Origin of the sequence: Streptomyces capitiformicae, assembly GCF_002214185.1 — a bacterium.
GTDB lineage: Bacteria > Actinomycetota > Actinomycetes > Streptomycetales > Streptomycetaceae > Streptomyces > Streptomyces capitiformicae.
Genome location: NZ_CP022161.1, coordinates 7103322 through 7159392, shown reverse-complemented (window position 1 = coordinate 7159392; position 56071 = coordinate 7103322). Strand labels below are relative to the sequence as shown.

Genomic DNA, 56071 nt, shown 5'->3' with positions numbered 1-56071 from the left:
CGGCCGTACGGCCGTACGGCTCAGAACTCGTAGTCGGCGATCACCCATGTGGCGAACTCGTGCCACAGCGCGACGCCCGCCTGGTGCTCCGGGTGCTCGACATACCGCCGCAGGGCGTCCACGTCGTCGAACGCCGAGTTGATCGCGAAGTCGTACGCGATGGGCCGGTCGCTCAGGTTCCAGCCCAGCTCCCAGAAGCGCAGCTCGGGGATCTTGCCGTCGAGCGCGCGGAAGGCCTCCACGCCCGCCACGACGCGAGGGTCGTCGCGCTCGACGCCCTCGTCGAGCTTGAAGAGGACGAGATGGCGGATCATGGGCGCTCCGAGAAGGTCGTACGACGTGCTGCGACGCGGGGGTACTGGAGGTGCGGGTAGGTCGGTTGGGTACTAGTCGGCCCCGTTGGCGATCCACGTGAAGAAGTCACCGATGGAGTGGGCGGCGCTCGAGACGCCCTCGAACCCTATCTGGACGTAGTCGGCGGCCTTGGCCGGGTCGGAGATGATCACGTAGAACACGAAGACCACGAGCACGAACAGCGCGATCTTCTTTGCCTGTACCGCCACAGCGGCCTCCCCCGCCTCGTCTGCCCGGTGGGACCCATGAGCCCCATGGGTGCCTCTTTGCCGGCGGCGAGTGTAACCCGATCATACGTTCGCGGGTGATCTCCAGGACGCACGAAGGGCCCCACCTGACGGTGGGACCCTTCTTCAGCGGTAGCGGAGGGATTTGAACCCTCGGTGACTTGCGCCACACTCGCTTTCGAGGCGAGCTCCTTCGGCCGCTCGGACACGCTACCGAGGGAGACCTTACAGCACGGTGGGGTGTGCTTTGAAATCGGTATTCGGTATTCAGCGGGCCCGGAAGAACTCCGTGAGGAGCCGGGCGCAGTCGTCGGCGAGCACTCCCTCGATCACCTCGGGACGGTGGTTGAGCCGACGGTCGCGTACGACGTCCCAGAGGGACCCGGTGGCGCCGGCCTTCTCGTCGCGGGCGCCGTAGACGACCCGGTCGACCCGGGACTGCACGAGGGCGCCCGCGCACATCGTGCAGGGTTCGAGGGTGACGACCAGTGTGCAGCCGGTCAGCCGCCACTCCCCGAGCTCCTCGGCGGCCCGGCGGATGGCCAGGACCTCCGCGTGGGCCGTCGGATCGCCGGTCGCCTCGCGCTCGTTGTGCCCGGTGGCCAGTACGGTCGTGCCGTCCGGGGACAGTACGACGGCACCGACCGGGACATCGCCGCCCTCGGCGGCCCGCCCGGCCTCGTCCAGGGCGAGCCGCATCGCGGCCCGCCAGCGGTCGCGTACCGGATCGGGGCCCGGTGCCTCTGCGTCGGTTGCTTCGGTCACCCGGGGAACCTAACGGATGGGGAGGTCCGGGAAGCCGACTAGCGGACCGTCTCCAGGACCTCCGACGCTCCGAGGGCCTCGGCGATCGAGCTGAGGGCGTCGTCGGCGTCGAGGGCGCGCAGTTCCTTCTCGGTCACGCCCAGGTCGTCGAGGATCTCGCTGTCGCCGACCGGGCTGTGCGGCACGGCCTCGGCGGCCGTGCCGCCGTCGTCATTGTCGTCGGCCGGCTCACCGTCCTCCGTGCCGTCGAGGTCGAGGGAGTCCAGGTCGGCGCCGTCGTCGCCGGGCTCCCTTCCGAGCAGTTCGTTGGTGAGCAGGATTTCGCCGTAGCTGCTGCGGGCAGCGGCGGCGGCGTCCGACACGTAGATACGAGGGTCGTCCTCGCCATCGATACGGACGACGCCGAACCAGGCGTCCTCCTGCTCGATGAGCACCAGCACCGTGTCGTCGTCGGGCGAGGCTTCACGGGCCAGGTCGGCCAGATCCGACAGGGTCTCCACATCGTCGAGCTCTGTGTCGCTCGCTTCCCACCCGTCTTCGGTGCGCGCGAGCAGTGCGGCGAAGTACACCGTGACTCTCCCACTGGTCATAGGCGTGCCGGTTGGGGGTCCCCCCGGCGGAGGTTGCTGGGCGGGGAGTGCTGTGCTCCGAGCCCCACCCACTCGGAATCGTGGCAGAAACAGAGCGCCCAGGGGATGTCTTCGGCTCCCTGTGTCCGGCCGAATTGATCGCCGGTCGGTCCGCCGTTCACCTGCGCACCTGTTGCCGCCACCAGCGGATCGTACGCGGAGTTCCTGGCCGCACATGCACGGCCACCCCGTGAGCGGCGCGTGTACGACCCGCAGGGAGGGGCAGAAGCATGGGTTTGGGTGCCTGCGGCTACCAGCGGAAGGTACGCATGCGCAGGGCGTGACGGAGCCGGGCGGCCTTGGCGCGGCGCGGCTGGACCCGGTCCCGCAGCTCCCGCGCCTCGGTCAGCTCCCGCAGGAACTGCGCCCGACGGCGCCTGCGCGCGGCGTCGCCGTCCTGGTCCGTCTCGAGGTCTGTCCCCGGGCGCGTATCCGGGCGCGTATCCGGGTGCGTCTTCGGGCCCGCCCCCTGGCCCGCCTCTCGGCCCGCTGTCTCCTGCCCCGTCCCCTGGCCTTTCTCCGGGCCCGTCCCCCTGTCCTCGGCCCCCCGCTGTCGCGGCGACCTGTCGTCCACGTCTGCCATGGGCTCACCACCGTCCGGCATCGGCTCACCACCCCGCTACGTTCCTCCCTATTTCCCTCCGACGGGGGGTTTGATGCCATCGGGCGGGTGAACCGTGTGGATCCCGCGCGCCGGGGTGTACCGCCGGCCGGGGACGGGGAGGCCGCCGCTGTTGCCCCGGTTACTGTTGTGGTCATGCGTCTCCACGTCGTCGACCACCCCCTGGTCGCCCACAAGCTCACCACGCTGCGCGACCAGCGCACCGACTCCCCGACCTTCCGCCGTCTCGCCGACGAGCTGGTCACCCTGCTCGCCTACGAGGCCACGCGTGACGTGCGCACCGAGCAGGTCGACATCAAGACGCCGGTCGCCCCCACCACCGGCGTCAAGCTCTCCCACCCGCGCCCGTTGGTCGTGCCGATCCTGCGGGCGGGCCTCGGCATGCTCGACGGCATGGTCCGGCTGCTGCCGACGGCCGAGGTGGGCTTCCTGGGCATGATCCGCAACGAGGAGACGCTCCAGGCCTCCACGTACGCCACGCGGATGCCGGAGGACCTCTCCGGGCGTCAGGTGTACGTCCTCGACCCCATGCTCGCCACCGGTGGCACCCTCGTCGCCGCGATCCGTGAGCTGATCGCGCGCGGCGCGGACGACGTGACCGCCGTGGTGCTCCTCGCCGCCCCCGAGGGCGTCGAGGTCATGGAGCGCGAGCTGGCGGGCACCCCGGTGACGGTCGTCACCGCCGCGGTTGACGAGCGCCTGAACGAGCACGGCTACATCGTGCCGGGTCTGGGGGACGCGGGGGACCGTCTGTACGGGGCTGCCGAGTAACACTTCACGGGGCTTGGCGGGCCTTCCCGGGCCTGGCGGGTTGTCCCTTACGGACTCAGGGACCGGCTCGGCTCAGCAGGCCTTCGTGGCGGTGGGCGTCGGCTCGGGACTGGTCAGGTCGGCGAGGGCCTTGTCGGCGTCCTTCTGCTTGCTGAGGGACTTGAAGCCGGTTCCGATGATGAGGTCGACCTCGGTGGCCTTCGCGCGCCCGTCGGTCTTCAGCTGGGCGCCGACGAGCTGGGTGTTGAGGACGGGCAGGGCCGTCTTCTCGGCGGCCTTCGCGCCGAGCAGTATCGCTGCCCCCTTGACCTTCTTGTCGTACTCCTCGGTCGCGTTGCCCACGTTGCCGATCCGGAAGCCGCGCTTCTTCAGCTCGTCGGCGGTGTCCTTGGCGAGGCCTGCGCGGGGCGTGGCGTTGAGGACGTTGACGGTGATCTTTCCGGGCTCGGGGAAGGCCTTCCCGGACGGATCGGATGCCTCGGACGCCTTGGATCCCCTGGAGCCCTTGGGCGCCGTGGGCGAGGGGCTCACTCCGGCCGAGCAGTCGGACTTGGGGCCGGCCGCGGTCGCCTTGTCGTTGCCGGTGAACACGTCGATGAGCTGCAGTGTTCCCCAGCCGACAAGGCCCAGCGCGGTCGCGGAGGCGATGACCGCGAGCACGAGCCTGCGGCGCCTCTTCGGTCGGCGCAGCCGCGGGTACTTGTCCCCCGTGATCCGGTACTGGCCGCCCATGCCGGGAGGGGTCAGCATGCTCATGGGCGCAGCGTAGTGCCGTCGGGCGGTGATTCCTACTAGATGATCATTGTCCGCACTGCACTCCAACCCGAAAGGGCCAACCGGCGGGGCCGGGAGCCTTACGGGGTGGCCTTGGAGGGCCTTGGCGCTAGTCCAGTTCCAGGACGCGGGCGTGGAGTACCTGGCGTTGCTGGAGGGCGGCGCGTACGGCGCGGTGGAGGCCGTCCTCCAGGTACAGGTCGCCCTGCCACTTCACCACGTGCGCGAAGAGGTCGCCGTAGAAGGTGGAGTCCTCGGCGAGGAGGGTCTCCAGGTCGAGCTGCCCCTTGGTCGTCACGAGCTGATCGAGGCGGACCGGGCGCGGCGCGACGTCCGCCCACTGCCGGGTGCTTTCCCGGCCGTGGTCGGGGTACGGCCGGCCGTTTCCGATGCGCTTGAAGATCACACGGAAAGCCTACCGGTCGAGACGTTCCGGGCGCAGCCATGGCGACGGAGTGTGACCCCCGAAAAGGTGCCGTGAATCAGGGCAAAACGGTTATTTCATGAGGTGCGGTGGCGGCCACGCCCCCTCTTCGGAAGGTCGTCGGGAGCCGTGAGGGCCGGGGCCCGACCGGATGCGGGGCGCGATCCGAAGCGTGAACGGGGGTCGGAAACAAGCCATCAGGAGCGCGAATCTGCGGGGAACGAGGAGGGGCGGGGAGGCCTGGGCACCGGGGACGAGGAACGCCCTGGAGTCGGGTGGGCTCCAGGGCGTTGCCGTGGTCAGTCGTGTTTCGGGGGCTGCGGGGGCTGCGGGGGCTTCGGGGGGTGGTGGTCGCCGCTCATCGGGTCGTGCTCGGGCTCGGTGGGCTGGTCGGGGTTCGGTTTGGGGGTGCTGCGGGCGGCCTCCGCACGGAGGAGGGCGCGCAGGACCGTGTACGGGTCGCTGGGCATGCCTGTGTCCTGTCTGTCCTGTGTTCTCGGGATCTCACGTGCTGTCTTGGTGGAGGGGGTGAGCCGGAGGGCTCTCAGCAGCGCAGGATCACGGAGCGCAGGGTGTGCGGGGTGTAGGGGAGCGACGCCCGGGGGCGGGGTGGTGCGGGGAAGGGGAGCCTCGCGGCGGGCGGATGCGAAGGGGGTGTGACGGGAGCCGGGCGGGTCGTCGCGGACGGCCGGTGGGTGTGGCGGGACGGGGGTCGCGGGGCCGTCTCCACGAGGTCGTACTCGGCGGCGGCCGACTCGCTCGACACCGTGATCGCGAGGCCCGCGTGGGCCATGCCGTGGGCGCCGGGGACCAGCAGGGCGAAGGTCAGGGCGAGCACCCTGGTCCAGGTCCAGGACCAGGCCCACGTTCGGGTCGGGGTGGTGCTCACGGGGGTTGTTTCCCCGGTGTGGGGGCGGGCCGCATCGCCGCGGCCGTGAGATCCGCTCACACGGCGTACGGCCCCACCGGTGCCGTATGGCTACGCGCCGGAGGTCTTCGCCTTCGCCGCCGCCTTCATCTCCTGCTTGTGGGCGCGGACCTTGGCCAGGGACTCGGGGCCCTTGATGTCGGCGACGGAGCGGAAGGAGTCGGGTTCGCCGTAGGCGCCCGCGGCCTCGCGCCAGCCCTCGGGGTGGACGCCGAGCTGTTTGCCGAGGAGGGCGAGGAAGATCTGGGCCTTCTGGCGGCCGAAGCCGGGAAGGGCCTCCAGGCGGGCCAGGAGGTCCTTTCCGGTCGTCACGTCACGCCAGAGCGCGCCGGCGTCCCCGTCGTGGTGCTCGACGAGGTACTGGCACAGCTGCTGGATCCGCTTGGCCATGGAGCCGGGGTAGCGGTGGACGGCCGGCTTGGTCGAGAGGAGCGCGGCGAAGGCCTCCGGGTCCATGGCGGCGATCTCGTGGGCGTCGAGGTCGTCGGAGCCGAGCCGGGCGGCGATGGTCCGGGGGCCCTTGAACGCCCACTCCATCGGCACCTGCTGGTCCAGCAACATGCCGACCAGCGCGGCGAGCGGACTGCGCCCGAGGAGTTCGTCCGCCTCGGGGTCCTGGGCGAGGTGAAGGGTGACGTTCATGCTCCGATGATCGCGTGTCCGGCGGCGTGGCGCAGCGCGGGCCCCTCCCGCTCGAGCGAAGCCGAGAGTGCGGGAGCGTGCATGGCGTCGTGCGGCAGACGGGACTCCGCAGCACCCCCTAAGGCCGCCAGTAGCCCAGCGCGTGCATCCGTTGCTTCGGCAGGCCCAGTTCCTTGCGGAAGTACGACGTCAGCGAGCGGGTCGTCGCGGTGTCGCAGTCGATGCAGACGTATGGGTCCGGGGCGTCCTTCAGCAGCGTGGGCGCGTCCGCCTGCACCTGGGCGAGGAGGCGGGCACCGGCGTCCTGGTGTGGGACCGGCGTCCTGGTGTGGGACCGGCGTCCTGGTGTGGGACCGGCGTCCTGGCGTGGGACCGGGCGGAGTTCGTGGCGGGTCGGGCGCAGGCGCAGCGGGAGGCCGGCCGCTTCGTCCGGGGTCTCGAACCAGATCGTCGCCGGGGCCGAACCCAGTGCGTCCAGCAGGGAGTTGATCGCCGGCAGCGAGGCCGGGGCGCCGATGGCCAGGACGTGGGAGGGGGCCGGGTCCGGGTCGGTGAACCGCGTGCCGTGGACCGTGGCCTCGATGGTGTCCCCGGGCTTCGCCGAGCGCGCCCAGTCGCTGGCGTGTCCCTCGTGGAGGGCGAACTCCAGGCTGAAGGTCCCGGTGTGGTCGGCGCGCCGGACATGCCCGCCATCCACATGGACACCCATCTGGCCTCCGCCGGGCCGCTGTTGGACCATCTGGCCGGTCTCCCCGGCACGCTTGCTCCGGACGCGGCCGACCTCCGTGAACGGCTGCTGCGCTGGGACCGACGGATGGCGGCCGACAACGTCGAGGCGGCGGCGTACGCGCCGGTGCGCGGGGCGGTCGTACGGCGGCTCGCGGCGCATCCCGCCTTCGCGGCGCTGGCCGCGGCGCCGGCGTACCCCGAGGTCTTCCGGCCGTGGCTCTCGCTCACCGTCCGGATCGGCTTCGCGCTCGAACACCTGCTCAGGGCGGAGGAGTTGTACGGCGTCGACCGTACGGCGATCGTGCGGGAGGCGTTGGAGGAGGCCGCCGGGGCCGAGTTCGGCTGGTGGGGGGACAGGCATCGGCTTGTGGCATGGCGTGCGGTCGAGGATGACGAGCAACAGCCTCTGGGTCGTGCCGTTCGGGGCGTCGGGGGTGGCCGGGTCGGCCCGTCACCGCGACCAACTCCCCCTGTGGCTCAAGGGGACCTCGTACCGGTTGTCACTGATTGGGATCTGGTGACGAAGGACCGAGGAGAGAACTGATGGCGAATGAGACGGCTATCGCGCCGTACGGCGGCCGCGTGGCCGTGCACGAGGAGGTGATCGAGGGCTTCGGGTCCGTGCGGATCCTGCCGTTGGAGCCGGACGCCGACGCCGATGTGGTGCACGGGTGGGTGAGGGAACCGCGTGCCGAGTTCTGGGGCATGAACGGGCTCACCAAGGAGCAGGTCCAGGAGATCTACGCCCATCTCGCCACCCTCGACACCCACCACGCCTTCCTCGCCGTACACGAGGGCGAGCCCGGCGACATCGGGGTGCATGTGCTGCTGGCGCCGGCCGGGCCGGGCGGCGGTCGGCCCGGCCCGGCGTGGTCGGCGTCGGTGCTGGCGGCCTTCACGTCGTACGTGCTGGTCGGGCTGGACCCGCGGCGGGTGGTCGTCGATCCGGACGTGCGGAACGAGAAGGCGATCGCACGGTTCATGCGGCAGGGCTTCGAGCGCGGGCCGGTCGTCGTGCTGCCGGAGAACGATCTGCCGGATGTGTATCTGCCGGATGTGTACCTGCCGGAGAAGCGGGCCCAGTTGGCGTTCCTGAGGAGAGGGAGCGTGCGCGGGCGGTAGTTCGCGTGATGGGCGTAGCGTGGGGCGGATGACTCCTGAAGAGCTCATCTCCCACTACGCCTTGGAGCCCATCCCGCGGGAGGGCGGTCGTTTCCGTCAGACGTGGGCGGGCGCGAAGCGGGGCGACGGGCGGCCCGAGGGGACCGCGATCGTCGCCCTGCTCACCACCGAGCCCGGCGACTACTCGGCGCTGCACCGGCTCCCCGACGACGAGATCTGGCACTTCTACCTCGGCGATCCCCTCCAGATGCTGCTCCTGCACCCCGACGGCTCGTCGCGGGTCGTCGTCCTCGGGACGGATGTGGGCGGCGGACAGTACGTGCAGTACGTCGTGCCCGCCGGGACCTGGATGGGGGCGCGGGTCCTGGGTGGCGCCGGGGCCTGGACGTTGTTCGGGTGCACAATGGCGCCCGGGTTCACCTTCGAGGGGTACGAGCACGGGGACGCCGGGGAGCTGGCCACGCGGTATCCGGAACGGGCCGCGCTCATCGCGGAGCTGGGAAGGGAGTGACCCGGAGCCGTCCGGCGGGCCCCGCCCGTCCGATGGTCCGGGGCCGGGGGATGAACGCGCCGTTGGTGACACGCGTACCTAATCGAGGAATCCGACCTGACCGAGGAATCCGAGAGCCGGCAACAGTGGATCCGGAGCGCGACGTGGGCCGACGCAGCGACAGGGGCAATCAGGGACATGGCGGAACCGGCGGGGACATCGAAGCCGGCGGTGGGTCCAGGGGTGGGTACGGCCGGCCACGCACGGGCTGGACGGGGACGGTGACGCGGACCGGGGGGTACGGCCGTGTCGGCGCCGGACGCCGAGGGGTTCAGCGCCTGGTGCTGCTGGGCAGCGTGCTGGTCCTGTTCCTCCTCGGCGGGGCGGGGACCGCGTCCGCGCACGCGGCGCTCACGGGCAGCGACCCCACCGACGGAAGCGTCCTCGACTCCGCTCCCCGGGACGTCACCCTCACCTTCACCGAGTCGGTAAGCCTCCTCGACGACTCCATCCGCGTCATCGACCCGGAGAACCGCGCGGTCGAGACGGGGAAGCCGGGGCGCTCGGGCGACCGTTCCGACACGGCCCGGGTCACCCTCCCGACGGGCCTCGACGACGGCACGTACACGATCGCCTGGCGAGTCGTCTCGGCCGACAGCCACCCCATCTCCGGCGCGCTGATCTTCTCCGTCGGCGAACCCACGGCGACCTCCGCCAACCTCCCCACCGGCCTCACCGAGGACCCGCTCACCTCCTCCCTCTACGACATCACCCGCTACTTCGCGTACGGCGCCCTCGCCCTGCTCATCGGCGTGACCGTCTTCACGACGGCCGTACTCGGCCGGGCGAACGAGACGCTGCGCAAGCTGCTCCTGGCGGGCTGGCTGGCGCTGCTGCTGGCCTCGGCGGCCCTGCTGCTGCTCCGCGGCCCGTACGAGCGGGGCAGCGGCGTCGGGGCCGCCCTCGACCCGTCCGTCCTGAGCGACACGGCGACGACCAGGCCGGGCCTCGCCCTGCTGGCGCGGCTGGCGCTGCTCGCGGCGGTCGGGGTCTTCCTCGTCCGCGTGCGGGGCCGGGAAGGGACGTGGGGGAGGGGCACGCTGATCGGCGGGGTCCTGCTCTCCCTCGGGCTGGCCGGCACCTGGGCGGCCGCCGAGCACGCGTCCGCCGGTATCCAGGTGCCGGTGGCGATGACCTCGTCCGTGCTGCACCTGCTCGCCATGGCCGCCTGGCTGGGCGGGCTGACCGCCCTGCTCACGGTGTTGTACCGGGCCCCCGAATCCCTGTCGGCGGCCGTGGTCACCCGCTTCTCCCGGCTCGCCTTCGCCTCGGTCGTCGTCCTGGTCGTCACCGGTGTCTACCAGTCCTGGCGCGGCCTCGGCTCCTGGGCCGCGTTCAGCACCACGGCGTACGGGCAGATCCTCGTCGCCAAGCTGGGCGCGGTCGTGCTGTTGCTGGTGGCGGCGTGGTTCTCGCGGCGGTGGACGGGGCGGTTGGCGGCCGGGGCGGCCGAGGACGAGGGTGAGGGTGAGGTTGCCGAGTCGTCGGAGGCGGTGGCGGAGCGGGTGCCTCAGCCGGTGGGGGCGGTGGCTCTGCTGAAGGACGAGGGCGGTGCCGATCGCGGTGCCGGTGGCGATTCGGTCGCCGCCGCGGACGGTCCCGACGAGGGAACCCCTGCCTTCTCCGCGGACGGTCCCGACGAGGGAACCCCTGCCTCCCTCGCCCCGCAGGACGACTCGTCCTCCGACGGCCACCGCCAGGCCCTCCGGCGTTCCGTGCTCGCGGAGTTCACCATCGCGGTCGTGATCCTCGTGATCACCACGGCGTTGACGGGCACCCTGCCGGGCCGGGCCGTGGCCGAGAGCGCGAAGAAGCCCGGGGGCGCGGCCGCGCCCGGCGAGATCACGGCGTCCTCGACCACGGTCCCCTTCGACGTCGGCACCCCGAACGGTCACGGCAAGGTCCAGATCGACCTCGGGCCGGGCCGCGTCGGCAAGAACTCCGTGCAGGCCGTGGTCTTCGGCCCCGACGACGGCATCGCGACCGTCCCCGAACTGCGCCTCACGTTCACCCTCCGGGCCCAGAAGGTCGGCCCGATCGACGCGAAGCTGGAGAACCGGGGCGGCTACTGGGCCACGGACACCCTCCAGCTCCCGCTGCCCGGCACCTGGACGATGAACCTCACGGTCCGTACGACGGACATCGACCAGGTCACGGTGAAGAAGTCGGTACGGGTCGGATAGACAGGCCCGTTACCGGTCGCTCGCGTGCAGCGGCGCGCCCACCAGCGACGTCGACGGGGTCCCGTCCACACCGACGGGCGGCTCCCCGGCGACCATCACCCGGTGCATGATGCGCGGGAAGTCCAGGTGGGCGGTGTCGTTGGGGGCGAGGTGGAGCGTGGCGCGGTTGTCCCAGAGGGCCACGGAGCCCGGCTCCCAGCGGAAGCGGACGGTGTACTCGGGGCGCGTGACCTGCTCGACGAACATCTCGAGCAGGAGCCTGCTCTCGGCCCGGGTCACGTCGACGATGTTCTCGACGTAGTACGGGTTGACGTACAGCACGCGTTCGCCGGTCTCGGGGTGGACGCGGACCACCGGGTGGACGGAGGCGACCTGGTGGTCCTGGAGGTGGCGGAGATAGGGGTCGGGGCCGGAGCGGGCGAGATAGCCGACGCCGAGGCGGTGTTCGGCGCGCAGGTCGTCGGCGAAGCGGCGTACGGGTTCGGACAGGCCGGCGTAGGCGGTGGCGAGGTTGGTCCAGGTGGTGTCGCCGCCGTAGGGCGGGACGCGTTCGGCGCGGAGCAGGGTCAGGGCGGGCGGGTCGATGCGCGCGGTGTGGTCGCCGTGCCAGCCGCGCAGCGTGGAGTGGCGGCGGCGCTCCAGCCACTCGTCCTGGTCCATGCCGTGCTTGCTGCCCAGTTCCTTGCGGTCGGCGGTCGTCTCGATCTCCGGGTACTCGGTCGGCGAGTACGAGCCCCGCGAACGCAGCCGTATCGGCTCGCCGAAGCGGCGCGCGAACGCGATCTGCCCGGCGTGGTCCAGCTTCTGCTCCCGGAAGAACACGACCTTCCAGCGGAGCAGCGCCGCACGGATCCCCGCGATCGTCCGGTCGTCCAGGGGGCCGGAGAGGTCGACGCCGTGGATGTCGGCGCCGATGTGCCCGGAGGCCGGCCGTACGTCGAGCCCGTCGCCGGGCCGTTCTGTGTCGATGCCGATGTCGTCGATGCTCATCGCTCGCCCCTCAACGCCCAAACGCCCAAACGCTCAAACGCTCAAACGCTCAAACGCTCAAACGCTCAAACGCCCAAACGCTCAAACGCTCAATGATCAACGTGTCCGTCGTATCCGCCGGTCTTCCCGCACCTCCGCCCCCGCATGCCCGGTGCTCGGCGATGTGTCCTGTTCGAACGGCGGCATCGACGGGCGGTCGGCTGGTTGAGTGGGTGTCATGACCGACAGGCTCAAGCTCACCGTAAGTGTCCTGGGCACCGGCATCATGGGTGCCGCGATGGCCCGTAACCTGGCCCGCGCCGGCCACTCCGTACGGGCGTGGAACCGTACCCGTGACAAGGCCGAGCCGCTCGCCGCCGACGGCGCGCACATCGCCGAGACCCCCGCGGAAGCGGTGCGTGGCGCCGATGTCGTACTGACCATGCTGTACGACGGCGCCGCCGTGCGGGACGTGATGCGCGAGGCGGCGCCCGGTCTGCGTACCGGGGGCACGTGGGTGCAGTCCACCACCGTCGGCATCGAGGCCGTCGCCGAACTGGCCGACCTGGCCCGCGAACACGGGCTCGTCTTCTACGACTCCCCCGTCCTCGGCACCCGCCGGCCCGCGGAGGACGGGCAGTTGACGGTCCTGGCCGCCGGACCGACCTCGGGGCGGGAGACGGTGACGCCCGTCTTCGACGCCGTGGGAGCCCGTACCGTCTGGACCGGCGAGGACGGCGCGGCGGGCACCGCCACCCGGCTGAAGCTCGTGACCAACAGCTGGGTGCTCGCCGCCACCAACGCGGCCGGCGAGGTCCTCGCCCTGTCCAAGGCCCTCGGCGTGGACCCGCGGTCCTTCTTCGAGGTCATCGAGGGCGGCCCCCTCGACATGGGCTACCTGCGCGCCAAGTCCGCCCTCATCCTGGACGACGGGCTCTCCCCGGCCTCCTTCGCCGTGGCCACCGCCGCCAAGGACGCCCGCCTCATCGTCGAGGCCGGACAACAGCACGGGCTACGCCTCGACGTGGCCGCCGCCGGCGCCGAACGCTTCGCCCGCGCCGCGGCCCAGGGCCACGCCGACGAGGACATGGCGGCCGCGTATTTCGCCAGCTTCGAGGAGGAGCCCACCGAGAGGCCCGCGAAGGCGGGGGAATGAGCGACTCCGTGACACGGGCCGAGCCCGGCGTCGAGGCCGCCGTACGGGAGCGGCCGGCCCGCGAGAAGAACGTCCGGCTGTGCACCGTACGACCGGACGGCTCTCCCGCATGGGACCCCCGTGTGGTTCGCGTCGGTTCCCCGTCGTGGCCGAGGGGGATGCCGTAGTGCACCGTGGCGGTCCCTTGCGGGCGGACATCATGGACGCCTTCACCGCGAAGTACGACTGGGCCGTCTCCGCCCCGCACCGCCCGGGCGAGCCCCGCGTACCGCTCGACGTCCCCGTACGCCGCTCGCGGGTCTGGCCGGTAGCGTCCAGACCCGCGACGCCCGGCCCGAATCCGCCGGGGTCCTCACCGCCACCGGCCCTACTGGTCAGGAATGGAGAAGCACCGACGCCGCGCCGCCCCTAGCGTGAGTGCCATGGACCTCACCATCCACGCGAGCTTCCTTCCGCACGACGACCCGGACGCCGCCCTGGCCTTCTACCGCGACACCCTCGGCTTCGAGGTCAGGGGCGATGTCGGGCACGGCGGGACGCGCTGGATCACGGTCGGCCCGGCCGATCAGCCGGGCACGTCCGTCGTCCTGACGCCGCCCGCCGCCGACCCCGACCTCACCGACGACGAGCGCGACACCATCGCCGAGATGATGGCCAAGGGCACCTACGCCGGCATCGTCCTCGCCACCGCCGACGTCGACGCCACCTTCGACCGGCTCCAGGCCCGCGACGCTGACGTCGTCCAGGAGCCGATCGACCAGCCGTACGGTGTCCGCGACTGCGTCTTCCGCGACCCGGCCGGCAACTGGATCCGCATCCAGCAATCGCGCTGAGCCCTACAGAAGCCCTACGGAAGCCCTACGGAAGCCCTACGGAAGCCCGACAGATCACAGATGGAGACACGATGAGCAAGGTCACGAGCACGGACGCGCGGGCCGCCGGGCGGGGCGCGGGCGACGGTCGTGAGGGGCACGCCGCCGACAGCCATGATCTGATCCGTGTGCACGGCGCCCGCGAGAACAACCTCAAGGACGTCAGCATCGAGATCCCGAAGCGCCGTCTGACGGTGTTCACCGGCGTTTCCGGCTCGGGCAAGAGCTCACTGGTGTTCGACACGATCGCCGCCGAGTCGCAGCGGTTGATCAACGAGACCTACAGCACCTTCGTGCAGGGCTTCATGCCGACGCTCGCGCGGCCCGAGGTCGACGTACTGGACGGGCTGACGACCGCGATCAGCGTCGACCAGCAGCGGATGGGCGCCGACCCCCGCTCCACGGTCGGCACCGCCACCGACGCCAACGCGATGCTGCGCATCCTGTTCAGCCGGCTCGGCAAGCCGCACATCGGCCCGCCCAGCGCGTACTCCTTCAACACCGCCTCCGTCCGGGCGAGCGGCGCGATCACCGTCGAGAAGGGCGCCAAGACCAAGGCACAGAAGGCGACTTACGAGCGCACCGGAGGTATGTGCAACCGCTGCGAGGGCCGGGGTTCGGTCTCCGACATCGACCTCACCCAGCTCTACGACGACTCCAAGTCGATCGCGGAGGGCGCGTTCACCATCCCGGGCTGGAAGTCGGACAGTCAGTGGACCGTGGGCCTCTACGCCCAGTCCGGCTTCCTCGACCCGAACAAACCGATCCGCAGCTTCACCAAGAAGGAGATGCACGACTTCCTCTACGGCGAGCCGACCAAGGTCAAGGTCAACGGCATCAACCTCACCTACGAGGGCCTGATCCCCAAGATCCAGAAGTCGTTCCTCTCCAAGGACAAGGAGGCGATGCAGCCGCACATCCGGGCGTTCGTGGAGCGGGCCGTCACCTTCACCACCTGCCCCGAGTGCGACGGCACCCGGCTCAGCGAGGGGGCCCGGTCGTCGAAGATCAAGCGGATCAGCATCGCCGACGCCTGCGCGATGGAGATCCGTGACCTCGCCGAATGGGTCCGCGGCATAGATGAGCGGTCGGTGGCGCCGCTGCTCGCCAAGCTGCGGCACACCCTGGACTCGTTCGTGGAGATCGGCCTCGGCTATCTCGCGCTGGACCGGCCGGCGGGCACGCTGTCGGGCGGTGAGGCCCAGCGCGTCAAGATGATCCGCCACCTCGGCTCCTCGCTCACCGATGTCACCTACGTCTTCGACGAGCCCACCATCGGCCTGCACCCCCATGACATCCAGCGGATGAACGACCTGCTGCTGCGGCTGCGGGACAAGGGCAACACGGTGCTGGTGGTGGAGCACAAGCCGGAGGTGATCGCGATCGCCGACCATGTCGTCGACCTCGGCCCCGGCGCCGGTACGGCGGGCGGCACCGTCTGCTTCGAGGGCACCGTCGACGGGCTGCGGGCGAGCGACACCGTCACCGGCCGCCATCTCGACGACCGGGCCGGCCTCAAGGAGACGGTACGCAAGGCCACGGGCGCCCTGGAGATCCGCGGCGCGACGGCGAACAACCTGCGCGGCGTCGACGTCGACATCCCGCTCGGCGTGCTCACCGTCATCACCGGCGTCGCCGGCTCCGGCAAGAGCTCGCTCGTGCACGGGGCGCTGCCCCGGCAAGCGGGGGCCGAGGGCGTGGTGTCCGTCGACCAGACGCCGATCCGCGGCTCCCGGCGCAGCAACCCGGCGACGTACACCGGACTCCTCGACCCGATCCGCAAGGCCTTCGCCAAGGTCAACGGCGTGAAGCCGGCGCTGTTCAGCGCGAACTCCGAGGGCGCCTGCCCCACCTGCAACGGCGCCGGCGTCATCTACACCGACCTGGCGATCATGCAGAGCGTCGCCACCCCGTGCGAGGACTGCGAGGGGAAGCGGTTCCAGCCGTCGGTGCTCGACTACCACCTCGGCGGCCGGGACATCAGCGAGGTGCTGGCGATGTCGGTGACCGAGGCCGAGGAGTTCTTCGGCGGTGGCGAGGCGGCCACACCGGCCGCGCACCGCATCCTCGACCGCCTCGCCGACGTCGGCCTCGGCTACCTCACCCTCGGCCAGCCCCTCACCACCCTGTCCGGCGGCGAGCGACAGCGGCTCAAGCTGGCCACGCACATGGGCGAAAAGGGCGGCGACCGTCAGGTCTTCGTACTCGACGAGCCGACGACCGGCCTCCACCTCGCCGACGTCGAGCAGATACTCGGCCTCCTCGACCGTCTCGTCGACTCCGGCAAGTCGGTCATCGTCATCGAACACCACCAGGCGGTCATGGCCCACGCCGACTGGATCATCGACCTCGGCCCCGGCGCCGGCCACGACGGCGGCCGGATCGTCTTCGAGGGCACCCCGGCCGACCTGGTCAAGGCCCGCGCCACGCTCACGGGGGAGCACCTGGCGGCGTACGTGGGGGCCTGACGGGTCTGACGGGTCTGACGGGCCTGACGGGCCTGACCAGGGATGGGTGGGCGGCTGTCTTCCGGCCAGTGCCGGGTGCGGCCGTCCACCCGCGAAGAGGCGGCCCGCGAAGAGGCGGCCCGCGAAGAGGCGGCCCGCAAAAGTCGTGCGGGTGGCTCGTGCGGGACAGCAGACTGGCCCCATGCCCACCCCAGACGCCAAGGCCGACCTCCTCTTCTACCTCCAGTCCGCCCGGGACTCCCTGCTGTGGAAACTCGACGGGCTTTCCGAGTACGACATCCGGCGCCCCATGACGCCGACCGGCACCAACCTCCTGGGCCTGGTGAAGCACGCGGCCGGCGTCGAACTGGGCTACCTGGGCGACACCTTCGGCCGCCCGCACGGCGAACCGCTGACCTGGCAGGCGGCCGACGCCGAGCCCAACTCGGACATGTGGGCGACCCCCGACGAGTCACGCGAGTGGATCACCGACCTCTACCGCCGTGCCTGGGCCCACTCGAACGCCACCGTCGACGCACTGCCCCTGGACACGATCGGCACCGTCCCCTGGTGGCCCGACGACCGCGACAAGACGACCCTCCACCACATCCTCACCCGCGTCATCGCCGACACCCAACGCCACGCGGGCCACGCCGACATCCTCCGCGAACTCATCGACGGAGCCGTGGGCATGAACGAGACCAACACGAGCCTGCCGCCGGGCGACTCCGCGTGGTGGACGGAGTACCGGAACCGGCTGGAGAGCGCGGCCCAGCAGGCGTCTCGTACGGAATAGACCGCGGTTGCCGCGCTCACCCCCGCTGGGCGACCCGCGACCACACCTCCACGTCGTGTCGTACGCCGTCCAGTGCCAACGCGTGCCGAGGGCCCACTCGGTCAGGCGGCCGGCGGCGAGTGTCACCAGCCCCCGGCCGCGCGCCTCCGGCGCGGGCCGGACGCCCAACGCGCAGGTCCCGTTGCGGGCGTCGAAGGCGGAGGACCCAGCCCCGCCGACGAGCAGTCCGTCGAGCCAGATGCCGTAGAGCCGTCTGCCGTCCCGTATCTGGTCCTCGGCGTAACCGCGCAGCCACCGTTCGACCTTGGCCGGATCGTCGATGTCCGTCGCCCGGGGCCGCCAGGGATGCACGACCGCGGCGATGGCGGTGGCCACGCGGGAACGAACCTTCATGCGGAGGATCTCTCGGGAGGTCTGGTACTTTCTGCGACCAACTGAATGCATTCCGTAATAATCCGAATGTGTGAAGGAATCGGAGAAGCGATGAACAAGCTCAAGAAGGCCGCGGCCGTAACGTTCATGGTCGGTGGCATGGCTCTCGGCGGCGGGGTCGCGCACGGCGACGACGACACCCAGGCGATCGGCAACGTCTGCGCGGTCAGCCCGTCTGGCGCCGTTGCCGGCAACCTGCAGGCCTTGCGGTGCAACCAGGACTTCGACGCCGGCGCCGCCTTCGTTCCGGGCGGGACTGTTGGCTAGGACACCTGAAGAGGCGGGTCTCGCGCCTTTTGCTGCGGGGCCCGCTTCTCAGCCCGTACCGGGTCGGGCGCCCTGAACACTCACAGCAACAGCGCGGCTGGCGGACGGCATCCATGGTCGCCGAAAGGGTGAACGCGTGGGCAGGTCTGGTGGGCCTGGTCGAGCGCGGCTACGACGACATGGACGCGGGGGCGACATGGTGCCCGGTGAGGCACTGGCGGAGGATAGGAGAGTCCTGACCTGCGGCGGAATGGAGCTGAGGGCAGGTGGCGGACGGTACTGAACAGCGGTGAATGCAACGAGAATTATCTGGCGGGCCGTGCTCGGTGTGGGGTCGGCCGTCTGCGCACCCGGTCGTACGCGTTCCGGAGACCTTTGCCCCCGCCTTGCTGCTGCGGCTGACCGTCCTCGTACCTGAGCTGTGGGAGATCGACTCCTCAATTCTGTGAGCTGCTGTGCCGGGCGAGGAGCAGTGCCACATCGTCGTCCGGTTCCCGGTGCAAGGCGCCGAGCAGCATGTCACAGGTCTCCTCCAGCGGAAGCTGGGTGCCGTCCAAGAGCCGTAGCAGCTTCTGCAGTCCGATGTCGATTGATTCCCCGCGGTTCTCCACCAGGCCGTCCGTGAACAGTGCGAGCAGCGTTCCTTCCGTCAGATCATGCTCCTCGGAGCCGAACGGCACGCCCCCGACACCGAGCGGCACTGCGCCGGGTACGTCGAGGAGTTCGGCTCTGCCGGCCGGGTCCACGAGTACCGGCGGCAGATGGCCTGCGCGGGAGAGTTCGCACCGGTGGAGCCGTGGGTCGCAGACGACGTAGAGGCAGGTGGCCATCGAGTCGGAGTCACCGAGCGAGGCGGCGATGTCGTCGAGGTGGTACAGCAGCTCGGCCGGCGGCAGGTCCAGCCGGGCGAGGGCGCGGGTGGCCGTACGGAGCTGGCCCATGATCGCCGCGGCGTGCACGCCCTTGCCCATCACGTCGCCGACGACCAGGCCGACCTTGCCGTCCTTGAGCGGCAGTACGTCGAACCAGTCTCCGCCGACCTCGCTGACCGCGGGCAGGTAGCGGGAGGCGACCTCGATGTCGGCGCAGTGCGGCGGCTCCTGGGGGAGCAGGCTGCGCTGGAGGGTGAGCGCGGTGTTGCGCTCACGTCCGTACAGCCGGGAGTTGTCGATGCAGATGGCGGCGCGTGCGGCCAGGTCGGTGGCGAGCGTGACGTCCTGGCCGTCGAACGGCCGGGGGTTCACCGTGCGGGAGAGGCTGAGTGTGCCCAGCACCTCGCCGCGGGCCAGCAGAGGGGCGGCCAGATAGGAGTGGACCCCGGCCCGCCGGAGCGTCTCGGCGGCGGAGTCGTCTCTGGCGATGCGCCGCATCGTCACGGCGGTCACCCGCCGCAGCAGGATCGGCCGCGCCTCTCGCACGCACTGGGTGATCACCCGTGATGAGTCGTACGACGCCAGTTCGCCGACCGGATCCGCAGCCTCGATCGCATGGGTGGGACAGCAGGCCGCGACGGCGAGCGCCCGGAAGTCGAGGAGGCCGTCCATGCGTGTCGTGGCCGTTCCGCCGAGATCGACCACCGAGTCGAGTACGTCGACCGCCGCGAGGTCGGCGAGCTCCGGCACGGCCACCTCCGCCAGCTCACGGGCAGTCTGGCGCAGGTCCAGCGTGGTGCCGATGCGAACACTGGCGTCGGCTATGACCGCCAGCCGCTCCCGTGCCTTCGCGACCTCGGCCGCCGCCCGCTGCCGCTCGGAGACGTCAAGGATCGCCATCGCCAGGCCCAGCACCCGCCCGTTCGCGTCCTCGATCCGGTGGTACGACTCCGAGTAGGCGTGGTCCTCGCTGTCCGCGGCCGTCCGGCCTATGGTCTGCCGATCGAGCAGTGGCTCACCGGTCCGCAGGACCTGACGCATCCGCGACTCGATGGCCTCCACATCCAGCGCCGGCAGCGCCTCGCCGACGCGGCGGCCCAGCACGGCCTCCTCGGGCACGCCGTTGATCCGCTCCAGCGACGGATTGACGCGCACCCACCGCAGATCGGTGTCGAACACCGCGATGCCCACCGGTGACTGGTGGAACAGGGTGTGGGACAGGGCCAGGTCCCGCTCCACGTCCCGTACGGTTTGGGCGTCCGTGGCCAGCCCAAGGGCATGAACGTCGCCGCGCGCATCACGCAGTTGCATGGTGCGGAACTCCACCCGGCGCATGGAGCCGTCCTTGTGCCGTACCGGAAAGACTCCCGCCCAGCGCGCACCTGAGCGTACGTGCTCGAACAGCTCTCGGGCCCGTGACCGGTTCTCCGGTGCCACCAGCAGCCGACCCGCGTTCTCGCCCAGTGCCTCAGCGGCGGAGAAACCCAGCAACAGCTCCGCCTCGGGGCTCCACAGCACGATCCGCCCGTCGCTGCCCAGGACCAGGGCGGCAACCCGCAGTAGATCGAGCAGGCCGCCCGGCGCAGCGGTGAGGCCGTCCCCCAACCTGTTCCCGTTCCAGGACTCTCGCTCAGGCATACCGGCCGTTCCCTTCGGCAGTGCCGGAACCGCCCGGGGCCTCATCCCTGGGTCTCCCTGTCAGTCATACCTTCCCTCGCGGAACACCGCATGTCATGCAGAGGCCGTTCGAGGTAGTCGGCCATTTCACCGCAAGTCGGCACCTGGGCCCGCCACCGCCACGACTCGCCCACGCTCCCGGACCGGCCACCCCTCGCACAGGGCACGGCGCAGCATCTGATCACGCCGACTCCGCGGATTCTCCGGGTATGGGTCGGGGCGGTCCGGGCCCGGCGGCATGGAGGAGGCCGGGGCCACCATGGCCGTGGGGCCGGGCGTCTCGGCGGCGGCGTGCGCCTGTCTGTTTGGCGAGATGTCCCTGATGTCGCCTGTAAACGCAACCAGAACTGCAACCGGCGTAGGCGTCTTGACCTGCGGTGGAGCGGGGCGTGAGAGAGGCGTCGTGCGGCGTCGGACGGGGGTGATTGAGACCAGGACTGAGACCAGAACTGAGACCAGAACTGAGACCAGAACTGAGACCAGAACTGAGACCAGAACCGAGACCAGAGCGCCGGGTCATACCTTCTTGACGACGATCGAGTCCGGAACCAGCTGTTCCAGGTCGTCCACGTCCGAGGTGAAGACGGTGACCTGGCCCTTCTGCTGGCGTGCGAGGACAGCGAGTACGGCGTCGATCGCGTACTCGTGGCCGTGCAGCTTGGCATCGGCCAGGAGGCGGCGGGCCTGACGGGCCTCGTCCTTTCCGATGTCCGCGACCTTGAGCCTGGAGAGCACCCAGTCCCAGCGCTGCTCGGTGGTTCTGCCGTCGTACGCTTCGACCAGCGTCATCGGAGACGTCACCACCTCGGCTTCGCCTCCGGCCGCGAGGTCGAGCCAGGCGATCATCTTCCGGTCGCCTCGTACGGCCAGGGACAGGGCTTCGCAGTCGAGTACGAAGACGCGCAGTGGCCGCTGCCCGTACTCACCGGCCCGCTTCTTCACGCGGCCTCTCCGGCGTCGTGCTTTCCAGCGGGGCGGCGGCGCTCGTGCTCGGCGTCGAGATCCTCCAGCTCCTCGAACGCTGCCGTGCGCTCCGCCTCGCTGAGGGGGCCGTGTTCCTCCTGCAGCCAGTCGGACAGTTCCCGTAGCCGGTCGCGGTCGCGCTTGAAACGCAGGGCGTCGGCGACGTACGCCGACAGGCCCCGTTCCGCCGCCTCCCCACGGATCTCGTCCAGGAGATCCGCGGGGATCGTCACCGTCACCTTCTTGGTCTCGCCATATAAGAGACCATACTCCTGGTGTTGCTTCCCTTACCGGGATGCTCCACGACAGTGGCGTGGCCGGACGGCTCGTCCTTCACCGCTGTGGTGAAGCCCAGCAGCCGTACATGGCCTCGTCCGGCGCGAAAGGCCACGGGCGAATCGCTCCGGCTCGATTCCGCCCGTTGCCGTCAAGCCCAGGGTGACAGGCGGTGGGCTGCGGGGCCGGAATCGCTCACGTGTACCCCGTATGGGGCATGGCGTGGGCGTGGCAGACTGCGACGGCGACCACGCACAATGAGGAACTGCTGGCCCGGGTACGGGAGATGATGAGGGAGCGCGGCAGCGCGCCGAAGCAGATCGCGAAGGCGCCTGGGGCTGCGTCCGGCCCAGGCCACCGCGCTGGTGTGGCGCGTCGCCGAGGCGGCGCAGGCGCACACTCCTCCAGATGAGCGGTCAGTGGTGGGCTGCCGGGTCAATGCGGGGTGGAGCGCGGGACTGGACATGACCAGGGCCCCGGCCGGGCGGCGGCCGACCCGATCGGCCAGGAGCCGATCCTGACACGGGTGGCTTCGCCCAGATCCTGCCGGCTCGCCAGGAACGGGCCAGCAGGGTGACCGTCACCGGTTTCCTGGTGGATGTGTACTGCTTCAGGGCGAAGAACGTGACCGACCCGGCGGTGATGGGTTCCGGCTCCCTGACCACATACGTATCGAAGTACTACTCGGCTTTCGACCACCCGCCCCTGTCGATCAGCGTGGAGCAGGCACAGACGATCGTGCACGACGCGATCACCTACGCCGGCGGCCTCGGCTTCGAGCCCGCGGCCGGCTTCACCGACGCCGCCATGCACCGGGGACCCCGCTCGGCGATCGGCCCACCATCGGCTTCGGCCGGGACGGTAAACCGTTCTATTTCTGTCCCCACGACGACCCGAGCAATTTCGCATTTCCCTTCGGATGCTTGTGCTATTGTGCGGCATCGTTATTCGCGAGAGCGGGTGACGTAAAGGTTCGGTGGATAAAGTGCGAAGGGTTGACTGTGCATAAGTACATAAAGGTGGCGGCTGGCGTGATAGCCCTCATGGCCTTGGTGCCGACTGCGGCATCCGCAGTGACTGGCGGTCGGGAGGGTGCCGGGGCCGCATGCACCTCGGATGGCAACGAGCCGACTGGACGCCTCCTGGCCAAGCGCATCGAGAAAGACATAAACGAGGCCCTGAGGGGCCGCGACAGTGTGGCGTCGGTTGCACTCTACGACCGCAAAACCGGTATTGCTTGCGCATACGACGAGAACAGGCAGCAGGACGCGGCAAGTGTGATAAAGCCAGTCATCCTGGGTGCGCTGCTGTTCCACAGCAAGGGCCCTCTGACCGGTGAGGACGACACTCTTGCCAGAAAAATGATCACTGCTTCGGACAATGCTGCAGCCACGACTCTCTGGAAAAAACTTTCGGACCTGACGAATCCGTCCGCCCCGAACCCTGTTAAGATTCAGGAATTTCTCGACGCGGCGGGAATGAAAAACACCATCCTCGACAAGGAAGGCTTCTGGGGTCTCAGTCAGGTCACCGCGGCGGATCAGCTTCAACTTCTGAAGGTGTTCACTGACAACAGTGACACAGGAGCGCCGGTGCTCCCCCAAGAGGCACGCGCCTACGCGCTGGACCTCATGAATCACGTCCAAAGTGACCAGCGATGGGGAGCCCCGGCAGGAGCTCCCCAGAACGCTGTCGTCCATGTCAAGAACGGCTGGCTGCGGCGCTCCAACAATCCTGGTGTAGACCCCTACGACAGGCTTGACTGGAAGGTGAACAGCATGGCTGCATTCACTGGTGACGACTACGACTACGGGCTTGTTGTCCTCACGGAGAACAACAGAGTCCCTGATGGCCATCCGGCAGAATCAGGGTGGATTTACGGGATAGGCACCATTGAAGGAGTCGCTCGCGCAGTTCACCACGATCTGTTCCCGGAGCAGTCGTCTTCCCGCCGCCTCCAGCTCACCCCGCAGAATCTGGTCAAGCAGCTCAAGTTGCAGCCCCACCAGCCCAGATGAGGTGGATGGGTGGCTGCGGCAAAGAGGTGCTCCGGCCAGGGCTTCGGCGTAGTCGTGTACACCGCAGCCTGCACCGCCCCGCGCCGCGGCTTCTCCACCGACTACGACAGCCGTCCCGCCGCTGAACGGGCCCATCCTCCGCCGGCTCTCCGGGCTCGGCGGCTGTACCACTTCGGCAAGGACAGGAAGTGGCACGGTCGGGTGACGGTAGACGTCCGCGATGACGGTAAGCCCGACCGCCGTCACATCGAGCGGAAGACCAGGGCCGAGGTGACCAAGGCAGTCCGCGCGATGGAGCGGGCGAGGGATGCCAAGAAACTCCGGAAGCTGGGTAGGAGCTGGACCGTTCAGCCGGCTTGAGCACTGGGTCGAGAGCATCGCCACGTCGTACGTCTCCGAGAACATGTGCGACGGCCACGAGGTGGGCGTGCGTGTCCACCTCGTGGCCGGCCTGGGCGCACACCGGCTTGAGCGACTGGAGCGCTTCTACTGGAAGATGGCACGGCCTGGTGCGGCCCTCGTTCGTAGCGGGGCCGCCGGTTGGCGAGGCGAAGGCGTACCCCTTGCCCGCGCAGTCGGCACCGGCCGCGATCCGTTCCCACTCCTGCTCCTCCCGGTGCTGGCGGAGGAGCTTGATCAGCGGATCCGGCAGGCCGATCGTCCGCCGTCCGGCGCGGGACTTGGTCGTCTTGTACTCGCGGCGGACCTGCTCATGCTGCGGGCAGTAGCCGACCTTCCTCCCGCAAGGGTCGTCTCCGCAGCCGTGCGCGTACTTGGGCCGGAGCCGGTTATTGCGGGTACTGACGTACCCCGCGTCCAGGTCGACGACCTCCCGGTGCAGCCCGAGGGCCTTCCCTTCCCGGAGCCCGAGCGCCAGGGCGACGACCCAGCGCGCGCTGTCGCGGAGCTTGGCCGCCTCGACGAGCAGGCAATGCACCTCCTCGATCGTGTACGGCTCGATGTCCTCCTCTTCGAGCCGCGGAGCCTTGGCGATCTCGTTCGCGGCGCGGGGCTTTGGCGATCTCGGCGACGTTGGTGGGCACGTGCCCGCGCCGCACTGCCTCGCCAAGGGCCACCCGGATGGTCCGATGAGCATGATGAGTGATGCCGACCGAACTGCCGGAGCTCTGCCGCCGGGCGTTGATCAGCCAGCACTCCATGTCGTGTCCGAGCAGGTAGAACACGGGCTTCCAGTACACGCCGGTGGCCTCCATGCCGGCCACGGTGACTCCTTCGGCGAGCAGCCAGTCCCGCATGGCCAGCAGCCCGGACGTCATCGACGAGAAGGTGCGGGTCTCCTTGAGACGGACAAAGGCCAGAGGGCCGGACCGGTGAGGCGGCCCGGCCCTCTGAGCTGGCGGAGCATACGAGATTCGAACTCGTGAGGGGTTGCCCCCAACACGCTTTCCACATGTTCGTCTGGGGGTTCAGCGAGGGCCGGGGGCGTGCTGACCTGCGGTGGAGCGGTTGCTGAGGGAAGTTTCGGACGGCGCCGGACGGGGGTGAATGAGACCAGAACTGAGACCACGCGGCTACCTGGGCATGACGCCGTGAATGCGGGAGAGGGTGAAAACACGCTCGTCGTTCCGCAGATGGCACCAGGCGTACAGGTGGGGCGGGTCGAGATCGAGCTCGCTGAGGGTCCGGATAGTGCGGCTGCCCGAGGCGGCGACGTATTCAATGGTGACCGGGTGGCCTTCGCTTACGGCATGGGCCAGCTGACGAACGTCGGTGAGGGATAGCTGACGGGCGTACCCGGCGATGATTTCCTCGGTGTCGCTGTCGAAGGGGATGCCGTTGTACGGGTCGGGCTGCGGGGAGGCCGGTGGCGCGGTCTTCAACCGAGTGGCCAGGGCACGCAGGTCGGCCGCCGCCGGAGCCTCATCCGTCCGGCCGTCGGTCTTCCGGCGGCGGGAGGTGGCGCCGGACCGGCGCGGGGACGGGACCGGTGCGACGGCACGGTGGCGCTGAGCCTTCTCGACTCGTACCGTCCCGTCGGCGGTTTCGGCGACTGGGGCATAGCCCGCGGCCCGGAGCGCTGCGAGGGTTTTGTCGAGCGAGGTCCGGCTCACCAGTACAGTCGGCGCCAGGTGCCGCAGGCCGAGTTGGGCTAGCCCTCGGTGGGCGGCCAGCTCGGCCAGGAGTGCGGGCTCTTCGCCGTGGAGCACGCAGGCCGCGGGGGCGATGCGCACCCGGCCGTGACCGCGCGCGGTGTCGTGGATCAAGTAGACCAGCGGCTGGGGGAGAGTCTCTACGGAGATGGCGGCCAGGTCGGCTTCGATGGCATCGGGGGTGCGGCCGGCGTCCAGGGCCCGGCGGATGGTGCCGGAGCTGAACCGCCACACCGATGCCGTGCCGCCGGTTTCGCGGTCGGCGACCGAATCCAGCAGCGTGGTGAGGCGGGCGGACGGCGTGCCGGTGACGACGGCCGTGAGGTCGGTGCCGAAGCGGGCGGACGCGGTGGCGTCGGGAAGCAGCCGTCGGCAGGCGGCGGCCAGTGTCTCGGCGTCATCGTCCGGCCGGGTGGACAACAGGGCGGTCCCGACGGGGGACAGAGCGCCCCGGGCGAGAACGCCGAGCAGTTCCGCCTCGCGGATCACGGTGGCGAACGGCGTGGCGTCCTGGGGCAGCGAGTCGGCGAGTGGACGGTGCCAGGCGACAAGCGGGCCCAGGTCCGCGTGACTCTTCACGCCGTGCCCCACTGGGAGCCGTGCCGCGGCGGTGAGGAGACCCTCCCGGGCCTGCAGACAGCCGCCACAAGGAGGTGCTCCGGCAAGCACGGCCAGGGACTTGCCGTCCTCGTCGCGGGCCTGACCGGGGGTGAGCTGCATTGTCCGCCACGCCCGGAGAAGCACCGCGAACTGTTCAGCCGGTTCCTGTTCCGCCCAGGCGTCGTAGCCTTCCGTCGCCGTGACCCTGTCGCCGTCCCGGGCCAACAGCCCGGCGGCGTAGGCCGTTTCGAACACAATGCGCACTACGACGTCGTCACAGCGTGCCGCCTTGCCGACCCGGGAGAGTTCTCGTGCTCCGATCCCGCCGCTCTTCAGCCGGGCCGGCGGTGAGGCGGCGCACACCGTGAGAACCGAGGCGGCATGAGCGCCGAACGCCATGGCCGCGGCCGTCGCCTCGCGGTCCACCTCGGCCGGGGTGACGGGCATGGCGGGCACGTCGGGCGGGACGGGCTCGAACGGAGCGCGCCAGCCGGGCCCGCGCAGAGCGAGCGCCACCTCGGCCGGCATGCGCGCCGTTCCGTACCCGCGACGGTCCTGAACCAGAAGTCCCCGCTCCAGCGCCCATCGCGCACCCGGCTCCGAGTCGATCCCCGGAGACCCGAACACAATGAACTCCGACCGCCCCGGCGCGGTCCTCGCCCGGCGCTCAAGCAGCTTGCGGGTGGCCACCGGAGCCCGTGCCACGAGTTCGGTGATCCGCGCGCTGTCTCTGTGGTGTTCCACCAGGTCCGTCAGCCGCTGCTGCTTGGTGCCACCGGACTTGATCCCCAATGCCCCCAGCATGCGGCGCAGTTCGTCGGAGGTGGTGTCCTTCAGCAGTTGACGCAGTGGTGGGTCCAGTCCCAACGGAGCGTCCCAAGCCTGCCGCAGCGGCGCCACCATGCGCAGCAGTCCCTGACCATCCGGCCAGACCAGCGCGTGATCGGCCAGCGTGTGAAGGGCCGCGTCCAGCCCGCGAGCACGCTCCTCGTCCACCGCTCCCAGCAGTTCCGCCGCTGCATCGCGGGTGGTGGGCGCCAGCGCCGCGAGCGCCTCGGCCACCTGCAGGTGCGGGAGCGCGAGCCGGGGTAGTACCTGTGCCACGGCCCCCGGCCGCTGCAGGCGGTCCGCCAGTTCACCGACCGACCTCGGCTCCGGAGGAGACACGGCATCGGCCCTCGTTGTGAGGACCCTCTCCAGCCGCGCTGTATCAAGGCTGAGCAGCCAGGCGGCCAGTGTTGATCCACTGGACTTACTGATGGGGAACACCTCACCGTCGAAGAGCAGGATGGCTCCGCAAGGGGAACCGGCACGCACAGTATTCAAGGGTGGCGGACGGACAACGCCGATGAGGTCACACGAAAGGGTGTTGCATGCTGCGTGTTGCATGCAGCGCGGCCGTGGTGCGGGGGCGTACACCGTAAGGGTGGCCGATGTCCGCCCGAGTGCATGCCGCGGCGACGTCGGCTGACGTCGCCGACTATCGCCGCGGGTCATACCTTCCGGACGACGATCGACTCCGGGACCAGTCGCTCCAGATCGTCCACGTCCGAGGTGAAGACGGTGACCTGCCCCTTCTGTCGCCGGGCGATGACGGCCAGTACCGCGTCGATGGCGTACTTGTGTCCGTGCAGCTTCGCGTCGGCCAGGAGCCGACGGGCCTGACGTGCCTCGTCCTTCCCGATCTCGGCAACCTTGAGGCGCGAGAGGACCCAGTCCCAGCGCTGCTCGGTGGTCCTGCCGTCGTATGCCTCGACCAGCGTCATAGGAGATGTCACCACCTCGGCCTCGCCCCGCGCTGCGAGGTCCAGCCAGGCGATCATCTTCCGGTCACCGCGCACGGCGAGGGACAGTGCCTCACAGTCGAGCACGAAGACGCGCAGCCGCGGCTGCGCAGGGTCACCGGCCCGTTTCTTCACGCGGCCTCTCCGGTCTTCACGCGGCCTCTCCGGCATTGTCCTTGGCGGTGGCGCGGCGGCGCTCGTGCTCGGCGTCGAGGTCCGCCAGCTCCTCCAGCGCTTCCACATGTTCGTCATCGGTGACGGGGCCGTGTTCCTCCTGCAGCCAGTCCGCGAGTTCCCGCAGCCGGTCCCGGTCGCGCTTGAAGCGCAGTGCCTCGGCGACGTACGCCGACAGGCCCCGCTCGGCTGCCTCCGTGCGGATCTCGTCCAGGAGATCCTCAGGGATGGTCACCGTCACCTTCTTGGTTGCCATATAAGTCACCATACTCCTGGTATCGAATCCCTTACCAGGTTGTCGCTGCGACAGCCTCGAGTGCGGCCTGCGCACGTGGCCGGGCTCGGCCGGAGAGTTCCGGAGCGGAGTCGGCTGTCAGGCGGCTGTGGCGGGGCGTGGGTCGCCGTGGAACACCTGGCTCGCGTGCCAGGCGCGATGGGTCGGCGCGATGGAGCGGATGCCCGGCTGAGGGCCGACGAGCGTACGGCCCGCGAGTGCTATGACGTGTTCGTGGGCGGCAGGGCTGTGGCCGACGAACCGCTGTGAGACCAGGATGCGGTGGCCGTCGCCGACACCGAGGACGCCCTTGTCGAAGAGCTTGTGGTGCAGCGAGCACAGACACAGTCCGTTGTCGACATCGTCAGGGCCGCCGAACGCCCACCACCGCACGTGCGCGGCCTCCAGTCCGACCGGAACCGCGCCGATCCTGCCGTCATAGCCGCAGAAGGCGCACCGATACTCGTAAGCCGTCAGCACCAGCTCCCGCATCCGTGGGTCCCGGCGCCTCCGCACGGCCGAGACCTCGGCGGTCTCCGCCTGTTCCGGCTCCAGACCGACGACTTCGCACAACTCGTCGTGGAGCGATGGCGGGAAGTTCAGGTCGAGCAGCACCCGTGCCATCCGGCCGAGCAGCGACGGCTCACGCCGCAGCGCCGTCCGCAGGTCGGGCGCCAGGCGCCCTGCCGCTCCCGCGGCCCGCAGCTCCCGTACCCCACTACCGGGGCTGCCCGGTCCGCGATCGGTACGCACCTCCCACACCCCGTCACTGGCCAGGTGATGGAACGGGTAGGCGGGCGTCGTCTTGTTGGGTGGCCCGTACTCGGACAGCAGCCGCTTCAGGTCCTCTTCCACTGCGCTGTACCGCAGCTCGTCGTCGGCACCCTGTTGGAACCGGCCGAGGGCGTACAGAAGCAGCAGCGGCTTGTGCGGAGCGCGAGTGCCGCTTCTGGTCCACTGCCTCAGCTTTGCGGTGCGCTCCAGCCAGTCCATGACCGGCGATCGTAGCGGCGCCCTCGGACACTGTCCCGGACTTGCGAGGGCAGGCGGCTGACGGCGGCCTGGAGTCGCAGCGATGGCGCTGAATGACCGGAATAAACGAGACCAAAACTGAGACCATGGCATGCCAGAACGTCGGACCGCGAGTTGCGGTCCGACGCTCGGTTTCGCCTGTTCAGGCGGCTGCGGAGGATACGAGATTCGAACTCGTGAGGGGTTGCCCCCAACACACTTTCCCAATGGTCGTCCGGGGGTTCAGCGAGGGCCGGGGGCGTGCTGACCTGCGGCGGAGTGGGGCTGGGGGCAGGTGGCGGACGGCGCTGGACGGGGGTGAATGAGACCAGAACTGAGACCAGAACTGAGACCAGGGCGCCGGGTCATACCTTCTTGACGACGATGGTGTCCGGGAGGAGCTTCTCCAGGTCGTCTACGTCCGAGGTGAAGACGGTGACCTGGCCCTTCTGCTGGCGTGCGAGGACAGCGAGTACGGCGTCGATCGCGTACTTGTGGCCGTGCAGCTTGGCGTCAGCCAGGAGGCGCCGGGCCTGGCGAGCCTCGTCCTTTCCGATGTCGGCGACCTTGAGCCGGGAGAGCACCCAGTCCCAGCGCTGCTCGGTGGTTCTGCCGTCGTACGCCTCGACCAGTGTCATCGGGGACGTCACCACCTCGGCTTCCCCTCGCGCCGCGAGGTCGAGCCAGGCGATCGTCTTCCTGCCGCCGCGTACCGCAAGGGACAGGGCTTCGCGGTCCAGTACGAAGACACGGAGAGGCGGCTGCCCGTGCTCAGCGGCTCGCTTCTTCACGCAGCCTCTCCGGCGTTGTGCTTTCCGGTGGCGCGGCGCTGCTCGTGTTCGGCGTCGAGGTCCTCCAACTCCTGGAAAGCTGCCGCACGCTCGTCATCGGTAACGGGGCCGTGTTCCTCCTGCAGCCAGTCGACCAGCTCCAGCAGCCGGTCCCGGTCGCGCTTGAAGCGCAGTGCCTCGGCGACGTACGCCGACAGGCCCCGCTCGGCCGCCTCCGCACGACCAGTGAGTCGCCTCGATGGCCTGACGCGAATTTCCGCGGTCAGGGGGCTATGGCAGGTCGCGGGGAGGACACCTCACTTCGTTCAGGCAACAACATCGTCGGCCGGCCAGTGCCGCACGCATGCCAGGGATGCCCTGTATACAGGAGCCACGCTTGTCACGCTCCCGCCCACACCACACCCCTGTGCTTGACCATTCCGCGGTCACAATCTCTTGCTCTGCGGTGTGAGAGCGGCGCAACGGAATGTCCCACGCGGTCTAACAGGCAGGAAACCGGCCGCTACGGCGGGCGGACTAGCTTCGTGACATGAGGGTGTGGATGCCCGTACGGCCGCTGCGCGGCAAGGTTGCCGCGATCGGCAAGGGCAGATTCGGCAAGGGCGGTTCAGTGCGCCGCCACGGGGGCCGAACGACTCCCGGGCGACGGCCGATGCCTGGCTGGCGCAGCATCAGGGGCCGAGTGACGGTGGTCATCACGGTCCCGATCTGCTTGCTGCTGGCGGTGGCCGGTCTCGCCGTGCACGGCCGCGCCGAGGCCCTCGGCGATGCCCGGACGACCCGTGCCGAGGCCGGCCTCAGCCTGCGCATCCAGGCCCTGGTGCACCAGCTGCAGCGCGAACGCGGCCTGACCAACGGCCTGTTGGGCGGTGAGAAGGAGTTCCGCCCACCGCTTTCCGCCACGCGCAAGCGCGTTGACACGGTACTGCGCGGAATGCGCACCGAAAGCGCCGTCGAGGACGTCGTCCAGCGGCACTTGCGACGTCTCGCCGACATCCGAGCCGCCGCCGACAGAGGCACCGCCGGCCAGGCCGCGACCCTCACCTTCTACACCAGCGCCGTCAACGCCCTGAACGCCGTCGATCCGGTGGCGGAGACCGCGACCGGCGCCGACCGCCAACTGCGCGACCGGCTGGCCGCGTTGCGCGAGCTGGCCGCCGCCAAGGAGTCCGTCGCCCTCGAACGCGGGCTCCTCAACGGTGTGTTCGCCCAAGGCGCCTTCCACGGCCGTGAGTACATCGACTTCACCGAGGTGCGAGCCACCCGCGTCGCCGCCCTCACCCGCTTCCGGCAGGTCGCCACCGCACCTCAGCGCGCGGCACTGGAGAAAGCCTTCGCGACCGAGGACGCCGAACGCGCCACCGCCTACGAGAAACAGGCGGAAGGCGCCGCCGACGGCTCCCCGCTGCGCGCCGACGCCCGCACCTGGTGGGACGCGATGACCGTACTCGTCGACGATCTGTACGCCGTCCAGCAGTCGGTCGGTGACGACGTACGGGACAGGGCCGACCGGCTCAGCCACGACGCCGAACTGGCCCTCGCCGCCTATCTCGTCACGGGCACGCTCATCGCCGCCCTGGTCGCGGGCCTCGCCGCTGTCGCCTCCCGGTCGCTCACGCGCCCGCTCCGTGGACTCGCCGAGACCGCTCACGACGTGGCGCGCCGCCGACTGCCCGCAGCCGTCGCCCGTATCCAGCAGTCCCCGCAGGACTCTGCTCAGCTCCTGACGCCGGAGGACGCGCAGGACACCCCCGATGCACGGCTGCTGGGCGGTGCGGCCGAGATCGCCGAGGTCGCAGCGTCCCTGCAGCAGGTGGAACACACGGCCCTCCAGCTGGCTGCCCAGCAGGCCGGCCTGCGTCGCAACACCACGGAATCGCTCGCCAATCTCGGCCGCCGGAACCAGAGCCTCGTACGTCGTCAACTCAGCCTCATCACCCGCCTGGAACGGCAGGAACTCGACCCGGACGCCCTCGCCGAGCTCTTCGAACTCGACCACCTCGCCACCCGTATGCGGCGCAACGCCGAAAGCCTGCTGGTCCTGGCCGGGCAGAATCCGCCAAGGCCCACAGCAGCACCCGCCGACGGTCTGGAGGTCGTCCAGTCCGCAGTCGCCGAGGTGGAGCAGTACCGTCGAGTTCTGATCGCGACCGTGGAGCCGGTGCGGGTGCGTGGGCACGCCGTCGCAGATGTCGCCCACCTCCTCGCCGAACTCATCGAGAACGGACTGAATTTCTCGCCCCCGACCGAACCGGTCGAGGTGCACGGCTGGTACGACACCGAGGACGACACGTACTCCTTCGGTGTCGTCGACCACGGCATCGGCATGTCCGAAGCCGACAAAGCACGTGCGGGCGCCCTCCTCTCCGACTCCGGCGAGGAGGCCCTCGTTGCCGCACCCACCCGGTTCCTCGGCCACCTCGTCGTCGGCCGACTCGCCCACCGCCTCGGTGAAGGCGCTCAAGTCCACCTCTTCGACACTCCTGGCGGCGGCCTGTCCGCCCTCCTTGTCCTCCCCGGGCGCCTGCTCGCCCCCGTGGAAGCCCCCTCCACCTCACCCCCACCCGCCAGGCCCGCTGTCTCCTCCCTGCTCAACGGCTTCCGAGCAGGTGTCGCCCGCGCCGAAGCCAGAAACCCCCAAGGAGCGTCATCGTGACCACCGCCGTCCAGAGTTTCGGCTGGCTCGTCTCGGAGTTCGTGCGCACCGCCGACGGCGTCACCGATGCCGTCGCCGTTTCCTCTGACGGCCTGCTCATGGCCGCCTCGGACAGCCTCGGCCGAGATCGCGCCGACCACTTGGCCGCCGTCGTCTCCGGCATCACCAGCCTCGCCCAGAACGCGGCGACGGCACACGGCTTCCACGGCATGAAGCTCGTCATGATCGAAATGCTTGGGGGCTTCCTCATGGTCGGTCGTATCCGCGACGGCAGCTGCCTCGGCGTCCTCGCCGCCGAAGGGTGCGACGTGGGCCTCGTCGGCTACGAAATGGCCGTCCTCGCCGACCGCGCCGGCGAGCTGCTCACCCCGCAGTTGGTACGCGAACTGCACTCCGCGCCCAGGTGAGCCCACCCGATCGCCGCCCGCTCCTGCCTCCGTTACCAGCGCGTGCCGCGAACGGTGGCGTGGCCGGGCGGCTCGTCTTCCTCGTGCCGTGAGGCGCAGCAGCCGCGCGTTGGCCTCGTCCGGCGCGAAACGGTCAGGGGCGAATTCTGTGGCGGACCGAAGTCCGAGCCACACCAGCATGGCGTGGTGTTCCTCATGCGACGCCGGGTCGGCGAGGATCACTTTGAGATCGCTGCAGCCGGGTCCGCCGCCGCAGTCCTCGGGCGGGCACGTCCCGGCACCGTCCACGCAGTGCGGATAGTGAAGCCCGGCTGAGGCTGTCTGGAACTGCTCCACGGCGACGAGGTGACCCCAGTGGGCGCCCAGTTTGAGCAGGGCGGTCAGTGTGGCGGTGCGCTCGTCGCAGAATCCGAGTTCGCCGTCGGGACGGTAGATACGGAACCGGATCGGTCCCCGGCCAGGTCCCGGAGTGCAGACCGACTGGAATGGCTACCGGCCGCCGCGAGGGAGTCACGTCACTACACCTGGGCAGAATGTCGTAAAAGCAGAAAATGAATGAGACCAAAACTGAGACCAGGGCATGCCGAGAACCCCGGCCGCTGAGCGGTCCGGGGTTCTCGTTTCGCCTGTTCAGGCGGCTGCGGAGGATACGAGATTCGAACTCGTGAGGGGTTGCCCCCAACACGCTTTCCAACTGTCCGCACCGCCGTACGGGGGCGTCCGTGGGGGTTCAAACGGCAGGTCATACGGGGTGGGCGTACGTCGGTGAACGGTGGCGACTGCTGGCGTGCTGGACAAAGACCAGGACAACGAGGTGCCCGGTACCCCTTTGGCCTGTCTTGGGCAGAGAGCCTCTGCGCTCACCACCTGCTGAGCGTCATAGCTGTCGATGACGTATCTCGACTACAGCCACATCCCGCACCAGTGCGTCAAGCCCCGGGTAGACGCGCTGTCACTGTCAGTGCCATCCGAGAGACTGGTATCAGGGACGCCAGGTGGACTAACTGACACCAGATCACTGCAGTTTAGGCCACCAGGCTATAGGCTGTTCTCCATGGTAGAGAGGACATTGGTGAGCCCTGTGGGCGACCTTGAAACGTATGAACGAGATCTAGTCCACCTAGCGAGGGTTGCGATGGCAGGGCGGGCACAGGATGTGCAGACCCTGGTTCAGCGCATGGCCCGCCGTTACCAACGATCGAACGAATCGCTTGCTAGCTCGCTTCGAGAACTGCTGCGTTCCGCCCCAACTGCACAGACGCCCTTGCGTGGTTTCGGAAACGCCGCCTCCCTCCCTCTCGACAGCGACAGTCGCCTGCCCTTGATCCGAGCGGAGCAACTCGGGCCGACAGTTCGCCCAGTCTTGGCTCCGCCAGTGAGGGCGGCAGTGGAGCAACTCCGTGACGAACATCGGAGCGCGGACCGGCTCGCACGGCAGGGCCTAACACCGAGTCGCACCGGTCTGTTCACTGGTCCTCCCGGTGTCGGCAAGACCCTTGCTGCCCGCTGGCTTGCGGACGAACTGAAGCTCCCGCTGCTCGTTCTAGACCTTTCCTCCGTAATGAGCAGCTACCTCGGGCGAACTGGAGGAAACATTCGCAAGGTGCTTGATTACGCGAAATCGAGCCCTTCGGTCCTGCTCCTGGACGAACTCGACACAGTGGCCAAGCGGCGCGACGACATGGCCGAAGTTGGCGAGCTGAAGAGGCTCGTTACGGTCCTTCTCCAGGAAATTGATGACTGGCCTTCAGGTTCACTCCTGCTGGCCGCCACAAACCACGCTGAGCTTTTGGATCCAGCGGTATGGCGACGATTCGACCTAGTGGTCAAATTCCCCTTGCCTGGTCCGGCCGAGCTAGAGGAAGCACTTCTCCACTATTGCGGAAATGAGGCGCCAAGTAACATCGATTTCCTTGCGAGGATTCTGCAGGGTTCCTCGTTCGCCGATGCGGAGCGATTCGTTATGACGGCTCGCAGGAAGGCTGCCCTAGGCGGCGATCGTACGTTCGATGTCCTGTTGAGTATGGGGCAAGAACGTCTGGCGCAAATGAACCATGTCGAGCGTCTTCAGGTGGCACTTGATCTAGTGCAAGATGGGAGCCTCTCACAGAGGAGGGCTAGCGAGTTGACGGGAGTCAGCCGCGACACGATTCGACGCAAGCAGCGTGCGGACCAAGAGCAGTAGGGCGAGGGGGACACTATGGCTGGGCAGCGCAACTTCTTACTCGGACACGGCGAGCGTCTCGTCGAGAGAGTGACACCAGCTTCGGGCGGAACAACGCCCGAACTGCCATACACTGCGGAGGAGGCTCGACAACGACTCCTCCCTCAAGTCAGGACGGCAGTAGAGACATTCGATTCCTTGCCAGCTGAAGCCTGCCCGTCAGGGAAGACAGTAGGCCTCGTCACACTGCACCCCCAATGGATCGCTAAGTCCTACCATCCCGCCGACTTCCTTCGGGATAACGGGCTTTCGTACATCGGATCCCGGGGCGCCAAGGTCACGCCAGAAAAGTGGACACGTCAAGGTGAACCCGTAGAGTTGGAGACAACGGAGCTATTTGTCTCCGGGCAACGGGAGTCTTTTTCGCATCTGGTGGAGCGATTGGAGTCACCTGATGCCTTCCCAGAGGGATCTCCCCTGCAGAGAGTCGAAGCATTCCGTGCTCCGGCCGCTTTGGATAAGCAGCGCGGGGTAACGTCGTTGCCTCACTCCTCATCGCTTTTCGAGGTGGGTCTACACATTCCGAGCGTGGACCGTGACGCCATCGTTAGGTCCTTCCAGCGCTGGGCTCGTGTATGCGGCGCATCAGCCGACTTCGGCAGGAGCATCCCGGTGTCCGGGCTGATCTTTATGCCCGTTGCCGCTCACGCGGAAGAACTGGATGAGCTGAGCAGGTTCTCCTTCCTCCGGGTCATTCGACCGATGCCGAAGCTCCGTACGCTGCATCCCATGGAGCGGAGCCTCCCGGTAGGCGCACTGCCTCCGATTGAGGTGCCAGATGAGCCCGTAGTCGACAGTTCCATCCGCATGGCCATCTTCGATGGCGGTCTGCCCTCAAACGGGCCCATGAGCCCTTGGGCCCAGTCTCTCGATGTACCTGGGGTCGGCGCAGCCATGGAAGAGGGCACCGATCACGGCCACATGGTGACTTCAGCCGCCCTCTTCGGCAGCCTGACTCCGGGAGAGGCCGCGCCGCGGCCCTTCAACAGCGTGGACCACTATCGGATTCTCGACGACGTAGAGGATGACCCCTACGCCCTCTACACGGCACTCAATCGCATCCGCGATGTGCTGGAAGAGAAGAACTACGACTTCGTGAACCTCAGTCTCGGCCCGGAGCTTCCTATCGAGGACGATGAAGTGCACCCGTGGACAGCGGTACTGGACGAGTATCTCTCCCATGGTCAGACCTTCATGACCGTAGCGGCCGGAAACAACGGAAACCACGATTGGGCCTCGGGCAACGCCCGTGTCCAAGTGCCATCCGACTGTGTGAACGCCCTTGCTGTCGGATCTGCCAATAGTAGGCTAAAGAACTGGGATCGAGCTGGATACAGTGCAATCGGTCCAGGCCGCTCGCCAGGTTTGGTGAAACCGGATGTTCTAAGTTTCGGAGGTACGCAGTACGAGCCCTTCATCTTCTTGCCCAGCAATGGGACGGATGCTCCATTGTCGGCGATTGGTACGAGCTTCGCAGCCCCAGCCACACTCAGGATGGCCGCAGGGATCCGAGCACACTTCGGCGGGCATATTAAGCCTCTTGGTCTCCGGGCTCTGCTCGTACACTGTGCCGAACGTGGCGACATGCCTGTGGAAGAGGCTGGCTGGGGAAGGGTTCCTGACCAGCTCGACGCCTTCGTAATCTGCCCTGCAAACTCCGTTCGTGTGTTGTATCAGGGGGCAATCGAGCCAGGGCAGACGATGCGAATGCCCATTCCTCTACCCGAGGACGTAAAGACGGGCAACGTCGAAATCAGTGCCACGTATTGCATTAACTCCCCAACCGACTCGCGCAGCCCCAGTACGTACACGGCCAGCGCCATCGAGCCTGTTTTTCGGCCGCACGCGGAAAAGTTCAGCAACGAAGACAGCGTGCACCCGAAGACTGATTCCTTCTTCAGGTCGAGTGACTTCCTGCCCGAGAACGATCTACGGAAGGGGGCGCACAAGTGGGAGACCACTAAGCACAGGACTCTCACCAAGAGAGCTTCGTCGCTACTCCGACCAGTATTCGACGTGAAATATCATTCAAGGATTGAGCAGCTCGTCGGCATCCCAACTGAGAAGGTGGAGTACGCGCTTGTGATCACTCTCACCTCGTCCCGAGATGTGGACATTTACAACAAGGTCGTCCGCACCTATAGCGGCCGATTGGAAATCTTGCAGCCGCAGGTAGAAATTCCAATCACTGTGCAGCCGTAGCCTGCCTGAGCGCAATCCCCGAACAGCGGGAGCCACTTACCACGAGTGGGTCCCGCTGTTGTCCTTCCTACAGCTCGGAGCAGGAAGACAGGGCCATCGGTTGGTTGGGTGGGACGTGGGAAGCTGGAGACTGTGAGGCGCCACCTGGACGCCGGCGAGGTCGATGAAGGGGAGGCCACGTGCCGCAGGGCAGTCCGCGAGGTACGTACCTGGAGGTCTCGGGATCTCTCCGCGAGAAGATCAGGAAGGGCGAGATCGCTGAGGTGCTGCCGTCTCAGTCGGAACTCGTGAGTGAGTACAACGTGAGCCGCAGCACCATCGAGCGGGCCCTTGCAGCGCTCAGGGCTGAGGGAGTCATCGAATCGGTACAGGGTGCCGGGTGGTTCGTAGCAGGGACTGGCGACCGTCGGCCGTTGGTCGAGAAGGTGACCGACCTGTTGCGAGCCGACGGGGTCAGGGTCGGTGACCGCTTCCCCACCGAGAAGGAGCTGTGCGAGCGGTTCGGAGCGTCGCGGACGGCCGTCCGTTCCGCCATCGCACAGATGGAGGGGCAAGGACTCATCGGCAGGGGTGCCGCGCGAGGGCGGGAAGTACGTGCGTTGCCCGTCGGGCGGGGGACTAAGACCGTATGACGATTCCCGAACGAACCGAGTTCGACGCTGACGCGGCGGGCGCCATCCTGCGCAAGGCGTGCGAGGTCGCGGACGTGGACCCGGACGGAATCGAGATGCTGCGATTCGGCGACCACGCGGTGTTCCGCTTGGACGGCGGCCGTATCGTCTCCCGGGTAGGTCGGAGTCCCGATCGGCTTACCTCCGTGCGGAGGGAAGTGGCCGTAGCGGAATGGCTCGCGGTGCAGGGGTATCCGGCGGCGCGACTCGTCACGTCGGCCGAACAGCCGGTCGTCGTTCAGGGCCATCCGGTGACCTTCTGGGAAGGTCTTTCCAACGGAGACACGTACGCGACTACTGGTGAAATGGGCGTGCTCCTGCGGCGGCTTCACGAACTGGAGCCGCCGCCTTTTTCGCTCCCGCCCCTTGAGCCTTTCGACAAGGTCGTGCAGCGTTTGCAGCGTGCCGCCATTCCAAACACCACCCGTGCCTTTCTCCACTCCATGACTGACGATTTGGCGGCTGAGTACGGCCGTCTCCGGTTCGCGCTTGCGCCGGGGCATCTGCACGGTGACTTCAACGTCGGCAACGTCTTGCGCGACGCTGTCGGCCGCCCGAAGGTCATCGACCTGGACGGGTTCGTCAGGGGCCCCCGAGAGTGGGACCTCATGCAAACCGCCATGTACTACGACAGCTTCGGGTGGCACACAGAAGCTGAGTACGTCGATTTCGTCGCCGGGTACGGGTTCGACGTGCGGGAATGGTCCGGGTACTCCGTTCTACGGAGCGTTCGCGAACTGCTCATGGTCACGTGGCTGTCGCAGAATGCTGGCACCAATCCGCGTGCGGCCGAGGAGGTTGAGAAACGGGTGGAAAGCCTGCGCTCGGGTGGCTCTCGCCGGGACTGGGCGCCCTTCTAAAGCCGTCAGGTGGTCTGCTTCCAGAGGCGGAAGCCGCGGGCCTGTTCCTCGAATTCACGGAACTCTGTGGCCCGCCTCATACCGTCCGTGACGCGCCCTTGGAACTCACGCACGTACTGAACACATCGTGCCGACTTCAACCCCTCGCTGAGTTGCAGCGCGCTCAAGGCGAACTCGAAACCACGGCCAATCTCGCCGTGGTTGATGTATGACTCGGCTTGCACCATCGTTGCAAAAAAGTCACTTCGATTGTTGAGGCCGTCGCCGAAGATGGAGCCCGCCCCGCGCTCCGTGGCTTCGAGGGAGCGCCCCAGGTCGCGGAAGCAATGGCCTACCTCGGCTGCAAGCTCCACTTCGTCGAAGTAGGCGATGTAGGGCGGGTCGCTGTCGGCCGTCTTCTGGCTGAGCTTGCGTTCCGCCTCCGCAAGGGCGAGGTCACAGCCTCGCTCATCCCCGAGACGCGCGAGGGCCCGCGCTTCCATCGCGATGTGGTGCGCTGCCATCGTCGGTCCCAGGCTGCCGGCCGGGCCCGCGACCGCAGCACGGGCGAGAGTCGCAGCATCTTGGTACCGCCCCAGGAACGTCGCCTGATGGCTCATCGCAGAGAGAATGCTGCTGCCGAGAAGCCGGTCACCGGCCGCCTGTGCCATGCGCAGACCCTGGATGAAGTACCGCTGCGCGATGCTGTGCAAGCCGCTGTCGTACGACATAAATCCGGCGAGCAGGAGTGCTTCGGCAACAGCGGATTGAAGCCGCTTGCCCACGGCATCGGAGTAGGACCCGTCCAGCATCGGCCGGACATCCGTGTGCAGGTACTGAATCAGTGCCCGCCGTGCATGGCCACCGCCGAACTTCCCATCGAGCACGCTGAACGCGTCGGTTGTCGAGCGCACCATTTCCACGTCCATGGCGCCGACCGCCAGGTTGCCCGTCTGCGTCAGTTCGCCGTCCGGAGGAGCCACGATCCAACGGAGGGACGCGGCGTTCCAAGCCGCGGAATCGGGGAGTGCCCGAACCAGCGTGTCAGCGTCGGCCAGGTCGGCACGCCAAAGGTCGGCCACGGTCTTGGCCGTGCTCTCCGGCTTGTCCGCGAACTCAAGCCCCAAATCCGGCTGTACGGCGGACACGGCCGCGTCGCCCATCCCGATGTCATCGATCGTGAGGTGACGCCCCAGCTTGCGCCCGATCGCGTCGGCGATGAACTGCGGCATGTTGCCTCGCGGGATGGAGCCCTTGAGCCACCTGGTGACGTACGTGTGATCGCAGGTGATGTCCTCACCCGACCGAGCGGCAACGGCGACCACCGCGCGAGCAAGCGACTTGTGGGAGAAGTCGGCTTCCTGCAGGAGCGCGGCCAGTCTGGCGTTCGGGTCTGCCATGGAACCCCCAGAGAGCGGCCGTAGTTCCAGCTTGACTCATCGTCACTCTACGCAGGTCAGGGCCGGTGTGCAGAGGGTTTGCACGTAGGAGTGCACGAGTGCACCCCCAAGTACACGCTCCCGAAGTGCTCGCCGTCTGGCGACAGTTGAGTCACCACCGCACGGGGCAGGCCGGCGGTTCCGAGTCGAAAGCCACGGGTTGACGGCGCGGAATCCTTCTGCCAACGTGAGTGGTAGGTAATACACACCACGCAAGGGGTTGTGTATACGCCGACCGTGTAGCGCCCGGAGGAAAGCCCGCAGGGGTGACTACGAAGGAAGCGCTGGTTTTTTGAGAACTCAATAGAGTGCTTTGAGACCGACGGGGCTTGCTCCCGTCCCCGTGACGGCCGGGTGACGACCGTCGGCGATCGCTTTCGGTGTCCCCTTGGGGCCCCTGATTGGTGGTCGTTCTGCTGGCACCGAGCAGTGCGAACAGGGTGCCCCGACAGTTCGAGGGTCGGGACCGGGAGGCCGTGGCGACGGCATCCGGTGAAGTCCTCGAAAGCACTTCGACAGCCCCGGCAACCAGCCGCGAGGGCGCGGAATCAGATTCCGCCCGGGGCACTGGCCCATCGCTTCCCGAGGTGTGGCCCTGACTCCCGGTGCGGCGCACTCCCGGACAAGGACAACGCGCCGCTTCCGGTCTCCCTATCCCGACGCATCAGAGGAGAGATCCACCATGCGTATGCGCATGTTCGTCGCCGGCCAGGAAGCGCACGGTGACTTCGAGTTCGCGGAACTGGCACTCGGTATCGACGTAGACCTGTTCCGGGGCCCGCTGGAGTCCGAGACGGACGACGAGCGGGCGGCCCGTAAGGACGCGGCCCGTGACGTCCTCGCCGACCTGGTCGCGATGGGCGAGGCCGGTGACGAGATCGCCGGTTGGGACGCCCTGTACGCCGACGCGCTGACCCGGACGGTGCCGTTCCTGCGCGCCGCGCGTGGCCGCCAGTCGGGGACGGGGGAAGCGGCATGACCACCACCGCTACGCAGAACCTGACGGCCGCGCACGCTGAGGTGAAGGCCGAGATTGCGCGGACCGACGCCAAGACGGCGCTGTTGCTGGCGTTCGTCGGCGCGGTGGTCGCCGGCGCCTGGACGGTCGCCCGTGACCTGCCGCTGAACATTCCCGCGTACGTGGCGGGCGGGTCAGGGCTGGCGCTGCTGATCGGGGCGGCGGGGCTGCTGCGGTCGGTGCGCCCCAACATCAAGGGGCGGCACGGTTTCCCGCTGTGGGCCACGCTCACCGCCCAGCAGATCACCGACATCGCCGCGTCCCGGAACCTCGCCGCTGACATCGCGGGTCTGTCCCGGGTTGCGGTCACCAAGTTCACCTGCTTGCGCCGCGCGGTCGACCTGACCTGCGCCGGCGGGGCCCTGCTCATCGTCGCGGCCCTGCTCGCTGCCGGGGGTGCGGCATGAGTGGGCGCAGGGAGCTGACGAAGCCGCAGATCGCCGTTCTGGCCGCCGCGTTCGTGCCGATGCTCGCCACCGGTGTGGCGGGCGGGTACGGGACGTACAGCAACATCAGCCACGCCTACGGCAAGGGCACCGCCCTCGGTGCGGTCGCGGCCGGTGAAGGCGCAACAGCCGTTCTCGCCCTCGTCCTGCTGGGGCTCACCATGCTCGGTCAGTCCTCCCCGCGCGTGGTCCGCATCGGCTTGTGGGTGCTGCCGGCCGCCGCGTCCGTGATGGCCGCGATGGCCGCGCCGGACCTGGGCCGTACGGTCATCTTCGCGCTCACGCCGCTGGGCATGTCGGTGTCGGCGGAAGGCATGGCGTTCCTCGCCCGACGGATCGTCGTTCACACCGACGGCCGTGACGCGGAGAACGAGCGGCGTACCGCCGATCTGGTGCAGGCGCTCGCCTATCACCACGCCCGCGCCGCCAACCATCCCAGCGACCTGGTCAAGCGGTGGTCGGAGCGCAAGTCGTGGCGTCTGGTCCGCAAGGTCGGTGTCGGCGATGTGGCGCTCGGATCGAGGCTGCTGGACGTGCAGCGCGATCGGGTCACCGCCGGCGCGGACGCCGCCCTCGCCTCGATGCTCGACACCACCACCGCCCCCGATCCCACCCCGGTCACGAATGCGGAGGAATCAACTAAGACCGCAATGAAACGGTCTATGGCTGAGCTGCGGGAATCGACCCCCGGCCCGGTGGTGACGCTGACTCGACTGTTGGTGCCCAATCCGGTCGCGGTCGACCTGGGCAAGTCGATCCCTCCGCTCAAGCCGATGCCTGCCATCCCTGCCCCGATCGAACCTGCGGCCCCGGCCCCGGTTCAGCGGACGGTTCCGGCGGAATCGACCCGGCCGCGCCGGGCGACCGGGAGGCTTCCCGAGTCGGCCCGATCACCCCGACCCAAGCGCACCCCGGATGAACTGCTCGCCGAGGCACGATCGGCCACGGCCGGACTGCCGGATGCGAAGGTGACCGCCGAGGGCATCCGCCGCGCGATCCGCACCTCGCCGACGAACGCCCGCAAGCTGCGGGACACCCTGCTCGCCGAGCGGGCCCGCATGGCGGGGGTGACGGAATGACCACACCCGCTACGAACGTGGTGAAGTCGTTCAGCTTTGGCGGGGGCGTGCAGTCCATGGCCGCTCTGGTTCTGGCGGCGCGGGGTGATTTGGACTACCGCACGTTCCTGATGGCGAACGTCGGGGACGACTCTGAGCACCCCGGAACGCTCGCCTACCTGCACAAGTACGCCATCCCCTACGCCGAAGCGCACGGCCTTGAGCTGGTCGTGTTGGACCGGGTGATGAAGCGCTCGGGTGAGGTCCGCACGCTGTATCAGGACCTGACCCGTGAGGGGTCGCGGTCGTTGAAGATCCCGGTGCGGATGTCGAACGGGGCCCCCGGCACGCGTTCGTGCACGGCTCAGTTCAAGATCAAGGTGGTCGGGGACGAACTCAAGCGCCGTGGCGCCACGAAGGACGCACCCGCGACGGTCGGGATAGGCATCAGCCTGGATGAGATCGGCCGCGCGAACAACCGGCGCTGCGAGCCGCACGAGCGCATCGAATACCCGCTGCTGGAACGCGGTATCCGCCGTATCGACTGCGCCCGGATCATCCGCAGCGCGGGTCTGCCGGTGCCGCCGAAGTCGTCGTGCTGGTTCTGCCCGTTCCACCGGCCGGAGACCTGGCACGACATGCGCCGCGACGAGCCCGAGCTGTTCGAGCGGGCGTGCCAGCTCGAAGAACTCCTCAACCGCCGCCGTGACGAACTCGGCAAAGACCACGTGTGGCTGACCCGGTTCAACCGGCCGCTCCGTGCCGCGATCCCGGACGGCGTGGACACCCTCCCGTTCGACGAGTGGGACTCCGGCTGCGACTCCGGCTGGTGCATGACCTGACCGGGCCCGCCCGCACCCGCACACCCCCTTCCATCCCACCTGCCTGAGGAAGGCCAAAGACTCATGGGCAACTCCGAGATACGCCGCCTTGACCGCGAGATCGAGCGGACCGCGAAGAAGCTGGAAGCGGTCCGCCGGGGTGAGTGGTGGCCGCTGACCAGCCGTGAACGCCTCTCGATGACCCGCGCCATGGCCAGTGGTGCGCGCAGCGTCCACAAGGGCCGCAGCACGACCGGTGCCGAGAACCGCATGGACTCCATCGGCTCCGCCGCCGAGACGCGGCTGAACGCCGAGCTGATGGCCCTGCACGGCGAGCGTCAGCGCCTGATCACCGAGGCCGCCCGCGCCAAGGCCGCCAAGAAGAAGTCCGGCTGGTTCTGACCAGCCAACCCTGCAACGCCGGGGTGGCCGCTCTTTCCACGGACCCGACCACCCCGGCACTCCCTCAACTTCGGCCCCGTATCGGGGCAGTCAGGAGTAGTTCCAGCATGTCTGAGAACGTCGTTCACCTCCACAAGACCACCAACCCCCCGGCGACCGTCGACGAGACGGCGCCGACGGTGCTGACCGTCGTCCCCGAGCCCGCCCCGGCGCGGCCGGTGCCGTTGTGGGTGCGCTCCGGCCGCGCGGTGAAGCGGGTGGCCACCGATGAGCGCACCAAGAACACCGGGCGCGTGGTCGTCCGCCACGGCGCCTACATCGCCGGCGGGGCGCGGATCGTGGCCCGCCGCACGTGGGACGGCCGTACCGGGGCACGCTACGAGCGCATGATCCGCACCGCCGAAGCCGCGGGGAACCTGGAAGCGGCCGAGGAGTGGGAGGAGCGGTTGCAGCGCTTCCGCGCCGCCCGCCACCACCGCCGCATGGACCTGCTGCACTCCCCGGTGGAGGCCGCCAAGGGTGCGGCCGTCGGCGTGGGCATGGGCATCGGTGTTCTGGTGGGTCTCGGGGTCGTGATGGCCATCAGTAACGGCGACGTCAAGGACGTCATCACTCCGCTGTCGGCCACCATCGACTTCATCGCCCTGCTCATCCGGATCGTTCAGATCGTGTGGGGCCCGCTCATCTCCATCGGCCCCTTCCTCGCCCTGCTCGCGCTGTGGACGGTCGGCCGCCACCAGCAGGCCGCACCCGCGTGGGCGCTTCCCGCGAACGTCCGCTCCAGCGAGGGCGAGCCGATCACCCCGTCCATCGTGGTCAAGGCCCTGCGCGACCTCGGCATCACTCCGCTGAAGAACGCCATCAAGGAGATGGGCGACGCCGGCGCCTCCATGCTGTCGCCGATCACCATCGCCGGATGCGGCGTGGAAGTCGACGTCACCCTTCCCTCCGGGGTGGCCACGGACGAGGTGCAGAAGCGGCGCCGCAAGCTTGCCGAGAACCTCACCCGGCACGAGCATGAAGTCTTCATCACCATCCCCGCCGCCGCCCGCACGGTGCGGCTGTGGATCGCGGACTCGGGGGCGCTGGACGAGCCGATCGGCCCGTCTCCGCTGGTCACCGACGAGACGATGACCGCGAACTACAAGACCGGCCGCGCCCCGTGGGGGCAGGACCTGCGCGGGGACGCTGCTGAGCTGAGCGTGTACCAGCGGCACCTGCTCGTCACCGGGCGGTCGAACCAGGGCAAGACCGCCTCGCTGCGCGCGCTCGCGCTGTGGCTGGCGCTGGACCGGTCGGTGCAGTTCTGGCTGGGCGACCTCAAGGGCGTGGGTGACTGGGCCATGTTCGAGGGGATCGCCGACGTCCTGATCCAGGGCCCGACGGACGACCATGTCGTCCAGGTCACCGAGATGGTTGAGGCGGCCGTGGACGAGATGAACCGTCGCACCGAGGAGCGGCTCACCGACCCCAGCGCGGTGTTCCCGCCGCTGATCGTGCTGGTGGACGAGGCACAGGTGGCGTTCATGTGCCCGGCCGTCGACGACCAGAAGCGGCCCTACGGCGGCTCCAAGGCCACCAGCCGGTACTTCATGGCCGTCCGCAAGATTCACAACCAGGGGCGGGCGGTCGACGTCCTGATGTGGCAGGGCACCCAGGACCCCACCGACCAGAACCTTCCCAAGCTCGTGCGCGAGGGCGCCCACACTCGCGCGTCCCTCGTGCTGGGCACCGAGTCGCAGTCGCGCATGGCGCTGGGGGACAAGGCCGTCGACGACGGCGCCGCCCCGCACCTGCTGCGGCAGGGTCTGGACAAGGGCACCCTGGTCGTCGCCTCCGACGGCATCGAGATGCCCAAGGGCCAGTCGTCCATCACGGTGCGCACGCACTTCATCGACGACGACCCCGCCGCCGAGATCGCCGAGCGTGCCAAGGCCCTGCGCGACGGCGTCACCACCCTGCACGCCGTCGACCGTGGCGCGGAGCGTGACCCGCTCGCCGACATTCTCGACGTGATCGGCACCGGCGAGCGTGCCTACACCCAGGACATCCTCAAGCGACTCTCCATCCTCGACGAGGACGCCTACGGCGGCTGGTCGTTCACCGACCTCAAGCGCGTGCTGGAGGCCGACGGGGTGGAGCCGTACAAGTCCCACGGCCGCATGGTCGTCCGCCGAGACGACGTCGCCCGCGCCCTCGCCGATCGCGGCACCGACGGTTCCGCTTCCGCGTCCTGAACGCGGGGAGGAACGCCCTCCCGCCGTGGGGAGGCGGGGAGAACTCCCCAACCGCCTCCCCACGGCGCCTCCCCCAGCTTGATCAGCGAAAACACCGTTTCGGGGAGGCAGGGAGGCGCCCCAGGTCACCCCCCGAAAACCCCCTCCAGAAGCCTCCCGGCAGGGGGTGCCCCTGCCTCCCCAACCCAGCATCGGAAGGGATTCCGCATGTACCCCGACAACGGCCACCACCCGCCCGCCGTACGGGCCCCGGACGTCCACCACCCCACCCCCATCACCCCCGCCGCGACGCCGTACGTGGCGCCCCTCGCCCCCGTCCAGCCGCACGGCGTGCCGACGGTCGCGTCCGTCGTCCTCCCGGACGGGCGGGTCGTCACCGGCTACGCCATCGAGGCGGCCAAGGCCGAACCGGTCACGCACAAGCCGGCCGTCTCGCGGGCGGCGGTGAACGTCGCGCTCGGGGGCATCGGGTTCGCCGCCGTCTGCGGCGGACTGCTCATGCTCACCACGTTCATCACCGCACTGACGGCGTTCGTCACCCAGCTCATCACCCTCGCCGCCGTCCTCTTCGGCGGATACGTCGCCGTCCAGATCTTCAAGCCCCGCGAGGCCAAGAGCGGACACACCTTCCACATCCGCAAGGCCGTCATCAAGCGGAACAAGTTCTACGGCTGACAAGGAGATCACCCCGTGATGCGACTGCGTATCCAGCGCACCGCGCTGCCCCGCAACGCCCTGATCCTCACCGACACGCCCCGCCCCGACTGCCGCGACTGCGACGGCGTGGGCGGCATCCCGCACGACTACGGCAACCACTACGACGGCGAGTACGAGGGCACCGAGTGGGAGCTCTGCCCCTGCTGGACGGAATGGCGCATCGTCCTGCTGCCGCTCCCGCACCGGCCCCGGTGGCTGCGTCGCCGTGACAACGGCCGCGCCCCGTGGGGCCCCGGCGGCTACAGCGACGAACCGCCCTTCTAGCTACGCCCGTGGGCGGCGGCTCCCGGACAAGGACAACCCGCCGCCCACGGTCTCCCTATCCCGACGTAGCAGAACAGGAGACCTACAGCATGACCCAAGCGCGCGTCTCCGGCGAGGGCCCCTTGGCCCCTGCCATCCGAACGGGGCGAGTCCTGCCCGACACGAACGCGGCTCCCAAAGCTCTGCGGGTCGCCCTCGCCCTCGCTGCGGCCGGCGTCCCGGTCCTGCCCCTGCGGGCGGGCAAGGTCCCGTTCGGCAATTGCCGCACTTGCACGGGCACCCCGCCCCGGTGCGGCGGCCGGCCGAACATGAAGACGCCGGGGCCCTGCCGGTGCCCGGCGCCGTGCCACGCGTGGGCCGCCGCGACCACCGACCCACACGTCCTCACCTCGCCCCCGTGGGCGCCGGTATGGCGTGAGGCTGTGACGGTCGCCTACCACCCCGGCGGAGCCGGACTCACCGTCGTCGACCTGGACGACGAGGTGGCCGTCGCCTGGGCCCGCGAGACCCTGCCCGCAACCCGCGTCGTGCAGACGACGCGCGGTGAACACTGGCTCTACCGGGGCGCCATGCCGTCCGCGAACGCGGTCCGGCCCGGTGTCGACGTCAAGTCGCTAATGCAGTACGCCCGTTGGCTCGGACCCGGCACCGGCCGTATGGCCGTCCTACCGGCGGCCGTGCGCGCCCTGCTGGTGAAGGAAGACACCACCCCCGCTCCGGGGGAGGTGGCATCTTCCCTTCCCGCCCGCGCCACGTGGTCGCGGCAGGTGGCCACCGGATGCCGCCACACCGAGAGCTACGTCCGCACCGGCCTGGAACGCGGCCTCGCCCTCGTACGCGCCCGCACCGAATCCGGCGCCGGATCACAGGCGTTCGGCGTGGCCCGGTTCCTCGCCGCGCAGCACACGGCCTGCCCCGGCCCGTGCGGACTGGACGCCATCGGCGAGGAGATCACGGCCGCCGCCGTCTCCGTCGGCGTTCCCGAGCCCTACGCCCGCCGCGCGGTCACCAACGGCCTCCAGACGACCAAGGGGCGCGCGGCATGACCAAACCATCCCGAAAGCCCGTGAACAGTCCTCAGGGCGCCGTACAGGGCGCGCCACAGCCGTCCGTGGGCGAGCCGAAGGGCGTCGCCCGCAAGGGCGTCCTTTCTGCTGTTGGTTCTGACCCGCAGACGGCCACCGTCACCGGCATCACCCCGGGGCTTCAGATCCAGTGCGAGGGCATCCCGGTCGCGGACTGGCTCTGCGCCTGTGGGCACCACGAACGCGCCCGGGGCCGCGCCGCCGTCATCAGGCTGACCGCCCGCGTCATCGTCGGCATCTGCCCCCACACCACCACCGCCGAAGGGAGGGCGGCCTCATGACTCCACAGCCTGTGGACAGCCCCGACCTGTGGGCCGGACTGCCCACCCTGGAAGACCCGCCTGGCGAGGACGACACCGCCCCGGACGTATGGGAAGACCCCATCCCCCTCACCGGCCGCCGCGAGCGACCCGCGTTCCCCGCCCACGTCCTCCCTGCCTGGCTCGGGGAGTTCGTGGCGGCCGTCGCGGAGGAGACCCAGACCCCGGTGGACCTCGCCGGATCAGTCGCCCTCGCCGTGCTCGCCACGGCGGCCGGCGGCCGGTCGGTGGTCCACGTACGCGGCAACTGGCGAGAGCCCACCAACCTCTACACCGTGGTCGCGCTCCCGCCCGCCAACCGCAAGTCCGCCGTCTTCGCCCTACTGACCAACCCCCTGTACGAGGCGGAGAAACAGCTCAAGACCGCGATGAAGCCCGTCATCGTCGAAGCGGAACTGACGGCGAGACTGGCCAAGGAAGCGGCAGACAAGGCCGCCGCCAAAGCCGCGTCCGCCGACGGCGACAAACCGGAAGGCCCTCACCTGTTCAAGATCCCTCAGCCGAGACCTGGCTCACCCGTCCACAACCTCCCGGGACAGAACACCTAGCCGCGTCCCACATCTCACCGGGCAATACAGCTAGCGCTCCCCGCCCGGCACCCACAGCACGTCCCCGACGTCCTTGTTCGCCGTCCTCGCCAGGATGAACAGGAGGTCGGACAGGCGGTTGAGGTAGGTCGCCGTCAGCGGGTTCATGACGTCGCCGTGGACCTCCAGCGCCGCCCACGTCGACCGTTCCGCCCGGCGTACGACCGTGCAGGCCTGGTGGAGGAGGGCGGCCCCCGGGGTACCGCCCGGGAGGATGAAGGAGCGCAGCTTCTCCAACCGCTCGTTGAAGCGGTCGCAGTCCGCCTCCAGCTTGTCGATGTAGAACTGCTCGACGCGGAGAGGCGGGAACTCGGGGTTCTCGACGACCGGCGTGGACAGATCGGCGCCGACGTCGAAGAGGTCGTTCTGCACGCGGGTGAGGACCTTCACGACCTCCTGCTCCAGCCCGCCCAGCGCGATCGCCGTCCCGATCACCGCGTTCGCCTCGTTGGCGTCCGCGTACGCCGAGATCCGCAGATCGGTCTTGGGCACCCGGCTCATGTCCCCGAGGTTCGTGGTGCCCTGGTCGCCGGTCCTGGTGTAGATGCGCGTGAGATTGACCATGTCACCAGCGTAGTTACGCGCAGGCCGCCCGGAAGACCCGTCCACCAGATGGAGGGCCTGTGGGGCGAGAAGGTGCTCAACTACGGCCGTACGCGCCTCCGAATGAGTACTGCCGGTGTGATGTCCGTCAGATGAGACGTGACTCGCGTTACTAAGCGGTCACACAGCCCCTCACGAGCGCTAGGGTCCGGCCGAGAGGCAATCATCAACAGCGCGTACCAGGGGAGTCGCACAGTGGCACGGAAGCTCGCCGTCATCGGAGCCGGGCTCATGGGGTCCGGTATCGCTCAGGTGTCCGCGCAGGCGGGCTGGGACGTCGTCCTGCGCGATGTCACCGACGAGGCGCTCGACCGTGGCATCGGCGGCATCCAGGCGTCGTACGACAAGTTCGTCGGCAAGGGCAAGCTGGCGGCCGAGGACGCCGAGGCGGCGCTGGCGCGGATCAACGCCACGACCGACCTCGACGCGGTGGCCGACGCGGACATCGTCGTCGAGGCCGTGTTCGAGAAGCTTGAGGTCAAGCACGAGATCTTCCGGGCGCTCGACAAGCTCGTACGGGACGATGCCGTGCTCGCGTCCAACACCTCCGCCATTCCGATCACCAAGATCGCGGCGGTCACGGAACGGCCGGAGCGGGTCGTCGGTACGCACTTCTTCTCGCCGGTGCCGATGATGCAGCTGTGTGAACTGGTCCGCGGCTACAAGACGAGCGACGAGACCCTCGCCACCGCACGGGAGTTCGCCGAGTCGGTCGGCAAGACCTGCATCGTCGTCAACCGTGACGTCGCGGGGTTTGTGACGACCCGTCTCATCTCCGCGCTGGTCGTCGAGGCGGCCAAGCTGTACGAGTCGGGTGTCGCCACCGCCGAGGACATCGACCTCGCCTGCAAGCTGGGCTTCGGCCACGCGATGGGACCGCTGGCCACGGCCGACCTGACGGGCGTCGACATCCTGCTGCACGCCACGAGCAACATCTACACCGAGTCCCAGGACGAGAAGTTCGCCCCACCGGAGCTGATGCGCCGGATGGTTGACGCCGGTGACATCGGACGCAAGAGCGGGCAGGGCTTCTACAAGCACTGAACCTCAGGCAATCGCCTGAACCTCCGGGGCATCACCCCTTGAGGTGAATTCGGTATCGGTTCGCTCACAGACGGCAACCTGGCGGCGTGAAACGCCGTCAGACGTTGCATCACCTACTCACGGAGTACGAGACGCACTCTCGGGGAGCGCTTATGTACATCAGGGGCGACCACGCCGAGCTGGTCGTCGGGGGCCGCCTCGACGTACGCAGCGCGGCGGACGCCCGTACGGTCCTGCACTCGGCCGTCGACGACGGAGCCGGCGACCTGGTGCTCGACCTGTCAGAGCTGGACTCCTGGGACGCCACCGGACTCGGCGTGATCATGGGAGCCCACCGGCGGGCGGGACGGTGCGGACGGCGGCTGGTGCTGCGACGTGTACCACCGCAGATGCAGCGGCTGCTCGTGGCCACACGACTGCACCGCATCCTGGCGATCGAGGGCGGCATCGGGCTGGAGTCGCTGCCTCGCGTGTGAACGGGCGTGCGGATCCGCACGTATGACTCGATGCGTGTGGGACACCCGGCCCCAACGGGAGGAAAGGCACCAGACTCCCAATCCTCACGAGACCGTGACGTCTCGGACGGCGCGGTATCCCGGACTGTCGGAGATACTGTGCAAAGGTTTAGGGTTCGGCTGCCCGCTGCCAGCAACCCTCGAGCGGGTTCCGGACCAGAAGCGACAGCGCAGTGTGCGACACGGCCGGGAGGGGCTCCAGCACACGAGACGCTTTTGGGGGGCTAGAACCGATGGACCCGAACAACCGGGGACCCGAAGACCACGTCCACGACGACGGACAGGCGCAGAGCAAGCGTCCACCACGTGATTCGCTGACGCAGGACTTCGACCGGCACACTCCGGCACTCGCCCGCACCGTCCAGCTCGTCTCGGGCGACTTCCTGCTCACCGTCAACCCCGTCGACGGCAGCGAGATAGAGAACTGCCCACCGGGCGAACTGCCCGGCCGGCCCCAGAAGCACGCGCCCGCCGAGCGCGCCGAGATCGACCGCGCCGCCCGGCCGCCCGTGCCCCCGGGGCCCACGCTGCCCCGGCTGCCTCTGCTCCAGCGCGACGACGAGAGAGAACGGCTCGTACGGCTCCTCGCCCGCGGCCGCTCCGTCCGCCTCACCGGCGCCCCCGGCTCGGGCCGCACCATGCTCCTCGACGCCGTCGCCGAGGACTGCGCGGACCTCGCGCCAGACGGCGTCGTACGGCTGAGCGGTTACCGGCGTACGGTGGCCGACCTGCTGTACGACCTGTTCACAGCTGTGTACAGCACGCCCCTGTTCCGGCCCGGACAGCAGCAGATCCTCGACGTCGTACGGGACATCGGCGCGGTCGTCGTCCTGGACGACCTGGAGTTCGGCGGGGCCGCGCTCGACGAACTGCTCGACGCGACCCCGGAGTGCGCCTTCCTGATCGGCGCCACCCCCGACGTACCCCTGCCGTCCGACGACGCGCCCCTCGAAGAGATCGTGCTCGGCGGGTTCGACCGGGCGGGCAGCCTGGCAGTGCTGGAGCGTGCCGTGGGGCGGGCGCTCACCGAGGAGGAGGTGAACTGGGCGGGCGACCTGCTGTTCGAGTCCGAGGGGCTGCCGCTGCGGTTCACCCAGGCCGGGGCGCTGCTCAGGCAGCGGGACCGGCTGCGGGCGGGCGCGGACGCCGTCGACGAGTTCGGCGTCTTCGCGGACGCACCGCCGGTCGACGCGCCCTTCGACTCCTCGGCGGACACACACGAGGTACCTCTGCCGTCGCTCGCCGAGGGAGCCGCGCCCGCCGCGCTGCTCGCGTCCCGGCTGAGCGCCTCGGCACGCGAGACCCTGAGATTCGCGATCGCACTCGGCGGCGAGGTCCCGCACCAGGCCCATCTGCCCGCCCTGGTCGGCGACACCCACGCGGACGCCGCCCTCGGCGAGCTCGTCGGCTGCGCCCTCGTCACGCCGGTCGGCGCGCGCTACCGGCTCGCGGCCGGCGTACAGACCCAGCTGGAGGCCGCCGGGTACGCCGACGACGTCGAGGCCCGCGCGCGCAGCGCCGCCCGGCACTACGCCTGGTGGGCCGGGCATCCTTCGGTCACACCCGAGCGGGTCTCGGCCGAGGCGGACGCCGTGCTCGCCGCGCTCACCGTCCTCGGGCCGCTCACCGAGCCGCCCACCGAGGAGGCGGAGGAGAGCGTCGCGGTGCGGCTGGCCCGGCAGGCAGCGCCCGCGTTCGCCGCGGGGCTGCACTGGAACGCCTGGGAACGGGCCCTGCGGACCGGCGCCGAGGCGTCCCGGCTCGCCGGGGAGGCCGCCGACCAGGCCTACTTCCACCACGAGCTGGGCATACTGGCGCTCTGCCTTGGGCAACTGGACCGGGCCCGCGCCGAGCTGGAGGCCTCCATCGGGCTGCGCGGCGCCCTCGCCGACAAGCACGGCACGGTCGCCGGCCGCAGGGCCCTCGCCCTGGTCGCCGACCGCTCCGGGGCGACCCCGCCCGGCGGTCGTACGGCGGCGGGGGAGGAGGTACCGGACGCACGGCACGAGGAGTCGGCCTCACCGCCCGGCGGGGTGCCCTCCGGGTACATGCCGACGGGCTTCGGCGCGGTGGGCGCGGTGGGTGCGGTGGGCGCTTCCGCGACGACCGGTCCCGAGGCGACGCTGGTCACCCATCGTCCCGGCGGTGGCTCGCCCGCGCACAAGGCCGGCGGCCTCAAGGGCCTGGTCGGCGGCGCCCGGCGCAACCTCGCGGCGGCGGGGGCGGGCGCGCTGCTCGCCGCCGTCCTGGGCACCGTCGTAACCCTTGGCGCGACCTCGGACAACAACACGCGGACCCCGTCCGAGAAGGTGGGCGTCAACCCCTCCGCCAGCGAGGGCTTCGACGACAGCGGCCTCGGCGCGGAGGAGCGCCCCAAGCGGGAAGGGGACGCCAACGACCCCGGCACACTCCCGGAACCGACCGACCCGGGCCCCGACGGGACCTACGGCACCGCGGACGACCCGACGCCGACGAACACGCCGGGACCGTCGGACGACAACGATCCGTCGCCCTCGGACTCGTCCGGTTCGTCGGACGGCGGAACCACCGGCGGCTCTACGGGCGGTTCCTCGGGCGGAACGACCGGTGGCGGGACGACGGGCGGCACGACCGGCGGCACGACCGGCGGCGGTTCCCCGGGCGGAACGACCGATGGCGGGACGACGGACGGTGGTACGACCGACGGCGGGACCGATGGCGGGACCACGGACGGCGGGACGACCGATGGGGGCACGACGGACGGTGGTACGACCGACGGCGGGACCGATGGCGGGACCACGGACGGCGGGACGACCGACGGCGGGACCACGGACGGCGGCACGACCGGCGGCGGCACCACGGACGGAACGACGAGCGGAACGACGAGCGGCACGACGACGAGCGGCACCTTGTCGCCGTCCGGAAGCATGTCGGCGAGCGCCCCGGAGAGCAGCAGCAGCGAAACCCCTGCCGACAACTCGGTGATGTGAGGCCGAGGCTCACGTCAGCGCAAGAGGGCCGGGACCGTGCGACGGACCCGGCCCTCTTGCGTGAAACGGCTCAGAACAGCCGCAGTTTGTCGTCCTCGATGCCGCGCAGGGCGTCGTAGTCCAGGACCTGGCAGCCGATGCCGCGGTCGGTGGCGAGGACGCGGGCCTGAGGCTTGATCTCCTGGGCGGCGAAGATGCCGCGGACCGGCGCGAGATGCGGGTCGCGGTTCAACAGCTCCAGATAGCGCGTGAGTTGCTCGACACCGTCGATCTCGCCGCGCCGCTTGATCTCGACCGCGACGGTCGCCCCCTCCGCGTCCCGGCACAGGATGTCCACCGGGCCGATGGCCGTCATGTACTCGCGGCGGATGAGCGTGTAGCCCTCGCCGAGGGTCTCGATGCGGTCGGCGAGCAGTTCCTGGAGGTGCGCCTCGACGCCGTCCTTGATCAGCCCGGGGTCCACGCCCAGCTCGTGCGAGGAGTCATGGAGGACTTCCTCCATGGTGATGATGAGCTTCTCGCCCGCCTTGTTGATGACGGTCCAGACACCCTCTTCGTCGCCTGTGCCCTCCTTCAGCGTGCAGGGCGGCGACATCCAGTTGAGGGGCTTGTAGGCCCGGTCGTCCGCGTGGATGGAGACGCTGCCGTCCGCCTTCACCAGGATCAGGCGGGGGGCTGAGGGGAGGTGGGCGGTGAGCCGGCCCGCGTAGTCCACGGAGCAGCGGGCAATGACGAGACGCATGGTCGGCAACGCTACTCGACGGCGACCGGTCCGCGCGATTCGACGACCACAACGGCCTCGGTCCGGCGACCACGACGTCCACGGCGGGCCCGTTCGACGGCCACGGCGAACCCGGCCGAGAACGTCGGGAAAAGTCGCCCTCCGTCGCGCCCTCCCCCCTCTCATCTGGGCCTCTGTCGTCCCCCGGCATGTGCCTCTGTCAACTCTTGTTCGGCAATGGCTGATTGTGTGCGTCAAGCGCGGTGTCGGTGCGCGCATTCTCCTGGTGCGGTCACGATCGGTTGCATACCGTAGAAACGTGAGGTCGCCAGCCGTGCACTCTGCGTGTTCGGTGGTGTGATCTCCGGCCTTGTCCGTCAACCCCTGTCGTTCTGGGGGTGTGAGAGGAGAACCCATGTCGCTCGACGTCTCACCGGCCCTACTCGAACAGGCCGAGCGAGGCGAGGTCGACGAAGCCGCCTTCGTCGACTGCGTCCGGACCTCCCTGCCCTACGCGTGGGAGATGATCAGCTCCCTGGTGGTCCAGCTGAAGGTGGAAGGCGGGGAGTTCGCCGACAACCAGACGCCCCCGCCGGACGAGCAGGCGCGCGGACAG

General features: G+C 69.2%; 56 protein-coding genes, 1 tRNA gene and 5 pseudogenes (1 of these 62 running past the window's edge). 35 read left to right on the top strand and 27 right to left on the bottom strand.

The genetic code is table 11. The annotated features are described in order from the left end of the window. Nucleotides 1-20 precede the first annotated feature (20 nt). From CES90_RS32020 to CES90_RS31995, 6 genes are all read right to left on the bottom strand, one after another. Entirely contained in the window at nt 21-314 is a 294-nt protein-coding gene (locus CES90_RS32020) for a Dabb family protein (RefSeq protein ID WP_189780994.1), read from the bottom strand. 72 nt (nt 315-386) lie between these two features. After that, entirely contained in the window at nt 387-563 is a 177-nt protein-coding gene (locus tag CES90_RS32015) for a hypothetical protein (protein WP_189780995.1), read from the bottom strand. Between the two features lie 148 nt (nt 564-711). After that, nucleotides 712-796, bottom strand: a tRNA-Ser gene (locus CES90_RS32010). Between the two features lie 52 nt (nt 797-848). Continuing rightward, complete coding sequence (gene tadA, locus CES90_RS32005; RefSeq protein ID WP_229913607.1) at nt 849-1280, bottom strand: tRNA adenosine(34) deaminase TadA; 432 nt, start codon at nt 1278-1280, stop codon at nt 849-851. A 104-nt stretch (nt 1281-1384) separates the two neighbouring features. Continuing rightward, nucleotides 1385-1915: a tRNA adenosine deaminase-associated protein gene (locus tag CES90_RS32000; protein WP_189781108.1), complete on the bottom strand. Its 531-nt coding sequence runs from the start codon at nt 1913-1915 to the stop codon at nt 1385-1387. Between the two features lie 310 nt (nt 1916-2225). Beyond that, the gene (locus tag CES90_RS31995; protein WP_189781128.1) at nt 2226-2558 is read right to left on the bottom strand and encodes a hypothetical protein; all 333 of its coding nucleotides are present in this window, start codon (nt 2556-2558) and stop codon (nt 2226-2228) included. 174 nt (nt 2559-2732) lie between these two features. On the opposite strand from CES90_RS31995, the gene upp reads away from it, so the two are divergent. Then, nucleotides 2733-3368, top strand: a complete 636-nt coding sequence (upp, locus tag CES90_RS31990; RefSeq protein ID WP_189780997.1) for a uracil phosphoribosyltransferase — start codon at nt 2733-2735, stop codon at nt 3366-3368. Nucleotides 3369-3440: 72 nt separating this feature from the next. On the opposite strand, the gene CES90_RS31985 is transcribed toward upp, so the two are convergent. The 6 genes and pseudogenes from CES90_RS31985 to CES90_RS31960 form a co-directional block, all read right to left on the bottom strand. Then, nucleotides 3441-4100 carry a LytR C-terminal domain-containing protein gene (locus tag CES90_RS31985; RefSeq protein WP_189781109.1) on the bottom strand — a complete coding sequence of 220 codons (660 nt, stop codon included), beginning with the start codon at nt 4098-4100 and terminating at the stop codon, nt 3441-3443. Nucleotides 4101-4251: 151 nt separating this feature from the next. Next, the gene (locus tag CES90_RS31980) at nt 4252-4548 is read right to left on the bottom strand and encodes a type II toxin-antitoxin system VapB family antitoxin (RefSeq protein WP_003999914.1); all 297 of its coding nucleotides are present in this window, start codon (nt 4546-4548) and stop codon (nt 4252-4254) included. Nucleotides 4549-4865: 317 nt separating this feature from the next. Beyond that, nucleotides 4866-5036: a hypothetical protein gene (locus CES90_RS31975; RefSeq protein ID WP_189780998.1), complete on the bottom strand. Its 171-nt coding sequence runs from the start codon at nt 5034-5036 to the stop codon at nt 4866-4868. Nucleotides 5037-5110: 74 nt separating this feature from the next. Beyond that, entirely contained in the window at nt 5111-5455 is a 345-nt protein-coding gene (locus CES90_RS31970) for a hypothetical protein (RefSeq protein WP_189780999.1), read from the bottom strand. Between the two features lie 90 nt (nt 5456-5545). Continuing rightward, nucleotides 5546-6136: an HhH-GPD-type base excision DNA repair protein gene (locus tag CES90_RS31965; protein WP_189781000.1), complete on the bottom strand. Its 591-nt coding sequence runs from the start codon at nt 6134-6136 to the stop codon at nt 5546-5548. A 118-nt stretch (nt 6137-6254) separates the two neighbouring features. Further along, nucleotides 6255-6797, bottom strand: a pseudogene (locus CES90_RS31960) (siderophore-interacting protein); the annotation flags it as partial. A gap of 12 nt (nt 6798-6809) precedes the next feature. On the opposite strand from CES90_RS31960, the pseudogene CES90_RS50120 reads away from it, so the two are divergent. The 4 genes and pseudogenes from CES90_RS50120 to CES90_RS31945 form a co-directional block, all read left to right on the top strand. Continuing rightward, nucleotides 6810-7409 (top strand): annotated as a pseudogene (locus tag CES90_RS50120) (penicillin acylase family protein); the annotation flags it as partial. Then, nucleotides 7409-7987 carry a GNAT family N-acetyltransferase gene (locus tag CES90_RS31955; protein WP_189781001.1) on the top strand — a complete coding sequence of 193 codons (579 nt, stop codon included), beginning with the start codon at nt 7409-7411 and terminating at the stop codon, nt 7985-7987. The pseudogene CES90_RS50120 and the gene CES90_RS31955, both read left to right, overlap by 1 nt. Nucleotides 7988-8015: 28 nt before the next feature. Further along, nucleotides 8016-8498 (top strand): cupin domain-containing protein, encoded by a 483-nt coding sequence (locus CES90_RS31950; RefSeq protein ID WP_189781002.1) that lies wholly within the window; start codon nt 8016-8018, stop codon nt 8496-8498. 260 nt (nt 8499-8758) lie between these two features. Beyond that, nucleotides 8759-10720, top strand: coding sequence for a copper resistance CopC/CopD family protein (locus CES90_RS31945; RefSeq protein ID WP_373313267.1), 1962 nt, complete (start codon nt 8759-8761; stop codon nt 10718-10720). 9 nt (nt 10721-10729) lie between these two features. On the opposite strand, the gene CES90_RS31940 is transcribed toward CES90_RS31945, so the two are convergent. After that, nucleotides 10730-11710 carry a TauD/TfdA dioxygenase family protein gene (locus CES90_RS31940; RefSeq protein ID WP_189781004.1) on the bottom strand — a complete coding sequence of 327 codons (981 nt, stop codon included), beginning with the start codon at nt 11708-11710 and terminating at the stop codon, nt 10730-10732. A gap of 217 nt (nt 11711-11927) precedes the next feature. Here CES90_RS31940 and CES90_RS31935 point away from each other — a divergent pair, with 217 nt between their 5' ends. From CES90_RS31935 to CES90_RS31910, 6 genes are all read left to right on the top strand, one after another. Next, nucleotides 11928-12845 (top strand): NAD(P)-dependent oxidoreductase, encoded by a 918-nt coding sequence (locus CES90_RS31935; RefSeq protein ID WP_189781005.1) that lies wholly within the window; start codon nt 11928-11930, stop codon nt 12843-12845. Next, nucleotides 12842-13012: a hypothetical protein gene (locus tag CES90_RS31930; protein WP_189781006.1), complete on the top strand. Its 171-nt coding sequence runs from the start codon at nt 12842-12844 to the stop codon at nt 13010-13012. The genes CES90_RS31935 and CES90_RS31930 overlap by 4 nt, the downstream gene beginning before the upstream one ends. Before the next feature lie 255 nt (nt 13013-13267). Beyond that, complete coding sequence (locus tag CES90_RS31925; RefSeq protein ID WP_189781007.1) at nt 13268-13678, top strand: VOC family protein; 411 nt, start codon at nt 13268-13270, stop codon at nt 13676-13678. Nucleotides 13679-13749: 71 nt separating this feature from the next. Next, on the top strand, nt 13750-16185 hold the full coding sequence (locus tag CES90_RS31920) for an ATP-binding cassette domain-containing protein (RefSeq protein WP_189781008.1): 2436 nt from the start codon (nt 13750-13752) through the stop codon (nt 16183-16185). Between the two features lie 181 nt (nt 16186-16366). Then, nucleotides 16367-16960: a DinB family protein gene (locus CES90_RS31915; RefSeq protein ID WP_189781009.1), complete on the top strand. Its 594-nt coding sequence runs from the start codon at nt 16367-16369 to the stop codon at nt 16958-16960. A gap of 483 nt (nt 16961-17443) precedes the next feature. Continuing rightward, nucleotides 17444-17659 (top strand): hypothetical protein, encoded by a 216-nt coding sequence (locus CES90_RS31910; RefSeq protein WP_189781010.1) that lies wholly within the window; start codon nt 17444-17446, stop codon nt 17657-17659. 437 nt (nt 17660-18096) lie between these two features. Here the strand turns inward: CES90_RS31910 and CES90_RS31905 are convergent, their stop codons facing one another. The 3 genes from CES90_RS31905 to CES90_RS31895 all read right to left on the bottom strand — a co-directional run bounded on the left by CES90_RS31905 (nt 18097) and on the right by CES90_RS31895 (nt 21404). Further along, a complete protein-coding gene (locus tag CES90_RS31905) occupies nt 18097-20169 on the bottom strand; it encodes a SpoIIE family protein phosphatase (protein ID WP_189781011.1) in 2073 nt (690 codons plus the stop codon). 555 nt (nt 20170-20724) lie between these two features. Continuing rightward, entirely contained in the window at nt 20725-21150 is a 426-nt protein-coding gene (locus CES90_RS31900; RefSeq protein WP_189781012.1) for a PIN domain-containing protein, read from the bottom strand. After that, entirely contained in the window at nt 21147-21404 is a 258-nt protein-coding gene (locus CES90_RS31895; protein ID WP_229913594.1) for a CopG family transcriptional regulator, read from the bottom strand. Before CES90_RS31895 ends, CES90_RS31900 begins: the two co-directional genes overlap by 4 nt. 616 nt (nt 21405-22020) lie before the next feature. On the opposite strand from CES90_RS31895, the gene CES90_RS31890 reads away from it, so the two are divergent. The 3 genes from CES90_RS31890 to CES90_RS52085 are packed head-to-tail and all read left to right on the top strand — an operon-like array spanning nt 22021 to nt 23825. Continuing rightward, nucleotides 22021-22416: a hypothetical protein gene (locus CES90_RS31890; protein ID WP_189781014.1), complete on the top strand. Its 396-nt coding sequence runs from the start codon at nt 22021-22023 to the stop codon at nt 22414-22416. Nucleotides 22417-22448: 32 nt separating this feature from the next. Next, on the top strand, nt 22449-23465 hold the full coding sequence (locus tag CES90_RS31885; RefSeq protein WP_229913609.1) for a serine hydrolase: 1017 nt from the start codon (nt 22449-22451) through the stop codon (nt 23463-23465). A gap of 9 nt (nt 23466-23474) precedes the next feature. Then, nucleotides 23475-23825 carry a mobile element transfer protein gene (locus CES90_RS52085; protein WP_373313268.1) on the top strand — a complete coding sequence of 117 codons (351 nt, stop codon included), beginning with the start codon at nt 23475-23477 and terminating at the stop codon, nt 23823-23825. Between the two features lie 761 nt (nt 23826-24586). On the opposite strand, the pseudogene CES90_RS50110 reads toward CES90_RS52085, so the two are convergent. From CES90_RS50110 to CES90_RS50105, 7 genes and pseudogenes are all read right to left on the bottom strand, one after another. Further along, nucleotides 24587-24772, bottom strand: a pseudogene (locus tag CES90_RS50110) (IS110 family transposase); the annotation flags it as partial. 225 nt (nt 24773-24997) lie between these two features. Next, nucleotides 24998-27445 (bottom strand): helicase-associated domain-containing protein, encoded by a 2448-nt coding sequence (locus CES90_RS31870; protein ID WP_229913610.1) that lies wholly within the window; start codon nt 27443-27445, stop codon nt 24998-25000. 224 nt (nt 27446-27669) lie between these two features. Next, on the bottom strand, nt 27670-28095 hold the full coding sequence (locus tag CES90_RS31865; RefSeq protein ID WP_149827009.1) for a PIN domain-containing protein: 426 nt from the start codon (nt 28093-28095) through the stop codon (nt 27670-27672). A gap of 16 nt (nt 28096-28111) precedes the next feature. Continuing rightward, entirely contained in the window at nt 28112-28390 is a 279-nt protein-coding gene (locus CES90_RS31860; RefSeq protein ID WP_189781016.1) for a CopG family transcriptional regulator, read from the bottom strand. A gap of 117 nt (nt 28391-28507) precedes the next feature. Further along, nucleotides 28508-29401, bottom strand: coding sequence for a phosphorothioated DNA-binding restriction endonuclease (locus CES90_RS31855; RefSeq protein ID WP_189781017.1), 894 nt, complete (start codon nt 29399-29401; stop codon nt 28508-28510). A 383-nt stretch (nt 29402-29784) separates the two neighbouring features. Further along, the gene (locus CES90_RS31850) at nt 29785-30210 is read right to left on the bottom strand and encodes a PIN domain-containing protein (protein ID WP_189781018.1); all 426 of its coding nucleotides are present in this window, start codon (nt 30208-30210) and stop codon (nt 29785-29787) included. Beyond that, on the bottom strand, nt 30207-30476 hold the full coding sequence (locus CES90_RS50105; protein WP_229913611.1) for a CopG family transcriptional regulator: 270 nt from the start codon (nt 30474-30476) through the stop codon (nt 30207-30209). Before CES90_RS50105 ends, CES90_RS31850 begins: the two co-directional genes overlap by 4 nt. A 263-nt stretch (nt 30477-30739) precedes the next feature. On the opposite strand from CES90_RS50105, the gene CES90_RS31845 reads away from it, so the two are divergent. Together CES90_RS31845 and CES90_RS31840 are read left to right on the top strand one after the other, a co-directional pair. Next, nucleotides 30740-32866 carry a sensor histidine kinase gene (locus CES90_RS31845; RefSeq protein ID WP_229913595.1) on the top strand — a complete coding sequence of 709 codons (2127 nt, stop codon included), beginning with the start codon at nt 30740-30742 and terminating at the stop codon, nt 32864-32866. Next, nucleotides 32863-33273 carry a roadblock/LC7 domain-containing protein gene (locus tag CES90_RS31840; RefSeq protein ID WP_189781019.1) on the top strand — a complete coding sequence of 137 codons (411 nt, stop codon included), beginning with the start codon at nt 32863-32865 and terminating at the stop codon, nt 33271-33273. Before CES90_RS31845 ends, CES90_RS31840 begins: the two co-directional genes overlap by 4 nt. Nucleotides 33274-33402: 129 nt before the next feature. Here CES90_RS31840 and CES90_RS50100 read toward each other — a convergent pair. Further along, a pseudogene (locus CES90_RS50100) lies at nt 33403-33639 on the bottom strand (IS1096 element passenger TnpR family protein); the annotation flags it as partial. A 523-nt stretch (nt 33640-34162) separates the two neighbouring features. On the opposite strand from CES90_RS50100, the gene CES90_RS31830 reads away from it, so the two are divergent. From CES90_RS31830 to CES90_RS31815, 4 genes are all read left to right on the top strand, one after another. After that, nucleotides 34163-35458 (top strand): AAA family ATPase, encoded by a 1296-nt coding sequence (locus CES90_RS31830; RefSeq protein ID WP_332836405.1) that lies wholly within the window; start codon nt 34163-34165, stop codon nt 35456-35458. 567 nt (nt 35459-36025) lie between these two features. Further along, nucleotides 36026-37699, top strand: a complete 1674-nt coding sequence (locus CES90_RS31825; RefSeq protein ID WP_189781021.1) for a S8 family peptidase — start codon at nt 36026-36028, stop codon at nt 37697-37699. Between the two features lie 179 nt (nt 37700-37878). Further along, nucleotides 37879-38331 (top strand): GntR family transcriptional regulator, encoded by a 453-nt coding sequence (locus tag CES90_RS31820; protein WP_189781022.1) that lies wholly within the window; start codon nt 37879-37881, stop codon nt 38329-38331. Continuing rightward, a complete protein-coding gene (locus CES90_RS31815; protein ID WP_189781023.1) occupies nt 38328-39230 on the top strand; it encodes a phosphotransferase enzyme family protein in 903 nt (300 codons plus the stop codon). The genes CES90_RS31820 and CES90_RS31815 overlap by 4 nt, the downstream gene beginning before the upstream one ends. 5 nt (nt 39231-39235) lie before the next feature. On the opposite strand, the gene CES90_RS31810 is transcribed toward CES90_RS31815, so the two are convergent. Continuing rightward, complete coding sequence (locus CES90_RS31810) at nt 39236-40609, bottom strand: hypothetical protein (protein WP_189781024.1); 1374 nt, start codon at nt 40607-40609, stop codon at nt 39236-39238. A 727-nt stretch (nt 40610-41336) separates the two neighbouring features. Between CES90_RS31810 and CES90_RS31805 the strand changes: the two genes are divergently transcribed. From CES90_RS31805 to CES90_RS31755, 11 genes and pseudogenes are all read left to right on the top strand, one after another. Continuing rightward, nucleotides 41337-41627, top strand: coding sequence for a hypothetical protein (locus CES90_RS31805; protein WP_189781113.1), 291 nt, complete (start codon nt 41337-41339; stop codon nt 41625-41627). After that, nucleotides 41624-42073 (top strand): Pycsar system effector family protein, encoded by a 450-nt coding sequence (locus CES90_RS31800; RefSeq protein ID WP_189781025.1) that lies wholly within the window; start codon nt 41624-41626, stop codon nt 42071-42073. Before CES90_RS31805 ends, CES90_RS31800 begins: the two co-directional genes overlap by 4 nt. After that, nucleotides 42070-43191: a conjugal transfer protein gene (locus tag CES90_RS31795; RefSeq protein ID WP_189781026.1), complete on the top strand. Its 1122-nt coding sequence runs from the start codon at nt 42070-42072 to the stop codon at nt 43189-43191. Before CES90_RS31800 ends, CES90_RS31795 begins: the two co-directional genes overlap by 4 nt. Beyond that, complete coding sequence (locus CES90_RS31790) at nt 43188-44012, top strand: phosphoadenosine phosphosulfate reductase (protein WP_208921470.1); 825 nt, start codon at nt 43188-43190, stop codon at nt 44010-44012. The genes CES90_RS31795 and CES90_RS31790 overlap by 4 nt, the downstream gene beginning before the upstream one ends. Before the next feature lie 63 nt (nt 44013-44075). Then, nucleotides 44076-44393: a hypothetical protein gene (locus tag CES90_RS31785; RefSeq protein WP_189781027.1), complete on the top strand. Its 318-nt coding sequence runs from the start codon at nt 44076-44078 to the stop codon at nt 44391-44393. 107 nt (nt 44394-44500) lie between these two features. Beyond that, entirely contained in the window at nt 44501-46630 is a 2130-nt protein-coding gene (locus tag CES90_RS31780; protein WP_189781028.1) for an FtsK/SpoIIIE domain-containing protein, read from the top strand. A gap of 207 nt (nt 46631-46837) precedes the next feature. Continuing rightward, nucleotides 46838-47305: a hypothetical protein gene (locus CES90_RS31775; protein ID WP_189781029.1), complete on the top strand. Its 468-nt coding sequence runs from the start codon at nt 46838-46840 to the stop codon at nt 47303-47305. Between the two features lie 15 nt (nt 47306-47320). Next, complete coding sequence (locus CES90_RS31770) at nt 47321-47611, top strand: hypothetical protein (protein WP_189781030.1); 291 nt, start codon at nt 47321-47323, stop codon at nt 47609-47611. 89 nt (nt 47612-47700) lie between these two features. Beyond that, nucleotides 47701-48657, top strand: a complete 957-nt coding sequence (locus tag CES90_RS31765) for a bifunctional DNA primase/polymerase (protein ID WP_229913596.1) — start codon at nt 47701-47703, stop codon at nt 48655-48657. Then, nucleotides 48654-48977 (top strand): hypothetical protein, encoded by a 324-nt coding sequence (locus CES90_RS31760; RefSeq protein WP_229913597.1) that lies wholly within the window; start codon nt 48654-48656, stop codon nt 48975-48977. Before CES90_RS31765 ends, CES90_RS31760 begins: the two co-directional genes overlap by 4 nt. A gap of 11 nt (nt 48978-48988) precedes the next feature. Continuing rightward, nucleotides 48989-49483: pseudogene (locus tag CES90_RS31755) on the top strand (DUF3987 domain-containing protein); the annotation flags it as partial. A 111-nt stretch (nt 49484-49594) separates the two neighbouring features. Here the strand turns inward: CES90_RS31755 and CES90_RS31750 are convergent. Then, nucleotides 49595-50167, bottom strand: coding sequence for a cob(I)yrinic acid a,c-diamide adenosyltransferase (locus tag CES90_RS31750; protein ID WP_189785854.1), 573 nt, complete (start codon nt 50165-50167; stop codon nt 49595-49597). A gap of 234 nt (nt 50168-50401) precedes the next feature. On the opposite strand from CES90_RS31750, the gene CES90_RS31745 reads away from it, so the two are divergent. The 3 genes from CES90_RS31745 (at nt 50402) to CES90_RS31735 (ending at nt 54734) form a co-directional block, all read left to right on the top strand. Continuing rightward, nucleotides 50402-51250, top strand: a complete 849-nt coding sequence (locus CES90_RS31745) for a 3-hydroxyacyl-CoA dehydrogenase family protein (protein ID WP_189785853.1) — start codon at nt 50402-50404, stop codon at nt 51248-51250. A 152-nt stretch (nt 51251-51402) separates the two neighbouring features. Beyond that, the gene (locus CES90_RS31740) at nt 51403-51726 is read left to right on the top strand and encodes an STAS domain-containing protein (protein ID WP_189785852.1); all 324 of its coding nucleotides are present in this window, start codon (nt 51403-51405) and stop codon (nt 51724-51726) included. A 272-nt stretch (nt 51727-51998) separates the two neighbouring features. Beyond that, nucleotides 51999-54734 (top strand): ATP-binding protein, encoded by a 2736-nt coding sequence (locus CES90_RS31735; protein WP_189785851.1) that lies wholly within the window; start codon nt 51999-52001, stop codon nt 54732-54734. A 70-nt stretch (nt 54735-54804) separates the two neighbouring features. Here the strand turns inward: CES90_RS31735 and nucS are convergent, their stop codons facing one another. Next, the gene (nucS, locus tag CES90_RS31730) at nt 54805-55476 is read right to left on the bottom strand and encodes an endonuclease NucS (protein ID WP_189785850.1); all 672 of its coding nucleotides are present in this window, start codon (nt 55474-55476) and stop codon (nt 54805-54807) included. Between the two features lie 394 nt (nt 55477-55870). On the opposite strand from nucS, the gene CES90_RS31725 reads away from it, so the two are divergent. Next, a protein-coding gene (locus CES90_RS31725; RefSeq protein WP_149828745.1) for an SCO5389 family protein crosses the window boundary here: on the top strand, nt 55871-56071 show its 5' portion. It continues 192 nt past the right edge of the window; 201 of the gene's 393 nt are visible here — the first part of the coding sequence; it begins with the start codon at nt 55871-55873; its stop codon lies off the right edge, out of view.

What these genes read in the sequence shown, in the direction of transcription:
- CES90_RS31800 (WP_189781025.1), top strand. Translation starts at nt 41,624, where the DNA reads ATGACCACCACCGCTACGCAGAACCTGACGGCCGCGCACGCTGAGGTG.
- CES90_RS31920 (WP_189781008.1), top strand. Translation starts at nt 13,750, where the DNA reads ATGAGCAAGGTCACGAGCACGGACGCGCGGGCCGCCGGGCGGGGCGCG.
- CES90_RS31855 (WP_189781017.1), bottom strand. Translation starts at nt 29,401, where the DNA reads ATGGACTGGCTGGAGCGCACCGCAAAGCTGAGGCAGTGGACCAGAAGC.
- CES90_RS31955 (WP_189781001.1), top strand. Translation starts at nt 7,409, where the DNA reads ATGGCGAATGAGACGGCTATCGCGCCGTACGGCGGCCGCGTGGCCGTG.
- CES90_RS31845 (WP_229913595.1), top strand. Translation starts at nt 30,740, where the DNA reads ATGAGGGTGTGGATGCCCGTACGGCCGCTGCGCGGCAAGGTTGCCGCG.
- tadA (WP_229913607.1), bottom strand. Translation starts at nt 1,280, where the DNA reads ATGCGGCTCGCCCTGGACGAGGCCGGGCGGGCCGCCGAGGGCGGCGAT.
- CES90_RS31905 (WP_189781011.1), bottom strand. Translation starts at nt 20,169, where the DNA reads ATGCCTGAGCGAGAGTCCTGGAACGGGAACAGGTTGGGGGACGGCCTC.
- CES90_RS31950 (WP_189781002.1), top strand. Translation starts at nt 8,016, where the DNA reads ATGACTCCTGAAGAGCTCATCTCCCACTACGCCTTGGAGCCCATCCCG.
- CES90_RS31790 (WP_208921470.1), top strand. Translation starts at nt 43,188, where the DNA reads ATGACCACACCCGCTACGAACGTGGTGAAGTCGTTCAGCTTTGGCGGG.
- CES90_RS31760 (WP_229913597.1), top strand. Translation starts at nt 48,654, where the DNA reads ATGACCAAACCATCCCGAAAGCCCGTGAACAGTCCTCAGGGCGCCGTA.
- CES90_RS31735 (WP_189785851.1), top strand. Translation starts at nt 51,999, where the DNA reads ATGGACCCGAACAACCGGGGACCCGAAGACCACGTCCACGACGACGGA.
- nucS (WP_189785850.1), bottom strand. Translation starts at nt 55,476, where the DNA reads ATGCGTCTCGTCATTGCCCGCTGCTCCGTGGACTACGCGGGCCGGCTC.
- CES90_RS31860 (WP_189781016.1), bottom strand. Translation starts at nt 28,390, where the DNA reads ATGGCAACCAAGAAGGTGACGGTGACCATCCCTGAGGATCTCCTGGAC.
- CES90_RS31925 (WP_189781007.1), top strand. Translation starts at nt 13,268, where the DNA reads ATGGACCTCACCATCCACGCGAGCTTCCTTCCGCACGACGACCCGGAC.
- CES90_RS31995 (WP_189781128.1), bottom strand. Translation starts at nt 2,558, where the DNA reads ATGGCAGACGTGGACGACAGGTCGCCGCGACAGCGGGGGGCCGAGGAC.
- CES90_RS31915 (WP_189781009.1), top strand. Translation starts at nt 16,367, where the DNA reads ATGCCCACCCCAGACGCCAAGGCCGACCTCCTCTTCTACCTCCAGTCC.
- CES90_RS31785 (WP_189781027.1), top strand. Translation starts at nt 44,076, where the DNA reads ATGGGCAACTCCGAGATACGCCGCCTTGACCGCGAGATCGAGCGGACC.
- CES90_RS31810 (WP_189781024.1), bottom strand. Translation starts at nt 40,609, where the DNA reads ATGGCAGACCCGAACGCCAGACTGGCCGCGCTCCTGCAGGAAGCCGAC.
- upp (WP_189780997.1), top strand. Translation starts at nt 2,733, where the DNA reads ATGCGTCTCCACGTCGTCGACCACCCCCTGGTCGCCCACAAGCTCACC.
- CES90_RS31985 (WP_189781109.1), bottom strand. Translation starts at nt 4,100, where the DNA reads ATGGGCGGCCAGTACCGGATCACGGGGGACAAGTACCCGCGGCTGCGC.
- CES90_RS31795 (WP_189781026.1), top strand. Translation starts at nt 42,070, where the DNA reads ATGAGTGGGCGCAGGGAGCTGACGAAGCCGCAGATCGCCGTTCTGGCC.
- CES90_RS32020 (WP_189780994.1), bottom strand. Translation starts at nt 314, where the DNA reads ATGATCCGCCATCTCGTCCTCTTCAAGCTCGACGAGGGCGTCGAGCGC.
- CES90_RS31965 (WP_189781000.1), bottom strand. Translation starts at nt 6,136, where the DNA reads ATGAACGTCACCCTTCACCTCGCCCAGGACCCCGAGGCGGACGAACTC.
- CES90_RS31780 (WP_189781028.1), top strand. Translation starts at nt 44,501, where the DNA reads ATGTCTGAGAACGTCGTTCACCTCCACAAGACCACCAACCCCCCGGCG.
- CES90_RS31935 (WP_189781005.1), top strand. Translation starts at nt 11,928, where the DNA reads ATGACCGACAGGCTCAAGCTCACCGTAAGTGTCCTGGGCACCGGCATC.
- CES90_RS31830 (WP_332836405.1), top strand. Translation starts at nt 34,163, where the DNA reads ATGACGTATCTCGACTACAGCCACATCCCGCACCAGTGCGTCAAGCCC.
- CES90_RS31775 (WP_189781029.1), top strand. Translation starts at nt 46,838, where the DNA reads ATGTACCCCGACAACGGCCACCACCCGCCCGCCGTACGGGCCCCGGAC.
- CES90_RS31815 (WP_189781023.1), top strand. Translation starts at nt 38,328, where the DNA reads ATGACGATTCCCGAACGAACCGAGTTCGACGCTGACGCGGCGGGCGCC.
- CES90_RS31805 (WP_189781113.1), top strand. Translation starts at nt 41,337, where the DNA reads ATGCGCATGTTCGTCGCCGGCCAGGAAGCGCACGGTGACTTCGAGTTC.
- CES90_RS31740 (WP_189785852.1), top strand. Translation starts at nt 51,403, where the DNA reads ATGTACATCAGGGGCGACCACGCCGAGCTGGTCGTCGGGGGCCGCCTC.
- CES90_RS31940 (WP_189781004.1), bottom strand. Translation starts at nt 11,710, where the DNA reads ATGAGCATCGACGACATCGGCATCGACACAGAACGGCCCGGCGACGGG.
- CES90_RS31910 (WP_189781010.1), top strand. Translation starts at nt 17,444, where the DNA reads ATGAACAAGCTCAAGAAGGCCGCGGCCGTAACGTTCATGGTCGGTGGC.
- CES90_RS31765 (WP_229913596.1), top strand. Translation starts at nt 47,701, where the DNA reads ATGACCCAAGCGCGCGTCTCCGGCGAGGGCCCCTTGGCCCCTGCCATC.
- CES90_RS31930 (WP_189781006.1), top strand. Translation starts at nt 12,842, where the DNA reads ATGAGCGACTCCGTGACACGGGCCGAGCCCGGCGTCGAGGCCGCCGTA.
- CES90_RS31975 (WP_189780998.1), bottom strand. Translation starts at nt 5,036, where the DNA reads ATGCCCAGCGACCCGTACACGGTCCTGCGCGCCCTCCTCCGTGCGGAG.
- CES90_RS31750 (WP_189785854.1), bottom strand. Translation starts at nt 50,167, where the DNA reads ATGGTCAATCTCACGCGCATCTACACCAGGACCGGCGACCAGGGCACC.